53 protein-coding genes, 18 tRNA genes and 1 pseudogene (1 of these 72 running past the window's edge) are annotated in these 57,671 nt (G+C 31.0%); 58 read left to right on the top strand and 14 right to left on the bottom strand.

From position 1 onward, the window contains the following. The 21 genes from ACREVX_RS12450 to ACREVX_RS12350 form a co-directional block, all read left to right on the top strand. Positions 1 to 806, top strand: the 3' portion of a protein-coding gene (locus ACREVX_RS12450; RefSeq protein WP_431544492.1) for an AIR synthase family protein. The gene continues 169 nt to the left of window position 1, outside the view; the window shows 806 of its 975 coding nt (coding positions 170–975); the start codon falls outside the window, past its left edge; the stop codon is at positions 804 to 806. A 77-nt stretch (positions 807 to 883) separates the two neighbouring features. Continuing rightward, a complete protein-coding gene (locus tag ACREVX_RS12445) occupies positions 884 to 1,480 on the top strand; it encodes an XTP/dITP diphosphatase (RefSeq protein ID WP_431544491.1) in 597 nt (198 codons plus the stop codon). A gap of 82 nt (positions 1,481 to 1,562) precedes the next feature. Next, positions 1,563 to 2,033, top strand: a complete 471-nt coding sequence (locus ACREVX_RS12440; RefSeq protein WP_431544489.1) for a metallophosphoesterase — start codon at positions 1,563 to 1,565, stop codon at positions 2,031 to 2,033. A 137-nt stretch (positions 2,034 to 2,170) separates the two neighbouring features. Then, a tRNA-Pro gene (locus ACREVX_RS12435) sits at positions 2,171 to 2,246 on the top strand. 13 nt (positions 2,247 to 2,259) lie between these two features. Next, positions 2,260 to 2,333 (top strand) — tRNA-Gly (locus tag ACREVX_RS12430). A 34-nt stretch (positions 2,334 to 2,367) separates the two neighbouring features. Next, a tRNA-Arg gene (locus ACREVX_RS12425) sits at positions 2,368 to 2,444 on the top strand. A gap of 4 nt (positions 2,445 to 2,448) precedes the next feature. After that, positions 2,449 to 2,524, top strand: a tRNA-His gene (locus ACREVX_RS12420). An 8-nt stretch (positions 2,525 to 2,532) separates the two neighbouring features. Then, positions 2,533 to 2,607, top strand: a tRNA-Gln gene (locus tag ACREVX_RS12415). A gap of 4 nt (positions 2,608 to 2,611) precedes the next feature. Continuing rightward, positions 2,612 to 2,687: transfer RNA gene (locus ACREVX_RS12410), tRNA-Lys, on the top strand. A gap of 15 nt (positions 2,688 to 2,702) precedes the next feature. Next, a tRNA-Leu gene (locus ACREVX_RS12405) sits at positions 2,703 to 2,787 on the top strand. A 64-nt stretch (positions 2,788 to 2,851) separates the two neighbouring features. Next, positions 2,852 to 2,926: transfer RNA gene (locus ACREVX_RS12400), tRNA-Gly, on the top strand. A gap of 29 nt (positions 2,927 to 2,955) precedes the next feature. Then, a tRNA-Arg gene (locus tag ACREVX_RS12395) sits at positions 2,956 to 3,032 on the top strand. Positions 3,033 to 3,038: 6 nt separating this feature from the next. Beyond that, positions 3,039 to 3,114: transfer RNA gene (locus ACREVX_RS12390), tRNA-Lys, on the top strand. Positions 3,115 to 3,129: 15 nt separating this feature from the next. After that, positions 3,130 to 3,205: transfer RNA gene (locus ACREVX_RS12385), tRNA-Pro, on the top strand. 14 nt (positions 3,206 to 3,219) lie between these two features. Beyond that, positions 3,220 to 3,293 (top strand) — tRNA-Gly (locus ACREVX_RS12380). 80 nt (positions 3,294 to 3,373) lie between these two features. Beyond that, positions 3,374 to 3,449, top strand: a tRNA-His gene (locus ACREVX_RS12375). Between the two features lie 62 nt (positions 3,450 to 3,511). Then, positions 3,512 to 3,587: transfer RNA gene (locus ACREVX_RS12370), tRNA-Lys, on the top strand. Between the two features lie 15 nt (positions 3,588 to 3,602). Then, a tRNA-Leu gene (locus ACREVX_RS12365) sits at positions 3,603 to 3,687 on the top strand. A 25-nt stretch (positions 3,688 to 3,712) separates the two neighbouring features. Further along, positions 3,713 to 3,787 (top strand) — tRNA-Gly (locus ACREVX_RS12360). A 5-nt stretch (positions 3,788 to 3,792) separates the two neighbouring features. Continuing rightward, positions 3,793 to 3,866, top strand: a tRNA-Gly gene (locus ACREVX_RS12355). A 71-nt stretch (positions 3,867 to 3,937) separates the two neighbouring features. After that, positions 3,938 to 4,014, top strand: a tRNA-Arg gene (locus ACREVX_RS12350). A gap of 170 nt (positions 4,015 to 4,184) precedes the next feature. On the opposite strand, the gene ACREVX_RS12345 is transcribed toward ACREVX_RS12350, so the two are convergent. The 4 genes from ACREVX_RS12345 to ACREVX_RS12330 all read right to left on the bottom strand — a co-directional run bounded on the left by ACREVX_RS12345 (position 4,185) and on the right by ACREVX_RS12330 (position 6,809). Further along, positions 4,185 to 4,355, bottom strand: coding sequence for a hypothetical protein (locus ACREVX_RS12345; protein WP_431544488.1), 171 nt, complete (start codon positions 4,353 to 4,355; stop codon positions 4,185 to 4,187). Positions 4,356 to 4,943: 588 nt separating this feature from the next. Further along, complete coding sequence (locus tag ACREVX_RS12340) at positions 4,944 to 5,576, bottom strand: ABC-2 transporter permease (protein ID WP_431544487.1); 633 nt, start codon at positions 5,574 to 5,576, stop codon at positions 4,944 to 4,946. Next, the gene (locus ACREVX_RS12335) at positions 5,569 to 6,435 is read right to left on the bottom strand and encodes an ABC transporter ATP-binding protein (RefSeq protein WP_431544486.1); all 867 of its coding nucleotides are present in this window, start codon (positions 6,433 to 6,435) and stop codon (positions 5,569 to 5,571) included. The genes ACREVX_RS12340 and ACREVX_RS12335 overlap by 8 nt, the downstream gene beginning before the upstream one ends. After that, on the bottom strand, positions 6,432 to 6,809 hold the full coding sequence (locus ACREVX_RS12330; protein ID WP_431544564.1) for a GntR family transcriptional regulator: 378 nt from the start codon (positions 6,807 to 6,809) through the stop codon (positions 6,432 to 6,434). Before ACREVX_RS12330 ends, ACREVX_RS12335 begins: the two co-directional genes overlap by 4 nt. A 442-nt stretch (positions 6,810 to 7,251) precedes the next feature. Here ACREVX_RS12330 and ACREVX_RS12325 point away from each other — a divergent pair, with 442 nt between their 5' ends. The 3 genes from ACREVX_RS12325 (at position 7,252) to ACREVX_RS12315 (ending at position 8,785) form a co-directional block, all read left to right on the top strand. Further along, a complete protein-coding gene (locus tag ACREVX_RS12325) occupies positions 7,252 to 7,470 on the top strand; it encodes a hypothetical protein (RefSeq protein ID WP_431544485.1) in 219 nt (72 codons plus the stop codon). A 243-nt stretch (positions 7,471 to 7,713) separates the two neighbouring features. After that, positions 7,714 to 8,202 (top strand): 50S ribosomal protein L7ae, encoded by a 489-nt coding sequence (locus tag ACREVX_RS12320; protein WP_431544484.1) that lies wholly within the window; start codon positions 7,714 to 7,716, stop codon positions 8,200 to 8,202. 235 nt (positions 8,203 to 8,437) lie between these two features. Next, positions 8,438 to 8,785, top strand: coding sequence for a hypothetical protein (locus ACREVX_RS12315; protein WP_431544483.1), 348 nt, complete (start codon positions 8,438 to 8,440; stop codon positions 8,783 to 8,785). 983 nt (positions 8,786 to 9,768) lie between these two features. On the opposite strand, the gene ACREVX_RS12310 is transcribed toward ACREVX_RS12315, so the two are convergent. Then, positions 9,769 to 11,634, bottom strand: coding sequence for an AIPR family protein (locus ACREVX_RS12310; RefSeq protein ID WP_431544482.1), 1,866 nt, complete (start codon positions 11,632 to 11,634; stop codon positions 9,769 to 9,771). Between the two features lie 872 nt (positions 11,635 to 12,506). Between ACREVX_RS12310 and ACREVX_RS12305 the strand changes: the two genes are divergently transcribed. Further along, positions 12,507 to 13,574, top strand: a complete 1,068-nt coding sequence (locus ACREVX_RS12305; protein WP_431544480.1) for a hypothetical protein — start codon at positions 12,507 to 12,509, stop codon at positions 13,572 to 13,574. A gap of 58 nt (positions 13,575 to 13,632) precedes the next feature. On the opposite strand, the gene ACREVX_RS12300 is transcribed toward ACREVX_RS12305, so the two are convergent. Then, entirely contained in the window at positions 13,633 to 13,881 is a 249-nt protein-coding gene (locus ACREVX_RS12300) for a hypothetical protein (RefSeq protein WP_431544479.1), read from the bottom strand. A gap of 346 nt (positions 13,882 to 14,227) precedes the next feature. On the opposite strand from ACREVX_RS12300, the gene pyrB reads away from it, so the two are divergent. From pyrB to pyrE, 7 genes are all read left to right on the top strand, one after another. Continuing rightward, positions 14,228 to 15,154 (top strand): aspartate carbamoyltransferase, encoded by a 927-nt coding sequence (gene pyrB, locus ACREVX_RS12295; protein ID WP_431544478.1) that lies wholly within the window; start codon positions 14,228 to 14,230, stop codon positions 15,152 to 15,154. Beyond that, entirely contained in the window at positions 15,154 to 15,588 is a 435-nt protein-coding gene (locus ACREVX_RS12290) for an aspartate carbamoyltransferase regulatory subunit (RefSeq protein ID WP_431544477.1), read from the top strand. Before pyrB ends, ACREVX_RS12290 begins: the two co-directional genes overlap by 1 nt. A gap of 96 nt (positions 15,589 to 15,684) precedes the next feature. Then, positions 15,685 to 16,890: a dihydroorotase gene (locus ACREVX_RS12285; protein ID WP_431544476.1), complete on the top strand. Its 1,206-nt coding sequence runs from the start codon at positions 15,685 to 15,687 to the stop codon at positions 16,888 to 16,890. A 76-nt stretch (positions 16,891 to 16,966) separates the two neighbouring features. Then, positions 16,967 to 17,833 (top strand): orotidine-5'-phosphate decarboxylase, encoded by an 867-nt coding sequence (pyrF, locus tag ACREVX_RS12280; RefSeq protein ID WP_431544474.1) that lies wholly within the window; start codon positions 16,967 to 16,969, stop codon positions 17,831 to 17,833. Positions 17,834 to 17,876: 43 nt separating this feature from the next. Continuing rightward, positions 17,877 to 18,608, top strand: a complete 732-nt coding sequence (locus tag ACREVX_RS12275) for a dihydroorotate dehydrogenase electron transfer subunit (RefSeq protein WP_431544473.1) — start codon at positions 17,877 to 17,879, stop codon at positions 18,606 to 18,608. Continuing rightward, positions 18,601 to 19,497 (top strand): dihydroorotate dehydrogenase, encoded by an 897-nt coding sequence (locus ACREVX_RS12270; RefSeq protein ID WP_431544472.1) that lies wholly within the window; start codon positions 18,601 to 18,603, stop codon positions 19,495 to 19,497. Before ACREVX_RS12275 ends, ACREVX_RS12270 begins: the two co-directional genes overlap by 8 nt. 69 nt (positions 19,498 to 19,566) lie before the next feature. Next, the gene (gene pyrE / locus ACREVX_RS12265) at positions 19,567 to 20,133 is read left to right on the top strand and encodes an orotate phosphoribosyltransferase (protein WP_431544471.1); all 567 of its coding nucleotides are present in this window, start codon (positions 19,567 to 19,569) and stop codon (positions 20,131 to 20,133) included. Positions 20,134 to 20,364: 231 nt separating this feature from the next. Here the strand turns inward: pyrE and ACREVX_RS12260 are convergent, their stop codons facing one another. From ACREVX_RS12260 to pflB, 4 genes are all read right to left on the bottom strand, one after another. Beyond that, positions 20,365 to 20,595: a hypothetical protein gene (locus ACREVX_RS12260; RefSeq protein WP_431544469.1), complete on the bottom strand. Its 231-nt coding sequence runs from the start codon at positions 20,593 to 20,595 to the stop codon at positions 20,365 to 20,367. Between the two features lie 81 nt (positions 20,596 to 20,676). After that, positions 20,677 to 21,003 (bottom strand): hypothetical protein, encoded by a 327-nt coding sequence (locus tag ACREVX_RS12255; RefSeq protein WP_431544467.1) that lies wholly within the window; start codon positions 21,001 to 21,003, stop codon positions 20,677 to 20,679. 303 nt (positions 21,004 to 21,306) lie between these two features. Continuing rightward, positions 21,307 to 22,032 carry a pyruvate formate-lyase-activating protein gene (gene pflA, locus ACREVX_RS12250; RefSeq protein ID WP_431544466.1) on the bottom strand — a complete coding sequence of 242 codons (726 nt, stop codon included), beginning with the start codon at positions 22,030 to 22,032 and terminating at the stop codon, positions 21,307 to 21,309. A 29-nt stretch (positions 22,033 to 22,061) separates the two neighbouring features. Continuing rightward, positions 22,062 to 24,290 (bottom strand): formate C-acetyltransferase, encoded by a 2,229-nt coding sequence (pflB, locus tag ACREVX_RS12245; RefSeq protein WP_431544465.1) that lies wholly within the window; start codon positions 24,288 to 24,290, stop codon positions 22,062 to 22,064. A 735-nt stretch (positions 24,291 to 25,025) separates the two neighbouring features. Between pflB and ACREVX_RS12240 the strand changes: the two genes are divergently transcribed. The 11 genes from ACREVX_RS12240 (at position 25,026) to ACREVX_RS12190 (ending at position 37,655) form a co-directional block, all read left to right on the top strand. Continuing rightward, entirely contained in the window at positions 25,026 to 25,883 is an 858-nt protein-coding gene (locus ACREVX_RS12240) for a hypothetical protein (RefSeq protein ID WP_431544464.1), read from the top strand. 14 nt (positions 25,884 to 25,897) lie between these two features. Beyond that, complete coding sequence (locus tag ACREVX_RS12235; RefSeq protein WP_431544463.1) at positions 25,898 to 26,683, top strand: sugar phosphate isomerase/epimerase family protein; 786 nt, start codon at positions 25,898 to 25,900, stop codon at positions 26,681 to 26,683. A 220-nt stretch (positions 26,684 to 26,903) separates the two neighbouring features. After that, positions 26,904 to 28,196, top strand: coding sequence for a trigger factor (gene tig, locus ACREVX_RS12230; protein ID WP_431544462.1), 1,293 nt, complete (start codon positions 26,904 to 26,906; stop codon positions 28,194 to 28,196). Positions 28,197 to 28,347: 151 nt separating this feature from the next. Further along, positions 28,348 to 28,932, top strand: coding sequence for an ATP-dependent Clp endopeptidase proteolytic subunit ClpP (clpP, locus tag ACREVX_RS12225; protein WP_431544461.1), 585 nt, complete (start codon positions 28,348 to 28,350; stop codon positions 28,930 to 28,932). A gap of 48 nt (positions 28,933 to 28,980) precedes the next feature. Continuing rightward, positions 28,981 to 30,273 carry an ATP-dependent Clp protease ATP-binding subunit ClpX gene (clpX, locus tag ACREVX_RS12220; protein ID WP_431544460.1) on the top strand — a complete coding sequence of 431 codons (1,293 nt, stop codon included), beginning with the start codon at positions 28,981 to 28,983 and terminating at the stop codon, positions 30,271 to 30,273. Between the two features lie 266 nt (positions 30,274 to 30,539). Further along, positions 30,540 to 32,237 (top strand): ATP-dependent protease LonB, encoded by a 1,698-nt coding sequence (gene lonB / locus ACREVX_RS12215; RefSeq protein WP_431544459.1) that lies wholly within the window; start codon positions 30,540 to 30,542, stop codon positions 32,235 to 32,237. Between the two features lie 246 nt (positions 32,238 to 32,483). Next, positions 32,484 to 34,796 (top strand): endopeptidase La, encoded by a 2,313-nt coding sequence (lon, locus tag ACREVX_RS12210; protein ID WP_431544458.1) that lies wholly within the window; start codon positions 32,484 to 32,486, stop codon positions 34,794 to 34,796. Positions 34,797 to 34,823: 27 nt separating this feature from the next. Beyond that, entirely contained in the window at positions 34,824 to 35,417 is a 594-nt protein-coding gene (gene yihA, locus ACREVX_RS12205) for a ribosome biogenesis GTP-binding protein YihA/YsxC (RefSeq protein WP_431544457.1), read from the top strand. A gap of 354 nt (positions 35,418 to 35,771) precedes the next feature. Beyond that, positions 35,772 to 36,197 (top strand): hypothetical protein, encoded by a 426-nt coding sequence (locus ACREVX_RS12200; RefSeq protein WP_431544456.1) that lies wholly within the window; start codon positions 35,772 to 35,774, stop codon positions 36,195 to 36,197. A 117-nt stretch (positions 36,198 to 36,314) separates the two neighbouring features. Next, on the top strand, positions 36,315 to 36,554 hold the full coding sequence (locus ACREVX_RS12195) for a hypothetical protein (protein ID WP_431544455.1): 240 nt from the start codon (positions 36,315 to 36,317) through the stop codon (positions 36,552 to 36,554). 54 nt (positions 36,555 to 36,608) lie between these two features. Further along, a complete protein-coding gene (locus tag ACREVX_RS12190; protein WP_431544454.1) occupies positions 36,609 to 37,655 on the top strand; it encodes a hypothetical protein in 1,047 nt (348 codons plus the stop codon). An 88-nt stretch (positions 37,656 to 37,743) separates the two neighbouring features. Here the strand turns inward: ACREVX_RS12190 and ACREVX_RS12185 are convergent, their stop codons facing one another. Both ACREVX_RS12185 and ACREVX_RS12180 read right to left on the bottom strand, forming a co-directional pair. Beyond that, positions 37,744 to 38,130: a bactofilin family protein gene (locus tag ACREVX_RS12185; RefSeq protein ID WP_431544453.1), complete on the bottom strand. Its 387-nt coding sequence runs from the start codon at positions 38,128 to 38,130 to the stop codon at positions 37,744 to 37,746. Positions 38,131 to 38,395: 265 nt separating this feature from the next. Beyond that, positions 38,396 to 39,355 carry a VCBS repeat-containing protein gene (locus ACREVX_RS12180; RefSeq protein WP_431544452.1) on the bottom strand — a complete coding sequence of 320 codons (960 nt, stop codon included), beginning with the start codon at positions 39,353 to 39,355 and terminating at the stop codon, positions 38,396 to 38,398. A gap of 101 nt (positions 39,356 to 39,456) precedes the next feature. Between ACREVX_RS12180 and ACREVX_RS12175 the strand changes: the two genes are divergently transcribed. Next, complete coding sequence (locus ACREVX_RS12175; protein WP_431544451.1) at positions 39,457 to 40,698, top strand: ABC transporter substrate-binding protein; 1,242 nt, start codon at positions 39,457 to 39,459, stop codon at positions 40,696 to 40,698. Positions 40,699 to 40,772: 74 nt separating this feature from the next. Here ACREVX_RS12175 and perR read toward each other — a convergent pair whose 3' ends face one another. Beyond that, positions 40,773 to 41,183 carry a transcriptional regulator PerR gene (perR, locus tag ACREVX_RS12170; RefSeq protein WP_431544450.1) on the bottom strand — a complete coding sequence of 137 codons (411 nt, stop codon included), beginning with the start codon at positions 41,181 to 41,183 and terminating at the stop codon, positions 40,773 to 40,775. A 173-nt stretch (positions 41,184 to 41,356) separates the two neighbouring features. Between perR and ACREVX_RS12165 the strand changes: the two genes are divergently transcribed. The 12 genes and pseudogenes from ACREVX_RS12165 (at position 41,357) to hemL (ending at position 54,388) form a co-directional block, all read left to right on the top strand. Beyond that, positions 41,357 to 42,769: a PhoH family protein gene (locus ACREVX_RS12165; RefSeq protein WP_431544449.1), complete on the top strand. Its 1,413-nt coding sequence runs from the start codon at positions 41,357 to 41,359 to the stop codon at positions 42,767 to 42,769. A 161-nt stretch (positions 42,770 to 42,930) separates the two neighbouring features. Beyond that, on the top strand, positions 42,931 to 43,947 hold the full coding sequence (locus ACREVX_RS12160) for a phosphodiester glycosidase family protein (RefSeq protein WP_431544448.1): 1,017 nt from the start codon (positions 42,931 to 42,933) through the stop codon (positions 43,945 to 43,947). A 58-nt stretch (positions 43,948 to 44,005) separates the two neighbouring features. Next, positions 44,006 to 45,031, top strand: a complete 1,026-nt coding sequence (locus ACREVX_RS12155) for a hypothetical protein (protein ID WP_431544447.1) — start codon at positions 44,006 to 44,008, stop codon at positions 45,029 to 45,031. A 144-nt stretch (positions 45,032 to 45,175) separates the two neighbouring features. After that, entirely contained in the window at positions 45,176 to 45,808 is a 633-nt protein-coding gene (locus ACREVX_RS12150; protein ID WP_431544563.1) for a site-2 protease family protein, read from the top strand. 105 nt (positions 45,809 to 45,913) lie between these two features. After that, positions 45,914 to 46,567, top strand: coding sequence for a tRNA (guanosine(46)-N7)-methyltransferase TrmB (gene trmB, locus ACREVX_RS12145; protein ID WP_431544446.1), 654 nt, complete (start codon positions 45,914 to 45,916; stop codon positions 46,565 to 46,567). 220 nt (positions 46,568 to 46,787) lie between these two features. After that, positions 46,788 to 47,756: an adenosylcobinamide-phosphate synthase CbiB gene (gene cbiB, locus ACREVX_RS12140; protein WP_431544562.1), complete on the top strand. Its 969-nt coding sequence runs from the start codon at positions 46,788 to 46,790 to the stop codon at positions 47,754 to 47,756. Between the two features lie 4 nt (positions 47,757 to 47,760). After that, entirely contained in the window at positions 47,761 to 48,945 is a 1,185-nt protein-coding gene (gene hemA, locus ACREVX_RS12135; RefSeq protein ID WP_431544445.1) for a glutamyl-tRNA reductase, read from the top strand. Beyond that, a pseudogene (locus ACREVX_RS12130) lies at positions 48,909 to 49,502 on the top strand (NAD(P)-dependent oxidoreductase); the annotation flags it as partial. The gene hemA and the pseudogene ACREVX_RS12130, both read left to right, overlap by 37 nt. 63 nt (positions 49,503 to 49,565) lie before the next feature. Then, a complete protein-coding gene (hemC, locus tag ACREVX_RS12125; RefSeq protein WP_431544561.1) occupies positions 49,566 to 50,441 on the top strand; it encodes a hydroxymethylbilane synthase in 876 nt (291 codons plus the stop codon). Between the two features lie 28 nt (positions 50,442 to 50,469). Next, complete coding sequence (gene cobA, locus ACREVX_RS12120; RefSeq protein WP_431544444.1) at positions 50,470 to 51,927, top strand: uroporphyrinogen-III C-methyltransferase; 1,458 nt, start codon at positions 50,470 to 50,472, stop codon at positions 51,925 to 51,927. A gap of 111 nt (positions 51,928 to 52,038) precedes the next feature. After that, the gene (gene hemB, locus ACREVX_RS12115; RefSeq protein WP_431544443.1) at positions 52,039 to 53,004 is read left to right on the top strand and encodes a porphobilinogen synthase; all 966 of its coding nucleotides are present in this window, start codon (positions 52,039 to 52,041) and stop codon (positions 53,002 to 53,004) included. 109 nt (positions 53,005 to 53,113) lie between these two features. Further along, the gene (gene hemL / locus ACREVX_RS12110; protein ID WP_431544560.1) at positions 53,114 to 54,388 is read left to right on the top strand and encodes a glutamate-1-semialdehyde 2,1-aminomutase; all 1,275 of its coding nucleotides are present in this window, start codon (positions 53,114 to 53,116) and stop codon (positions 54,386 to 54,388) included. Positions 54,389 to 54,479: 91 nt separating this feature from the next. Here hemL and asd read toward each other — a convergent pair whose 3' ends face one another. Further along, positions 54,480 to 55,565 carry an aspartate-semialdehyde dehydrogenase gene (gene asd, locus ACREVX_RS12105; RefSeq protein ID WP_431544442.1) on the bottom strand — a complete coding sequence of 362 codons (1,086 nt, stop codon included), beginning with the start codon at positions 55,563 to 55,565 and terminating at the stop codon, positions 54,480 to 54,482. Between the two features lie 275 nt (positions 55,566 to 55,840). Between asd and speD the strand changes: the two genes are divergently transcribed. After that, positions 55,841 to 56,653, top strand: a complete 813-nt coding sequence (gene speD, locus ACREVX_RS12100) for an adenosylmethionine decarboxylase (protein WP_431544559.1) — start codon at positions 55,841 to 55,843, stop codon at positions 56,651 to 56,653. A 601-nt stretch (positions 56,654 to 57,254) separates the two neighbouring features. Continuing rightward, a partial coding sequence (locus tag ACREVX_RS12095; protein WP_431544441.1) for a sugar phosphate nucleotidyltransferase occupies positions 57,255 to 57,671 on the top strand: 417 nt, incomplete at its 3' end.

Below are 57,671 nucleotides of genomic sequence, written 5' to 3'. Positions count from 1 at the left end.
ATAAAAATATAGGTAAACTAGCTGTTCATATAAATTGTAATGATATAGCTTCCTGTGGGGTTGAACCTATAGGCATTTTAGTTACAATTCTTGTACCACCAACAGCAACGATGGATGATATAAAAGATATTATGAAAGAAATCGATGAAGAAACAAAAAAAATGAACGTTGAGATATTAGGTGGACATACTGAGGTCACAGAAGCTGTGAATAGAATAGTAGTTTCATGTACGGTAATAGGAAAAGGAAAAGCAAAAGCGGCGGTGTCAACTTCGGGAGCAAGACTTGGGGATGAAATTGTTGTTACTAAACTTTTGTGCATGGAGGGAACTTCAATTATAGTAAATGATCATTTAGATAGGGTACAAGGCATTTTAACTAATAAGGAAATAGAAGTGGCTAAAGACTATGTTAATAGTATTAGCGTGGTTAACGAGGGCCTTATAGCAGGTAAATTTGGTGTTAATTCTATGCATGATATAACAGAAGGTGGAGTACTAGGAGCATTATGGGAGGTTGCACAGGCTAGTAACTTAGGATTTAAAGTATATAACGATAAAATGCCAATTAGTGATATTACATATAAGATTTGTGAAAAACTTAAAATTGATCCATTAAAATTTATATCCTCAGGAAGCATGCTAATAACAGCAAGTAGTGGAAAAGGGCTTGCAGAGAAATTAAATGCTAGTGGAGTACAAGCTACAATGATTGGAATAATAACAGCATCTAGAGGGATTTTAGTAGTAGATGGAATTGAAAAAGACGTTTTACCACCTACTAGAGATGAGCTATTTAGTATATAAATTATAAATATATTAAAAGAAAAGGATAATAATTAACAGTTATTATCTTGAAATAAAGGATTACGAGGGGGAAAATTATGAAAGAAATAATAATTGCTAGTAATAATGAACATAAAATTAAAGAAATAAAGGAAATTTTATCACAATTTCCTTTTGAAGTATTATCTTTAAAGGAAGCCAATATTAATATTGATGTAGACGAAATCGGAAGCACATTTATGGAGAATGCAGAGATAAAGGCTAATGAAATTTATAAAATAGCTGAAAGAAATATGGTTCTTGCAGATGATTCAGGTCTAGAAGTGGAATCATTAAATGGAGCTCCAGGTGTTTTCTCAGCAAGGTTTGCTGGTGTTCATGGAGATGCTAAAGCAAATAATGAAAAATTATTATATCTTTTAGAGGGTGCAAAACAGAAACAACGAAAAGCCAAATTTATTTGTGCAATGGTACTTATAATTAATGAGGATGAAATAATAAAAGTACAGGGCGAAGTAGATGGAATAATAACTGATGAATTTAGAGGAGAAGAAGGGTTTGGGTATGATCCATTATTTTTTGTGAAGAAGTATAAGAAAACTTTTGCGCAGATGAGTAATGAAGAAAAAAATGCTATTAGTCATAGAGGAAGGGCATTAGATAAATTAAAAAAAGAACTTGAAAAATTAAGATAGTGTATACACTTATAAAGTATATAAATAGAACTAAGGATCAAATTTACAATATATGATTTAATAATGAAGAGGGTGATTTAAAATGCGCATAGGTGTTGTAAGTGATACACATAGAATTACTAGCAGTATAGAGCAACTAAGAGGCCTAATAAAGGGACTGGATGTAGTGATTCACTTGGGAGATAATGTAGAGGATGTTTTATTAATGAAAAAGTTTTACAAAGGCGAAATAATTAATGTTAAAGGTAATTGCGATTTCAGTGTAAAAACACCTGACGATAGATTAGAAGAAATAGGTGGGAAAAAGATTTTCTTAACCCATGGGCATAGATATAATGTAAAAGAGAGTTTAGATAAATTAAGATATAAGGCTCTAGAGACAGGAGCTAATATAGTTTTATACGGACATTCACATATTGCTAAAATAGATTTTGAAGAAGGAATATGGTATATAAATCCTGGAAGTGCGTCGCTACCAAGAGATGGAGATCGAAGTTTTGCTATTATAAGTATCGATAAAGAAGAGATAGAGACGAATTTAATAAGATTTTAGCGAAAGTTTAAAAAAAGCATTGACGTATTAATATATATGGTGTAGAATAATCCATGTCGTCAGAAAAAATCATTGAATTTGAATGATAAGGCGTAACAGTTAATTTAGGACATTAAACATTATAGTTTAATGGATATCGGGGTGTAGCGCAGCTGGGAGCGCGCGTGGTTTGGGACCATGAGGTCGCAGGTTCAATCCCTGTCACCCCGACCACTAAAATTAATACGCGGGTATAACTCAATGGTAGAGTGTTAGCCTTCCAAGCTAATTACGAGGGTTCGATTCCCTCTACCCGCTCCAAAATATATTAATGCGTCAAGGTATTGATATATATGCGTCTTTAGCTCAGTTGGATAGAGCAACGCCCTTCTAAGGCGTGGGCCGGGGGTTCGAATCCCTTAAGACGCACCATATGGTGGACGTAGTTCAGTTGGTAGAGCGCCAGTTTGTGGTACTGGTTGTCGTGGGTTCGAGTCCCATCGTCCACCCCATTTAATGCTGGGATGTCGCCAAGCGGTAAGGCACCACACTTTGACTGTGGCATTCGTAGGTTCAAATCCTGCCTTCCCAGCCAATAAGGTTTACTAGCTCAGTTGGTAGAGCACATGACTTTTAATCATGGTGTCCGGGGTTCGATTCCCCGGTAAGCCACCATAATAGTAATAATATGCAGGTGTGGCGGAATTGGCAGACGCACTAGACTTAGGATCTAGCGCCTTCGGGTGTATGGGTTCAACTCCCTTCACCTGCACCATTACTATTAACAAGTAAATTACTATTTATATAATTCTAAAATATTATAGGTATAACATAATTCTGCGGGGGTGGCTCAGTGGTAGAGCGTCACCTTGCCAAGGTGAACGTCGCGAGTTCGAATCTCGTCTCCCGCTCCAAATATGTTAATACATATTAAATTACATATGTGTCTTTAGCTCAGTTGGATAGAGCAACGCCCTTCTAAGGCGTGGGCCGGGGGTTCGAATCCCTTAAGACACACCAATATATGCGTCATTAGCTCAGTTGGTAGAGCACCTGACTCTTAATCAGGGTGTCCGGGGTTCAAACCCCCGATGTCGCACCATTTTTTAAATATTGCCGGGGTGTAGCGCAGCTGGGAGCGCGCGTGGTTTGGGACCATGAGGTCGCAGGTTCAATCCCTGTCACCCCGACCATTTTAAAATAATATGCGGGTATAACTCAGTGGTAGAGTGTTAGCCTTCCAAGCTAATTATGAGGGTTCGATTCCCTCTACCCGCTCCAAATATTTTAATGCATAAAATTAGAATAGATTAAATTTATTATATTATTGATAATTTTAGTAACTAATAATTCATCATATGGTGGACGTAGTTCAGTTGGTAGAGCGCCAGTTTGTGGTACTGGTTGTCGTGGGTTCGAGTCCCATCGTCCACCCCATTTTTAATTTGAATAGAAAGAAATAGAAATATTTCGATTTATATTATTAGTTTAAATAATACGGTTTACTAGCTCAGTTGGTAGAGCACATGACTTTTAATCATGGTGTCCGGGGTTCGATTCCCCGGTAAGCCACCATAATAGTAATAATATGCAGGTGTGGCGGAATTGGCAGACGCACTAGACTTAGGATCTAGCGCCTTCGGGTGTATGGGTTCAACTCCCTTCACCTGCACCATTACTATTTATAAAAAGAATACCATGCGGGGGTGGCTCAGTGGTAGAGCGTCACCTTGCCAAGGTGAACGTCGCGAGTTCGAATCTCGTCTCCCGCTCCAAATTTGCGGGTATAACTCAATGGTAGAGTGTTAGCCTTCCAAGCTAATTACGAGGGTTCGATTCCCTCTACCCGCTCCAATAAAAAGTCTTTAGTATTTATACTAGAGACTTTTTAAAAATTATTTTATTATGCGAACATATTTTAATATGCGCCCATAGCTCAGCTGGATAGAGTGGCAGACTTCGAATCTGTAGGCCGTGGGTTCGACTCCCTCTGGGCGCACCACAAAGCCTTGCAAATACTAGGTTTGCAAGGCTTTAACTTTGTCATAAAAAACAGTTCTGCCCTCTTTTTTGCCTCTTATAAAATTTTATAGTATGTATCAAGATACTAAATATATTAAATTTGATATCCATTTCATAATTTGAAAAACAGCATATTAATATGTACTATATTTAAATTAAAACTTCCCATCTACCATCTTTTCTAGATAACAGGAGATTCTTAATATCTACAATCTGCTCCTCCTTTAAATTACCATTTAAACTAATAACTTTGTTATATTTTTTAGAATACTCTTGAAGTTTTACTTTTTCATTTTCATCTAATAAATTAGCAAGTGCCATATTTTTTTTCGGCCATCTAAACTAACTAAGCTTCCTAAATCATACATTTTAAAATTATAACTTCCACTTTGATAACTCCCACCACCTGTTTCATAGTAATAATCCATAACACATGTATAATTAGTATTCATATGCACATTAGGCTAATAATGGGCAGTCGAAAAAATGAGTACTTAATTGATGAGTGCAGTAAAAATGAATAACTAGGTTATGGCGAACTAGTGAATGTCTAATATTCTTAGGATGTACTTTAAAATTGGATTATAGTTTCTTTTATATATAATAAAAAATGGTATAAAGGATTCCCAGCAACATTTATTCCTTTTATCTTAGTATTACCATTATTTTTTAAAGTTGTTAGTTAAATATTTAGTCCGTAGCATTCGTATATATCGTCAAAAGTGCCACCATATCATTAGATATAGTGGCACTTTATTAAGCACTTATTGATATTCTGAAAGTAACACAATACCAATTGAGTTACTTTCACTTTGAGTCTATAGGCTAGATGTTTGCAAACTTATTATGTTGTATGGCAATGACTTATTACTATTCCATATGGAAGTTTAATTAATGTCATAAAACCAATTAGAATTCTTTATTTAAATATATTTTAATTGAAGCAAAGAATGAGACTACTATAAAAATTATAGGTATGGCTGTCAGTACAATTCCTTGCAGTAATCCAAAATCAACCCCAAAAATTGTATTATTCGTTAATATCTCATTTGTAAAAGAGATAAGACTTCCCATTACAGCCATAATTATAAAATTCACCCACCTTGATTTTAGGTATCCGAGTTTATAATAAAATGGGAAGAAAACAGAGAAATAAGCACATACGATAAAAAATTCAATAAAAATAGTATTTATACCTAGGGTTTTATTTACTAAAGTTGGAGCAACAAAATGTAATAAACTGCCCATGATAAGTGTTATTAATATAGCGCAGATAAGAAATACAAATACTGATAAATATTTTGCAGCCACCACAATTTTTCTATTAACAGGCAAACTATTTATCATTAGTTCACTGTTATATTTAAAATCATAAGCATTAGCATAAACTGCCAGTAGATATATACTTAAAAAACATAACAATATAGTGGGTGCATAATTGTTTTGAAATATAAATATGTTTAATATGTTTAAAAATAAAAACATAAATACGGTTTTATCCTTTCTTTGAATTCTAATGTCTTTCATTATAAGATTAAACATGAATATCACCCCTGATTGTATAAACCATAATATCTTCTAGTGATGCTTTTTCAATCTTACAATTCTCATTAAATAAAATCCTTGCTTTATCTTTATTATCAGTTAATGCCTCAAACCCGGAAGCAGTTTCCCTTATACCTATAAATTCCTTTCGTATATTTAAGTCTAAAAGCTTAGAAGCACCTTTCACTAGTGCGTATTTTTGTAGCACTTCTTCCTTCGACTCAGAAAACACCATACTTCCTTTATTAATAAAAGTTATATAATCTGCAATTTTTTCAAGATCTTCCGTAATGTGCGTAGAGAAAAAAATTGACATCTCTTCATTCTGAATAATATTATATAAAATATCCATAAGTTCACTTCTGAAAGCAGGATCAAGTCCTGAAGTAGGCTCATCCATAACAATAAGTTCAGCTCCATGGGAGAGTGCTATGGCTAAGGCGAATTTTGTTTTCATTCCCTTTGAAAGCTTATCTATCACCTTATTGGGATTTAATTCAAAATGTTTAATATACTCCTTAAATTTGTTTTCATCCCACTTTGTATAAAAACCTGCTATAATATTTTTCATTTCATTTATGGTAAGCATGCCATAAAATATATTTTCATCATAAACAAATCCTATTTTTTCTTTGATTTTCCTTTCGTCTTTAACGCTGTCCATACCAAAAATACTGATGCTTCCACTATCTTTTTTTATTAAATTCATAATTGCTTTTATTGTGGTACTTTTCCCTGATCCGTTTGGTCCTATAAATCCCATTACATATCCTTTTTCAAGCTTAAAGTTTAATCCGTTTAAACAGAAATCACCATAAGACTTGTTTAGATTTCTAACTTCTAATACACTGCTCATTTTACGTCCTCCTTAAGATTTCTCATTATATCTATTATTTCTACCATAGATAAATTAAGTATTTTACTTTCCTTTAAAACTTCTTTTAAATTTTCTTCTAGAATCTTCATTTTTTTCTTGCGGAGTAAATCCTTGTTTTGCCCTGATACAAATGACCCTTTACCTGTAAGAGAAATAATTAAGCCTTCCTTCTCTAATTCTTCATAAGCTCTCTTTGTGGTAATTACACTTATTTGAAGATCCTTTGCTAAATTTCGCATAGATGGAAGTGCATCACCTTTTTTTATTTCGCCAGAAAATATAAGTCCTTTAATCTGATCAATAATTTGCAGATATATAGGATCATTGGATAAATTTGAAATTATAATAGTAATGTCCATATCTTATCTCCTACCAATTTCTTTTAATAAATTATTTATTTAATTTAAAAGAGTATAATGTATATATACTATATATACATTATTTAAAACTTTTTGTCAATAATATAGATTACTAACTATCAATGTATATGATACTTATATACATTGATTTAAAGAAGTTTTTATTACTGTTGGTGTGATTCATAGAAATGTTGGCGAGACCCCCGATATTGGAATAGCAACTTAATCAGTTTTAAATTAAAGTCATAATTAATAAGTGAAAGTAACACAATTGTAATTGAGTTACTTTCACTTTGAGGCTAGTACTCATTTTTGATAATTGTAAGCATACCTAATTTATGTTAATTGTGGTATGATTTAATATATATATTATTAGTCGGAATTGTAGATTATATTGTAGCAATAATTTAATTAATAAAAAGTAGTGACGTGTAATATGAAAAACACACAAACATGTTCCAAATGTAATTCAAAGAATATTATAAGAATACCAGGTAAAATTGGACCATTTAATTCTGGTAACAATATTTGGTGGGGATTTTTTGGCTTCAATATAGTAAAGGTAACAAGATATCTGTGCTGTGAATGTGGATATTCTGAAGAATGGATTGATAATAAAAATGATATAGAGAACGTTCAGAAAAAATTTAAATAGAATAAATCATTTCAGATAACCTCATATCTAACGATATGGGGTTTAATATATTTACGTTACATTAATATTTTGAAATTAACTTAATACCAATTGTGTTACTTTCACATTGGGGCTATTGAGCATTTTAAAAGAATTGTAAAAACACTTCATTTATGTAAATTATGGTATAATAGTATATATATTAGTAGTCTGGATTGTTGAAAATGATGAATATTATTTAAATTAAGTGAATGGGGGCTGAAAATGAATTCTAAAAAAAGAATAGCATTCCTAACTATGACAATTATGATGATTAGCTTATTTCTTGGATGTGGTACTAATACTATGAATAAGATTTATAACGATAATAGTAAAATAGCCAATGTATCTGATACCTTTGGATTAGATGAAAGTACGGAAACAATAAAATCAGGAATATATAAAGGGAAATTAAAATTAAGTGGAAGTGCTACTCTTTGGACATATGAAAGTAGTACAGATTTTGATTTGAAAATTCCATATACCTTATCAGTAAATAGTGGAAAGGCAAAAATTGTTTTAATATCACCTGACAATACAGTTGTTAATCTTGTAGAAAATACAGACAAAGCTACTATAAAGGGAGCAACATCATTAACTGCACCAATTAAGAAAGGTAATAATCGTATAAAAATAGTAGGCTATGAAAAATCAGATATTGATATTGAATTACATATAGATAAAGGTACATTTGAAGAAATAAGTTCAAATTAGGGTGCTTTTTAGACATTAATAATAAAAAATATTCTTATAATTTGGCACAAGTACCTCATATCTAATGATATGGGGTTGTTTGCTTTCAGATTGAGGCTGTTACTTATTAAAAAAATTGTAAATATACTTAATTTATGGTAATTATGTTATAGTTAAATATGTATTTTATGGCGAACTTATAGATTATTGCGTTTTAGATAATAAAATAATAATTAATCGTATTGGGGGAGGTACAATGGGAAAAGTGAGAGGTATCTGGAGTAAAAAACAAACAGATGAAAAAGCGCTGTCTGTACTTAGCAATGGTAGCTGGAGAAAAAAACAATGGTATAAAAAACAAACATATGAAAAAGTGCTGTCTGTACTTAACAATATTTGTTCTATAGGCATAATAATATTTGTATGTACGCAGATTTTAGGTGTTTGGAAAATTGAAACAGATGTATTTGTTCCATTGTTGGGTGTGTCAATGTTAATTCAATCCATTCAGTATTGGAAGAAAAATAAAGAGGTTTCTAAAAGTCTTTTATTGGCTGCGATACTTTCTTTAGTGTTCTCAATTTTTGAATTTATAATAAAATAAACTCAAATTTGTAAAATGGGTTGGATTAGTGAAAGTAACACAATAGTAATTGTGTTACTTTCACATTGGGGCTATTGACTATTCGTTAAAAATTTCACTTTAAATGTAACTTATAAAAGAGCTAGTTATGGTATAAAGGTATTCCCAAAAATGTTGTATATATAAATCTAATTCAAAAATGAATTAAATCAATAACAACTTGATTTATAAGGGTTGTTAAGCATTAAGTTAAATTTAACTTAATGGTTAACAAGAACAAAAGTAATTTTTTTATGATGCATATATCAAAATATAGTTCGTTTGGAGTATACCGCAGACGAACGAGAACTAATCGCCTTCAAAGTGATATTATATGGTGGTGAATATACATATAAACCGTTCATGTAATATATGGATTTTAAACGAACGAATTAATATAATAGTATAACGAGATGATTACATGAAACATACTTTTATATTAATTCGTTCGGCTGTACCCACTTTTCAACCTAAATAATTACATTTATGGGGCTATGCTTTCATTAACGTACGAAATATCATTTTTGCGTATGCTACCCCAACTGGCTACATAATTTATTGAATGATTGATTATATTATTAATAATCTTTGTTTGCTTTTGTCATAAAAACAACTCATATTACTATTGTAATACTTTAGTAATTATATATAAATTGATTAATTCCTAAAAAAATAAGCCGCAGTAAATGCATTGATTTTCTTAAAATAAATCAATGTATTTGCTACGGAATGTCTTATTATATCTACGTTAACTATAATATTAATCAAAACTTATATTAAAATTAACATATTTTTTACCTTTAATCTTTTTTCTATAAGGGGTGTCGCCAACATTGTCGGATTAACTATACTAGGGAAAATGTGAAAGGAATACAGAAGCATTACACAAATGTTAGGGGTGGGTACGGTATTCTTAATAATTGTTCGATTTTTATTAGAATAAATTGTATTCATGAGTGTATTGATTATAGATTGAGTTTATTTAGAACTTCCTCAAATTTCTTTGTAATTCCTTTATCCTTTGCTTTGTTTAATGAATGATTTACTTTTTTTTCGAGTATTGACCAAGGCACATCTTTTTTTATAGATGTTTTTAAAAAACCTTTTAGATCATCTTTAACATAATCATCATCAATTTTACTATCTTCAAAATAATTATGAAGTATCGTATCTACTATGTTTATTAGTTCTTTATTAATTTTTTCATCTTTAAATATGCTTCTATATACTTCAACATTAATATCCAAAGGACTCTCACATGTGTAATTAAAAACTTCCCTATAAATTTCACATATAAACATGAAGTATGTGGCAATAAATAACAATGATGATGATTTTCTAAAATCACCTACTCCAGGCTTATATCCATTATTATTTTTTATATATGTTAATAATAAATATGGGAACAAAAAATATTCAATAGATAATGATTTTGTTTCCTCATTACATATATACTGCCATTGGTTACCTGTTGGCGTTAATTCTCCAGCATGCCCATAAGCTACATTAGGCATTTGTCTAATTCCAGCTGTAAATGCTTGTATAACTTCTTTTGCAGGCAATACGTAAGTATATTTTTTATACAATAAATAATTATAGTTTAAATCACCTTTATATTTTTTTTGTTCTGCGATTTTTAAAGTTACATAAGCACCTCTTTGAATTTCATAGAAATATCCTAATTTTTCAAATTTGATTTTTAGTTCTCTTTGGAATTGATCCAAGGCATAGAAATCTAAGCCTCTTATTGCATTTTGACTATTGGTATACCTTGTAATATTATCCTTTAATTCCTTCATATCCTTTTCGTTATTGCTTTTCTTTGCTACTCTAATAATTTTTATAAGAATCTTGCCTTTATTGTTTTTGTTTTTTTCGAGAGTAGTTTTGGTTTTAAAATAACTCAATATTGATTTAGCGGTTTGACAGCCATTAACAATTTGTGGCTCTGTCATATTTATTACTTGATTTGTTAATTCATAATCTTTACAAACAATTGTAATCCCATTATTGTAATACCAAAATTTTTCAGGGTCTTTTTCTATCGTCTCCTCTATTTTTTTATTTATTTTAGTTTTATTTAAATAATTTCTTATGTTAGACATAAATATCATATTGTCTCCAGCTTTAACAAATTTGGCAAGCTCATTTAAACTTACACTAGCTACTATTGTATTATCGTCCATTTCAGAATTTTTTAATAAGATTATTGTAAACTTTGCATTCCTAAATTTTTTTGGTAATAATCCTTTTATTTCTTCTAATTTATCAACCATATTTGTAATATCCCAATTATAGGTATTAACATTTGTATCTATATATATATTTTTCTTAATTTGATTTTTATCTAATGGTTGAAACTCAGTGTTTGTTACATAATAACAATGAATTGTGTCCTTATTTTCATGTGTTTCCCTTATTAGTGTGCATTTTTCTTTTACAATTGATCTATTAGTTAAGGGTTCCTCTACTATTAGTCTTTTGCAATCACTTTCAAATCTACACATTGCATCAATTGAATGAGATGTTTTATATTTGCATTGCACTACATAAAGTTCATTGCTGATTTCAAAAACTGCATCAATACCGTTATCATATTTTCCACCTATAGATATAGCTTCTAATACTTCATCCTCTCTAAGTTCAAATAAATTATATAAAACCCATTCACAAAATCTTTCACCAATTAATTGCGTGTTTCCACCTTCATAACCTTCTTTAGTGATGTATTCATTAATAGATATATTTATATTATTTGCCAACTCTTGATCAAAAACATTTTCATGAAAATTTTCCTTTTTAGTCCTACTTATAGATTTATTTGATGACATATATCCCCCTTAATAAAATCTCAAATTATTTATTTGCTTTTCTACTATTCTTTTATGCTATTAACCCTATTTATATAACTCAGGGGTTACTTTTGTGTAATTTCAAACAAATACAAAAGCAATACTAAAGTATTGCAGAAATGTTGGAATGTAATAATGGCTAAGATAGGATTTAGTTATTTAAAAAGGTAATTATTTTAGACCATACGTTTTATTAGCTATTAATCTGTATTTTTTGGATTTTATAAAAGTTCGTGTTTAACAGAATAGGCGAACTTTAGCTATATTACTGCGTTTGAAAAGTCCCAACACTAAACTTACATGAAAGCGAACTTTTAATTGATAAAACGCGAACTTATCAAGTTCTTTTATTAGGGCTTCTCAACTAAGCGGTATTTTCTTATTCAAAAACTATATAGATTAATTTTATAGAAACTTTTAGATATCAAAATTTAATTAATTGTTATCTAGATAAAGGTAAACTAATTTTGACCCTTTTTTTTATCCCTTATAGATTGAATTTAGTAGGTATTACCTAAACTTAGTTAAAAAGTAAAATGACTATTTAAAAGGGAGTGATGGGTTTTTAAACTTAGCAAAAACTATTTCTGTCGAATCTGTAGGCCGTGGGTTCGACTCCCTCTGGGCGCACCATAAACGTTATATATCAAGCCTTACAGAGATGTAGAGCTTGCTATATTTTTATTTTACTTTGCTTTTACCACTGTTTAGAAACATTTTTAACATATTAAAATAGCTGACTTATAAAAACGAATAAAGTTATAACTTAAGGTGTTATCCACATCTATTGAAAGCCGTTGAAAAATATGTAATAATATATACATATAAAGAATATTAGGGGGAATTAAACATTGAAAAAATTAATTTTAGCAATTTTTTTACCAATAGCTATGGTGATTGGGCTTAGTGGTTGTAGTCAACAAGTAAAGTTAGAAACAGGTATAATAAACAATGCAACTATTAAATCTTGTGCGTATGACATTACTTTAGCTACTACAACAACAGGGATTAAGAGTAACAACCTAGATGCAGGAACATTGAGCGTCTTAAACTCAGGGAAGTTATCGCTGAACTTTAATGGCAAGATGTTGAACAAGGAAGATAGGACAAAGGTTAGCGGTAATGTAAAAGCGTCTGCTGCAGGAATATCTTTTGAAGCACCAATATACTTTGATAGTTCTAATAATGAATTAGATTTTGAACTTTTTCTAGGTGTGCCTGAGATATTAAAAAGTATGATTGGTGATCAATTAGCCAATACAACAAATTTACATTTGGCTTCGAAAGATTTGGATAGCTATATAAAAACAAATAGTTCTTCGCAGGAATATAAAAACTTTCAGGATACAATGAAAAACATGTTTGAAGGTAAGAGCAGCAAGAATGCTCAAGTTTCTAAAGATATGTTGGAAACTTTTAATTCTTATTTAGATAAAAATGAGAAAAAGGTAAAAACATTTGAAAAACTTGGTGATGAAAAAGCTTCCAAGAATGGAGTATATACTATTAAGTTCTCAAAAGAGGACATTAAAGCTATCGCAGCTAGTTATATAGGTAATGAAAAATACTTTAATAATTATAAAGCTGCTGTAAAGGAAGCTGAGGATGTTTCAAAAGTGAGTTCAGCTGGAAAAGTAAAAGCTACGAATTTGGGCGATGCTGCAACACTTATTTCGAAGTTTAATAAATTAATTGATGAGAATAAAACAGTTAATTTAGTATCTATATTTACTATAGAGGATAAGCTTATAACTAAAACAAATGTTAAACTTAATATTGTTAATGATAATATGAATAACACAACTGAAATTGATAGTAAATTAAGTGAGATTAATAAAGTAACTTCTATAACTGCTCCAGCTTCTAACGCAGAAAATACATTGGATATTATGGAATTTATTAATTCACAAGTAAAATAAATATATAAATAAAAGAGCAGAGTTGAATACCAATTCTGCTCTTTTAGTAGTTTTATTTTTAACAGCAATCTTGACAATGATGTTTTCTCTCATCACAATTTTCGCAACAATCTTCGAATGAAGAGTTATTAGAATGGCAACACCGAGGGTCACACCAAGTTTCGCTCCAAGGTTCAATCCAAGGTTCACTCCATGGGTCAGAACTATTATCAAAAGAATTGTCACAACAATTATTAGGAGAATGTTTTCTTTTACAGTGATTATTGAAAGCATCTTCAATATCATGTATATTTTTACAATTTGACATATTATCACTTCCTATCTTTAGACACTATATAATATGAGGCTTAATTGAAAATGATACTTTTTTAGTGTGTTACATCTAAAATTATTAATTAGAAGGTAGTACTAAACAATTATATTGACAAAAATCAATATTTATTGTAGTATAAATGAAAGAATTAATAATAGATTACCTTTAATTTGGTACGAGAGACCGAGAAGGAAGTAGATGTTTTAATGTGGTTTTACTACGCCTTCTCATAATAGAGAAGGCGTTTTTTGGTTATAATAGATTGTAAAGAATATAATATTAAAAATACTTTAGTATCTTTAAATTTAGTCCCGAGAGGCTGAGAAGGAGATGAATCAATATGTTAAAAGGAAGAAATTTAATTGATCCAATGGATTTTTCGTTAGTGGAGCTCGACGAAGTTTTTAATTATGCAGATAAAATAATAGAGGATCCTAAAAAGTTTTCTCATGTTTGTGATGGTAAAATTTTGGCAACACTATTTTATGAACCAAGCACCCGAACGAGATTAAGCTTTGAAGCAGCAATGCTTAGACTCGGAGGACAAGTGTTAGGTTTTTCAGAAGCTCAATCAAGTTCAGCATCAAAAGGAGAAAGTGTTGCAGATACTATAAGAACAGTGGAATGTTATGCAGATATTGCAGCAATTAGACATCCCAAAGAAGGAGCTCCTAAGGTTGCAGCTATGAGTTGTGCGATGCCAGTAATTAATGCTGGTGATGGCGGACATCAACATCCAACGCAAACACTTACAGATCTTTTAACAATAAGAAATATTAAAGGAACATTATCAAACTTAACAATAGGGATTTGTGGAGATTTAAAGTTTGGCAGAACAGTTCATTCATTAATAAAAGCTATGTCAAGATATGATAATGTAAAGTTCGTGCTAATAGCTCCTAATGAATTAAGAATTCCTAAATATATTAAGGATGAAGTATTAGAAAAAAATAATGTGCAATTTGTTGAAGTTGAAAAATTAGATGATGTTATTGGAAATCTAGATATCTTATATATGACTAGAGTTCAAAGAGAAAGATTTTTTAATGAGGAAGATTATATAAGGCTTAAAGATAGCTACATATTAGATAAAGGGAAAATGGAAAATGCTAAGGAAGATATGATAATTCTTCACCCGCTTCCTAGAGTTAATGAGATAGCTGTGGAAATAGATGCTGACCCAAGGGCATGTTACTTTAAACAAGCAAAATATGGGATGTATGCAAGGATGGCACTTATTGCTAAACTTTTGGGGGTGGATAAATAATGGTAACAATTAATAGCATAAAAAGAGGAATAGTAATAGATCATATTAAAGCAGGAGTAGGGCTCAAAATATTTAACTATCTAGGTCTTGATAATGCTGACTTCACGGTAGCACTTATTATGAATGCACCTAGTAAGAAACTAGGACGAAAAGATATAATAAAAATAGAAAATGAGGTTAATATAGACTATACTGTACTAGGTTTTATAGACCCAAACATAACAATTGACATAATAAATGGAGAAAAAATTGAAAGTAAACTTAAATTAAATTTACCGGATAAAATTGAGAATGTTATAAAATGCACAAACCCAAGATGTATAACATCTACAGAACAAGAAATTTTGCATAGTTTTTATTTAGCCAATAGAGAAAAGGGCGAGTATAGATGTATGTACTGTGATGAGAGTGATAACAATAATGGAATATCATAATAAAACACATAATTAGAATTATAAAGTATTTATAATTTAAACTAAGATTTAAATTATGCTAACAGATCTTAATATAGTGTAGGGGATGATGAATTTATGGAGTTATTAATTAAAAATGCAAGAGTCGTTGATTCATCTCAGGATTTTATTGGCGATGTCTATATAAATGAAGGTATAATATATGAAATCGGAAAAAAAATAGAAAAAGACTGTGAGGTAATAAATGCAGAGGGATATATCTTAGCCCCTTCATTTATAGATCTTCACAGTCATTTTAGAGAACCTGGATATACATATAAGGAAGACTTGCTCTCAGGAAGTAAGGCTGCAACGCGCGGCGGATATACTGCAGTAAATCTTATGGCAAATACAAAACCAGTATGTAGCTCAATGAACATAATTGATGAAGTACTAAGAAAATCTAAGGAAATTAATCTGATATATATTCACCAATGCGCTTCCATTACAGAAGATTTGCTGGGGGAATCTATAGAACACTTGTGGAAGCTAACTAATGCAGTACGATTTATATCGGATGATGGCAAGGGAGTTTCCAGTAGCAGAGTAATGCTTGAGGCAATGATTGCTGCTAAAGAAAAGAATCTAACGATAATATCTCATGCTGAAAATGAAGAACTTGTTGAAATTGATACAAGACTTGCTGAGAATATGATGACATGGAGAGATATAGCACTTTCAAAATTCACGGGTTGCAAACTTCATTTAGCTCATGTTAGTACAAAAGAAGCTATGGGAGACGTTATAAATGCAAAGAAGCAGGGGGGTCTAATAACCTGTGAAGTTACGCCGCATCATGTAGCATTAACTTCAGAAACTAGGTACAGAGTTAACCCGCCTATAAGGGAAAGCGAAGACGTTAATTTTTTAATTAAGGCTATGCAAGATGGTTTTGTAGATGTCATAGCTACGGACCACGCACCACATAGCATTGATGATAAAATAAAAGGATCTCCTGGTATATCAGGGCTAGAAACTTCATTTCCTGTATGCTACACTAAGCTAGTAGGTGAGGGGCATATCTCACTAAATAAACTTTCTGAGCTTATGTCAAGGAATCCAGCTAAAATTATGAATCTAAACAAAGGCGAAATAAAGATAGGATTAGATGGAGATTTAGTGTTACTTGATATTAAATCGAAATATAACATTGATACTACGGAGTTCTTATCTAAAGGAATTAACACGCCATTTGAGGGAAAGAGCGTAATGGGAAAAGTAATGTGCACAATTAAAGCAGGAAGAGTAGTTTATAAAGCTAAGGAAGGTTTAGATAAAGAATAGTAATACTTAGATAAAAAATAGTAATACTTAGATAAAAAAAAGACTTACAATAAAAATAGTGAAGGTGGAATAATTTTTGATTATAGATAGATTATTTAAAAGTGTAGAAAAAAATGGTCATGTATGTGTAGGACTTGATACAGATTTAGAATATTTGCCAGTGGAGTTTAGAAATAAGTTTATGCACGATGAACATGCATTATATAGATTTAATCAAATGATAATTGATGCTACATGTGATGTATCAGCATGTTATAAGGTGCAAATAGCATATTATGAAGCTCTGGGACTTAAGGGGCTTAAAGTATACCAAGACACTTTAAGTTATATAAAAAGTAAAGGATGTTTGGCTATAGCAGATATTAAAAGAGGTGACATTGCGAAAACTGCACAAATGTATGCTAAAGCTCATTTTGAAGGGGATTTCGAAAGTGATTTTATAACTGTGAATCCATATATGGGAATGGATAGCATTGAGCCATATCTTCCTTATGTGAAAAACAATGAAAAAGGACTATTTTCACTAGTAAGAACTTCAAACAAAGGTGCAGAGGATATAGAGTACATAGAGAATAAAGAAAATAAAAAGGTTTATGATATTGTAGGGGAGAAGTTAATAAAGATTGGTAGCGAATATATGGGAGAATGCGGATATAGTTCTATAGGTGGAGTTGTTGGCTGTACTCACATAGATGAAGGCTTAAAGATGAGACAAGGCCTTGCAAAAATGTTTTTCTTAATACCTGGTTATGGTGCGCAAGGTGGCGCTGCAGAAGATGTAGCTATATATTTAAAAAATGGAAATGGCGGAGTTGTTAATGCATCTAGAAGTATATTACTTGCATATAAGAAATCAGAAAATGGATCAAGCCGTTTTGAGCAATGTGCAAGGGAAGAGACAATAAAAATGCGAGATGCAATAAGAAAAGCAGCAAATAAATAGTAAAATCCATGGTCACTATCAAAATACTGGAGGGGTTTATTTGATGTGCTTAGTAGTAAAGACATATGAAAATGTTGAAATAAGTGAGGGCATATACAAGCTTTCTATAAAAGGAAAATTTGACGTAAAGCCGGGTCAATTTTTTATGTTAAAACGAGGAGAAGTAGAACCATTATTACCAAGACCTATAAGTGTGTATGACGCTGACGATGAGAAAATAAGTTTCTTATATCAAATAGTAGGGCAAGGGACAAAACATCTTAGTAATCTACGCGAAAATGATGAACTTCAAATAATGGGACCGCTGGGAAATGGATTTGATATAGAGAAAATAAAAGGTAAAATTGCTGTAGTTTCTGGTGGAATTGGCATAGCGCCACTTGTTTATTTAATCAAAAAGCTTAGTTCTTGTGAAATAGATTTATACTCAGGGTTTAGAACTGTGGATTATTCTGTGGATTCTGTGGAAAAATATGTAAATGAAATTAACTTATCCACAGAAAGTGGTAAAGTTGGGCATAAGGGATACGTTACAGATTTACTAAATCCTCGAGAATATGATATGGTTATTTGCTGTGGACCAGAGATTATGATGAAAAAAGTTATAAGTATGTGTAATGAAGTAAATATTCCGGTAATTGTGTCTATGGAAAATCATATGGCTTGCGGAATAGGCGCATGTCTTGTCTGTACTTGTAAAACTAATTCTGGAAACATGCGAACTTGCAAGGATGGTCCAGTGTTTAATGGAAAGGATTTGATTTTTAATGACTAAAGTAGAATTATGCGGTGTAAGTTTAAAAAATCCTGTTATAGCAGCTTCCGGAACTTTTGGATTTGGAGAGGAATATAATGAGTATTTCGATGTAGGAAGACTTGGCGGTATATCTGGGAAAGGCCTTACGATTAACCCAAAACAAGGTAACGATGGTATAAGGATTTATGAATCACGTGGTGGAATGTTAAACAGTGTAGGACTACAAAATCCGGGTATCGAAAACTTTATAAAAAAAGAACTCAAAGTAATGCAAGGATATAATACAGCTATTATTGCAAATGTTGGTGGTAGCAGTGTAGAAGAATATTTAGCCGCTATTGAAATGCTAAATAACGAGGCCGTAGATATAATTGAACTCAATATTTCTTGCCCTAATGTAAAATGTGGAGGTATGGCTTTTGGAATTAAATCTGGAGTTGCCTATGACATTGTACGAGAGGTGAAAAGTATATGCAAAAAACCTCTTATGGTTAAGTTATCACCTAATGCGGAAGATATAGTAGATATGGCCTATAAATGCTGCGAAGCTGGCGCAGATGCATTATCTTTAGTAAACACATTCAAAGGCATGGCAGTGGATATACATAAACGGCGCGCGATTTTTAACAACATATATGCAGGGGTATCTGGTCCTGCAATAAAACCTATGGCCCTAAGAATGGTTCATGAGGTATGTAAAGCGGTAAATATACCAGTTGTAGGGATGGGTGGCATAAGTAGCGCAGAAGATGCTCTAGAGTTTATAATGGTTGGAGCTGAGGCTGTTGCAGTTGGAACAGCGAGTTTTATAAAACCGAATATTTGTTTAGATATAATAGATGGAATAGAGAAGTACATGATAAAAGAAGGTATTAAAGATTTAAGTGAAATTAGAGGAATTATATAAAAACTTAAGAGTATTTAACGACATTTCAGCTCCGCAGGAGATGATTTACTTAAAATTGGAGGAGATATTATGAGTATTAACGTTATAGATATACTAAAAGAATCCGGTGCATTACTTGAGGGACATTTTCTGTTATCATCAGGAAGACACAGCAATAGATATTGCCAATGTGCAAAACTGCTTCAATATCCAGATAAGGCTGCGAAAGTTCTAAGTATAGTAACAGAAAAAATAAAAGACATTGATTTTGATATAGTTGTAGGACCAGCAATGGGTGGAATATTAGTAGCTTATGAAGTAGGTAGACAAACCGGAAAACCTGCTATATTTACTGAAAGGGTTAATGGAATCTTTGAACTTCGACGTGGATTTGAAATTAAGAAGGGACAAAAAGTTTTAATTACTGAGGATGTAGTAACTACGGGTAAATCTTCTTTAGAAGCAATAGAGGTTCTAAAAGAACTTGGTGCAGAAGTAGTTGGTATATGCTGCATAGTTGATAGAGGAAGTAGCATTTTGAATTATCCTATATATAGCTCTATAAAACTTGATATTGAAAGTTATGATCCAGCAGAATGTCCGCTTTGTAAAAGTGGATCTGCATATGTAAAACCAGGAAGTAGAAACATAAAATAAGTGTATCCATTTTCTTAGCTAATGCTATAACTAGAGGTATACATTGTTTAAATGCGGTCGCGTCGCCAAGTAATTCTAAAATTTATTTGATTTTAGAATTACTAAGACTCGTTTCGAACGCATTGTACGCAATATATACTTTTATTAGCATTATCTAAGAAAAAAATTAAAGGCGCGCAGAAACGGTGTCTAAGAGTTATTTGAAAGAAAGATGCAAAGTATTAATTTTAGTTACTTCTTGTTTTTTAGCAAAATTGCATGAAATATAACAACAATAACTGGTAATGCTGCAAGAACATAATATAAAATACCACTTATACTTATACCAATAAAGAAAAGCATAAATCCATATAAAAGGCTAACAATGGGAGGCAAAATATATTTTAGTATTTTAGTTTTTGTTATTGTAAATGTGAAATATGCTACAAAGGTAACACTGATTAATATTATTAGACCATTCATATTATAAACTTCACTACCTTTCTATAAATTCTTAGCTGCTATTGGATAGTAAACCTGTGCGTATATATTTTTAGATTGCTATTACTCGCCAAGTCTATCAATTAAATATCCTAATAAACCACCAAAAAATAAGGCCATTATTATAATCCAAATTGCACCTGTTAAAGTAGATTCTATTACAAAAATAGTTGAAGGAATAAATATAAGTATAGAAATAAATATTCCTTTAAAAATTCCTTGAATTTTTAAGTTTGTTGTTGAAATAAAAAATCCAATTATAATCCAAGTTAAAAAAGTTGATATATTAGCATCCCAACCTGTTTTCTGTAAAATCATCGGTAAAACATTTATAACTCCTACTATAATACCTAAAATAACACCTAAATATAATTTGTTAAATTTTTTCATAAAAGACTACTTCCCTTCTTCTTGTATTACAATGTTGAATAAAGCGTATTTTATAAATATACATTATCTGTAATAGAAGTATACCATGTAATCTATATTTTTGAAATAAAACACTAGGCTGATAGCGTATATATAGATTATAGATGATATTTTATAATATCTTTAAAAAAATCATACAGAAAAGAATAAAGGCAGAAGATTTAATAATACAATCTTCTGCCTTTATTGTTACTTAGTGAACATTTTGAGAAAAACAATGTGGATAACTTTTATTTTGTTCCATATAGGAGAAACTTCATATTGCTATTTGATCTTAAGCAAGTTATTTATTAATGTTTGGAGTTCATCATTTTTATCTTTATCCATTGGTTCTACCCCTTTTAACTTATAAGGGATACCTAAAGCTTCGTATTTACTTACTCCTAGAACATGATATGGGAGAAGCTCTACTTTATCAACGCGCGGAACCTCTTGACGTATAATCTTTGCAAGTTTTGTTATATGCTCCACGGAATCTGTAATTCCTGGTACAACAACATGTCGTACCCAAACTCTGGATTCAGATTTTCGAAGTGACTCCAGAAATACATTGACATCAGTTGAATCTCTACCAGTTAAACTAACATAACCTTGACCGGTTATTTGTTTTATATCTAGGAGAACTAAGTCTGTATATTTTAATATCTGCGTATAGTCACCGTTACCAAAACCTGCTGTATCTAACGCAGTATGAACACCGCTAAGTTTACATAATTTTAAACATTCAAGTAGAAATTCTGGTTGCAGTAGTGGATCTCCTCCAGAGAAAGTTACTCCTCCGCCAGATCTTTTAAAATATGGTTTAAAGCGAACAATCTTTTGGATAAGTTCTTCTGGAGTCATTTCATTGCCACCACTAAGTTGCCAAGTATCAGGGTTATGGCAATAGGCACATCTTAGTTTACATCCTTGAAAAAAAACTACTACCCTTATACCAGGACCATCAACAAGGCCCATGCTTTCTATAGAATGAATTTTACCTTTTACCATATATACTCCCCCTCTACTCTCAAATTTAATTAGATTTTCTTATGGAAGGTTCTACTGATAACTTCAAGTTGTTGCTCTTTTGATAATCTATTAAAATGAACTGCATATCCTGAAACTCTTATTGTAAGTGTTGGATATTTGTCTGGATTTTCCATAGCATCAACTAAAACTGCTCTATCTAATACATTTACATTTAAGTGATGTGCACTTTGTGCAAAATAACCATCTAGAAGGAAAACTAGGTTGTTTATTCTTGTATCTTCATCTATTCCAAGGGCAGCTGGTACTATTGAAAAAGTATTTGAAACTCCATCTTGGCAATAATTTCTATAAGGAATCTTAGCAACTGAGTTTAATGATGCTAATGCTCCATTTTCATCATGTCCTTGAGTTGGGTTTGCTCCAGGGGCAAGTGGTATACCACGTTTTCTTCCATCAGGAGTTGAACCAGTTTTTTTACCATAAACTACATTTGATGTAATAGTAAGTGCTGATAAAGTGTGTTCTGCTCCCTTATATGCAGGATGTTTCTTAAGAGCATCGCTGAATTCTTTGATAAGTTCAACAGCTAAATCATCAACTCTATCATCATCATTTCCGTATTTAGGGAAGTCTCCTTCAATTTTAAAATCAATTGTTATTCCATTCTCATCTCTTATTGGTGATACTTTAGCAAATTTGATAGCACTTAAGGAATCAGCTGCAATTGAAAGCCCTGCTACTCCAAACGCCATAAAATATTTAAGATCAGTATCATGAAGAGCAAGTTGACCAGCTTCATAAGCATATTTATCATGCATATAATGAATTGTGTTCATTGTATCTACATACATATTAGCAACATATTCTAAAACCTTTGAATATCTTTTTCTAGCTACTTTGTAATCAATAACTTCGCAATTAGTTTTTTCAATTCCAGGTACTACAAGTTTGCCCTTTAATTCATCTACTCCACCATTAAGTGATAGTAATAAAGATTTTGCAAGATTAGCTCTTGCTCCGAAGAACTGCATTCTCTTTCCTATTTCCATAGCGGATACGCAGCAAGCTATGCCATAGTCATCTCCGTATATTGGTCTCATTATATCATCATTTTCATATTGAACTGCGTCAGTTTGAATAGACATTTTAGCACAATATTTTTTAAATGTTTCAGGTAATTTTTCTGACCAAAGAACAGTCATATTAGGTTCTGGTGCTGATCCTAAGTTTGTTAATGTATGAAGAAATCTAAATGATGTTTTTGTTACCATTGGAGTTCCGTTAAGTGCAACGCCACCAATTGATTCTGTTACCCAGTTTGGATCTCCACCAAATAAATCATTGTACTCTGGAGTTCTAAGATGTCTTGCCATTCTAAGTTTAATTACGAACTGATCAATAATTTCTTGAGCGTCAATTTCAGTTATTGTGCCTGCTGCTAAGTCTCTTTCAAAATATATATCTAGGAAAGTAGTAGTTCTACCAAGTGACATTGCAGCACCATTATTTTCTTTTATTCCTGCAAGATATCCTAGATAAACTGCTTGAACAGCTTCACGTGCGGTGATTGATGGCTGTGAAATATCAATGCCATACTTTGAGGCCATGCTCTTTATTTGACCAAGGGCTCTTATTTGCATACTTATTTCTTCTCTATGTCTTATTAAATCATCTGTAGCGATGCCTGTAAATTCTTTTAGATCTTTTTTCTTTTGCTCTACTAAATAATCTATTCCATAAAGAGCTATTCTTCTATAATCTCCAATTACTCGACCTCTACCATATGCATCAGGAAGACCTGTTAATAGTCCTACAGTTCTAGCAACTTTTGTAGCATCTGAGTATGCGTCGAAAACTCCTTCATTATGAGTTTTTCTATATTTAGGGAAAAATTCTTTTATATCTTTATTCAAAGTGTAACCATAAGCTTCAAGTGATTGTTCTACCATTCTAAATCCACCGAATGGGTTAACTATTCTTTTGAGTGGTGCATCTGTTTGAAGTCCAACAATCACTTCATTTTCTTTATCTATATATCCTGGTGCAAAATTATCTATTCCTGATATCTCATTTGTTTCTACGTCTATAATACCTTTTTTAATTTCTTCTATAATAAGTGAATTGGCTTTGTCCCAAACTTTATTGGTCTTATCAGATGTTCCAGCTAAGAAAGTATCATCACCTTCATATAATGTATAATTTTTGTGTATAAAGTCTTTTACGTCAATTTGATCTTTCCATAAATCACCTTTGAAGTTATTCCATTGTTTAGTCATTTTAAATTCCTCCTTGATAATATATTAATTTTAATCCTATCGTTTTATCATATAGTCATATGGGTGAAGTACATCAATAATAAACATTATTAAGTAACATTTGTTGTTCAAATAGATTATACAATACTTTCTTGCGTTTGTTAATACCTACACTTTAAATTAATAACTAATTTATAAAGTAATTATTAATTGATAGTTCAATACGTAGGGTGAATATTTCTATATTTGTATTGTAATATTAAAAGTGAAACAGTTCAAGGGGTTTTATAAAAGTTGTAATATTAAGAATATTTAGTTAATCTTTAAAGGTATGGTATGTAAGGTTTTGAAGGTGTCAAACATTTAACAATAAAAAATAACAGGAATATTTTAAAATGAAACAACGCTGTATTATCTTGATTTGTAGAGAGAAACAATATAAGTTAGCGGGTATTTTAATAGCTTATATTAGTGTGTATGTTACAGCAAGTTTGAAATCTTTTTATTAATAAGATAAATAATTTGTATATATTATATGTAGCTAATATTCAGGAGAAGTATCTAAAGGTTTACAGTGTGAAAAAACATTAAAGAAAAAAATCTAAACAATAAAGAGGCTAAGCATCTTTGAAAAACCGTACTATTTTTATATGTAATGAGGTATAATAAAAATGGTATAGTTAGTTACTTAGCCATTCTCTTAATGGGGAGTGCCTAAATAATAACGGTTTATTAATTATAATGGAGGTAAATTATATGAAGAAACCAAGTATTTTTAGCAAGAATTATGATAAAGAAATAAAAAAAAGAAAAAAGATAATAATATTATTGATTATAATGCCCATAGTAGGGCTAGGTATATTTTTAATTACAGATTTTAATTCTTTATTAGATAAAGGTATAAGCATGAAGAATGGTATAAATAATATTCTGTTAAACAAGTCAGACGACACTAAAGAAGAGATACAAGTTAAAAAAGAAGAACAAGTTAAGGCAGCACAAGTTAAAAAGGAGCAAGAAGAAGTTGCCCAAAAGCAAGCAAGTGCCGAAAAAACTGAACCTGCTAAGGAAGAGGATACTACAAAAAATGAAATATTTGTAGCCACTCTCTCGGATGGACAAAAGATAAATATTGAATATAGTAAGACGGGAACAGAAAAAAATATAGTAGGCGTGTCAAACGCTAAAGAGATATCGTATGATATAAGTCCTAATAAAAAGGCAATAGTAGTTCAGAATATGAAAAATCAAGATATGTTATATGTTAATGTAAATGAAACTACAAAAGATATAACAAAAAAAGTATATGTTTCTAGTAAAAAAGTGCCTTTTACAAAACAAGAAAAGATGATAAAGACACCAGACTACGTTTGGTCAATTACACCTAAATTTATTGATGAAGATAATATTGCATACGTTAGCGAATTGCCTTGGATGAATGAAAAAAAACTGCAATATATATGGAAGGTGAATTTAAAAAATAATAAGCATGTGCAGGTTAATCGTTCATCAGGCAAAAAAATAATTTTTCAAAATATAGAATCTAAGGGCCTAGCGGCAAATATAGATGGTAATGTGGTTTATATAACGCCACTTGGGAAAATAATAAAATAAGAAGGTGTAAAGCAATGGATATAGGATTATCTTCAGCCTGCTTTTATCCTGATGTGTATACAGAAAATAGTATAGGGACGATGAAAGAGTTAGGATTTGATCACGGTGAAATATTTTTAAATACGCCTAGTGAATATGAGAAAGAATTTTTGAAGGTGCTCCTGGGGAAAAAAGAACTTTATGAATTTAACATTAATTCAGTTCATGCGTTTTCAGCTTCGTTTGAACCATATCTCTTTGATAAATATGATAGGAGACGCTCTGATATGTTACAACATTTTAAAGATGTATGCAAGGCAGCAAAGATGCTAGGCGCCAGTTGTTATACTTTTCATGGTATGCGTTATACTAATTTTGATGAGCTTGACACTAAATTTGTAATGGACATATATAATGAACTTTCATATATTGCAGCGGATGAAGGTGTTAAATTAGCACAAGAAAATGTATCTTGGTGTATGTCATCAGATTTGAGGTTATTAAATCTTTTATCTAATTCATGTAAGTACCCAATATATTTTACTTTAGATTTGAAACAGGCATGCAAAGCTAATACTTCTATTGAAAAATATATAAATGTTATGGGGAGTAATCTAGTGAACCTTCATATTAATGATAGAGATGAAAATCATCATTGTTTGTTACCTGGAAGAGGAAATTTAAATTATGAGCATATTTCTAATATGCTTAAGAAAGTAGGATATAGCGGAAAAGGAATTATAGAAGTTTACAAAAGTAATTATTCAAGTTATGATGAACTTATACAAGTGAAAAATTTCGTTTCTCTGAAATTTAATTGATTTAAATTGAGGTTAAATGCTATATAATAGCTATTATATAAAATACATTAATAGATTTTAACATTATTAAAATTATGTTGTAAATTATAAAAAATTTAGTTATAATCATAATATTAGACTATTTGAGCAAATATGCTTAATAATATTTGTAAATACTTGAAAAGTTATGTTATAATATTTAAAGGAATAAGCATTTGTGTCGATTAGGAGGAGTAATATAATGAATATTAAAATGGAAAAATTAGAGAAAAATATTATTAAATTAGAAATAACAGTAGAAGCAGAGAGGTTTAATAAATCATTAAAAAAATCTGTAACAAAAAATTCAAAAACTATGAACATTCCAGGATTCAGAAAAGGTAAAGCACCAATGAATATAATCAAAAAAATGTATGGTGAAGGTGTTTTCTTTGAAGATGCTATTAATTTCTGTTGTGATGATACATATCCAGAAGCTCTAAAGGAATATGATATAAGTCCATTAGATTATCCTAAAATTGATATCATTGAAATTGCGGAAGGAAAAGACTTTGTATACACTGCATCAGTTGTTGTTATACCAGAAGTTAAACTTGGAGAATATAAAGGACTAGAAGCTAAGAAAACTGAATATAAAGTAACAGATGACGAAATTGAAAACCAATTAAAAGGTATGCAAGAAAAAAATGCTAGAATTGAAGAAAAACTTGAAGGCACAGTTGAAATGGGCAATATAGCAATTATAGACTTTAAAGGATTTATTGAAGAGGTTCCTTTTGAAGGTGGAGAAGGAAATGATTTTGAACTTGAAATTGGGTCAGGATCATTTATTGATACATTTGAAGAACAATTAGTTGGCTTAAAAGTTGGAGAAAGTAAGGAAGTTAAAGTTAATTTTCCAGAAGCATACGGAAGAGAAGAATTAAACGGAAAACTTGCAACTTTTAATGTAACAATTAAAAGCATGAAAGAAAAAGAATTACCAGCTATTGATGATGAATTTTCTAAAGATGTATCAGAATTTGATACTTTAGAAGAATTAAGAAATGATATTAAAAAATCACTTTTATTAACAAGTGAAGATAAAGAAAAGAAAGAATTTGAAGAAGCTGTAATTGATGCTGTATGTTCTAATGTTGAAATGGACATCCCAGAAATTATGGTAAAAAGAGAAACTGACACAATGCTTAAAGATTTAGAAAATAAATTAAAGAATCAAGGATTAGATCTTGAGTCATATTATCAGTATACTAATAACACTGAAGAAAAAGTTAGAGCATTTATGAAAGAATCAGCTGAAAAGAGAGTTAAAACTGATTTGGTAATAACTGAAATAGCTAAAACAGAAGGAATCGACGCTACTGATGAAGAAATGCTTATAAAAGCAAAAGAAGTTGCTACTCAATATGGAGATAAAGATATAGATAAAACTGCAGACTTAATTATGCAGGCACAAAAACAATATCTAAAAATTGATGTTGTAAATGAAAAAGTAATAAAAATGTTAGTGGATAGTGCTAAAGTTATTGCTTAGATTACATTAAATTAATTGTCAGATATTTCTCTGGCAATTAATTTTAAATACAGGATAAAGTTATATGATTAAAAATATCTAATTGGGATAGAATTAAGGAATAGATTAGTTATTCAAGCAATACTATTATTAGAGTAAAGGAGTGAGTTGTATGAGTTTAGTGCCAATGGTTGTTGAACAAACTAATAGAGGAGAAAGGTCTTATGACATTTTTTCAAGATTATTAAAAGAAAGAATAATTTTTCTAGGAGAAGAGGTAAATGATGTTACTGCTAGTTTAATTGTTGCTCAGTTATTATATTTAGAATCTGAAGACCCTGATAAAGATATCTATTTATATATAAATAGTCCAGGAGGATCAATTACATCAGGAATGGCGATTTACGACACAATGCAATATATAAAACCAGAAGTATCAACTATTTGTATAGGTATGGCAGCATCAATGGGATCTTTCTTATTAAATGCTGGAGAAAAAGGAAAAAGATTTGCGTTACCTAATAGTGAAATACTTATACATCAGCCTTTAGGTGGATTTCAAGGTCAGGCAACTGATATCGACATCCATGCAAAACGAATCATAAAAACTAAAGATACATTAAATAGGATATACAGTGAAAGAACTGGACAGCCAATAGAGAAAATTCAACATGATGTTGAAAGAGATTATTTCATGAGTGCACAAGAGGCTATGGAATATGGATTAATAGATGAGGTTATATCTAAAAAGAAATAACTTTAAAGAAATGATTTTAAGACAAATAATGTTAGTAGAGGTGAAAATATGACAAAATTTGATGAAAAAAAACAACTTAAATGTTCATTTTGTGGTAAAACCCAAGAACAAGTTAGAAGATTAATTGCAGGGCCAGGCGTATATATATGTGATGAATGTATAGAATTATGTTCTGAAATAATCGTAGATGAATTCCAGGGAGATGTTGAACTAGACCTAGGTTCATTACCTAAGCCGTCAGAAATAAAAAAATATATAGATGATTATGTAGTTGGTCAAAATACTGCTAAAAAGTCACTAGCGGTTGCAGTCTATAATCATTATAAAAGAACAAATTCTAACGTTAATGAAGGTGACGTAGAGCTCCAAAAAAGTAATATATTACTACTTGGACCTACAGGGTGTGGTAAGACACTCCTCGCTCAAACATTAGCAAAATATTTAAATGTTCCTTTTGCTATAGCAGATGCGACTACGCTTACTGAAGCAGGTTATGTAGGAGAAGATGTAGAAAATATCCTACTTAAATTGATACAAAATGCTGATTATGATGTAGAAAAAGCGGAAAAAGGTATTATATATATTGATGAAATAGATAAGGTAGCTAGAAAATCTGAAAATCCTTCAATAACTAGAGATGTGTCTGGAGAAGGAGTTCAACAGGCATTACTTAAAATATTAGAAGGAACTACAGCATCAGTTCCACCACAAGGTGGAAGAAAACATCCTCACCAAGAGTTTATCCAGATAAACACAGCTAACATTTTATTTATCTGTGGAGGAGCGTTTGATGGCCTTGATAAAATTATAGAGAAAAGAACTAGAACAACATCTGTTGGTTTCGGAGCTGAAATAAGATCAAAAGAAGAAGTAAATGTAGGCGAACTCTTAAAGTCTATAATGCCAGGAGATTTATTAAAATTTGGTTTAATACCAGAGTTTGTAGGCAGACTTCCTATAGTAGTTACTCTTGAAGCATTAGATGAAGAGGCATTAGTTAGTATACTTAGTGAACCTAAAAATGCGCTTATAAAACAATATAAGAAATTATTCGAGATGGATAACGTAGAGTTAGAGTTTGAAGAAGCAGCCTTAAAAGCTATAGCTAAAGAAGCTATTAAAAGAAAAACTGGAGCTAGGGGTCTTAGATCTATTATAGAAGATACAATGAAGGAAATTATGTTTGATATTCCGTCGAATGAACAAGTATCTAAAGTAATAATTAATGAAGAAACTATTAGAACCAGAGTTCCACAATTAGTTTTAGTTGAAAATGGCAAAAGAGAGAATTTAAAACTTACAAAAAAAATTAAAACTAAAAAAGGTCCTGAAACAGCATAGTAAATAAATATTATAAATGTAGTTAAAAGACAGATTATGTATCTGTCTTTTTTTCTGTTTAAAAGTAAAACTTTGAAACTATAACAAGGATAGTATTATAAAAAATATTATGAAATTGCGTTAAAATATGAAAATTCTATGTTAAAAAAGAATATATTAAGCGATACTTGAGCATAATAAAAATAATGCAATATTTACTAGAATATGCAAATTTAATATGTGAAGGAGGATTAGCTTAATATATTAAGTGTTAAGCTTTAATTAATATGACAATGAAACTTTTAATGGCAATTCAACTCTTTTTTACAATAGTTATTGGATTATACTTTTTTAATGCATTAAAGTCACAGCAAAGTAGCAAGGTGACTGTCAATAAGGAAAATAAAAAAGAAATGGAAAACTTAAGGAAAATGAAAAAGATAAGTCTTACACAGCCGCTTACAGAAAAAAGTAGACCAACTAAATTTGAAGAAGTTATAGGCCAAGAAAAAGGGATAAAAGCATTACAAGCAGCAATATGTGGACCTAACCCACAACATGTTATAATTTATGGCCCGCCTGGTATAGGTAAAACGGCAGCTGCTAGATTAGTTCTTGAAGATGCTAAAAAAAGAGAAAAATCTCCTTTTAATGAACATTCAAAATTTGTAGAAATAGATGGGACTACTGTTAGGTTTGATGAAAGAGGAATAGCTGATCCGCTTATTGGTTCAGTTCATGATCCCATTTACCAAGGAGCTGGACCCTTGGGAGTGGCTGGAGTGCCCCAGCCAAAACCTGGAGCAGTTACAAAAGCACATGGTGGAATTTTATTTATTGACGAAATTGGAGAACTACATCCAATAGAAATGAATAAACTCCTAAAAGTATTAGAGGATAGAAAAGTATTTCTAGATAGTGCTTATTATAATGGAGAAGATCCCAATACACCACTTTATATAAAAGAAGTTTTTGATGAAGGGCTACCTGCTGATTTCAGGCTGATAGGTGCAACTACACGTAATCCAGAGGAAATAACTCCGGCAATAAGGTCGAGGTGTATAGAAATATTTTTTAGGGCGTTACTTCCAGAAGAATTACAGATAATTGCTGCAAATTCAATAAAAAAAATGGGCCTTAAAATTTGTGATGAGGCATTAGACCTTGTAGGCAAATACTCTAGCAATGGTCGCGATACTGTTAATTTAATTCAATTAGCTTGTGGAATGGCTATTAATGAGGAAAGAGAAGAAGTGAGTATTGAAGATATCGAATGGGTTATAGAAAATGGACAGTACTCTCCAAGGATTGAATCAAGAATATCCGATAAACCACAAATTGGTTATGTAAATGGCCTTGCGGTTTATGGAGCCAATATAGGTGCGGTAATGGAAATTGAGGCTAGTGCCAAAAGAATAAAACTAAGAAAAGGTGTTCTTAAAATAACAGGGATTATTGAAGAAGAAGAAATAAGTAGTACTAATAAAAAATTAAGAAGAAAAAGTACTGCAAGGTCTTCAGTAGAAAATGTTGTTACAGTCCTTGAAAAATATTTTAGTATAGATTGTGATGATTATGATATCCATGTAAACTTTCCAGGAGGATCACCTGTTGATGGTCCATCAGCAGGTGTAAGTATATTATCAGCAATATATAGTGCAATAAAAGGTATACCAGTTGATAATATGGTTGCAATGACAGGAGAGATATCAATACATGGCAGTGTAAAACCAATAGGTGGGGTTAATGCCAAGATTGCTGCTGCAAAAAAGGCAGGGGCTACAAGAGTTATTATTCCCCGTGATAATTGGCAAGATAGCTTTAAAAATATAGAAGGTATCAAGATTATACCAGTGAGTAGTATTGACCAGGTAATTAAGGAAGCATTAATTCAGGATACACCTAAAAAGATTACGAACATATTTGAGCCGGAAGTGGATATTATAGCAGCAGAGTCAGTAGTAGCAGAATCAATAAAAATTTAATATATTTTAGTATAAAAAAGGTAATCCATATTTAATTATTATGGATTACCTTTTTTAAATTATGTAGTATTGAAAAGTAGGTATATTATAGGTATAATATAGTAGTGGCACTATATAAATATAGTGTAACTATAAAAACATAATGAATTAGTATTTATAGTTTATGATATCTGATTAATGTAAAATCAAAAATGATATAACATTAAATAGAAGACGATTAATATAATATAGAAAAGAGGGAGAAAAATGGATAAAAACACTAAACTTCTTCCGTTAATTCCGCTAAGAGGTATGAATATATTTCCGTATATGGTATTGCACTTTGACGTTGGTAGAGAAAAATCTATACTTGCATTAGAAGATGCTATGCTAAATAATCAAGAAATTTTTTTGGTTTCACAAAAGCAATCAAAAATTGAAGAGCCAGAAGAAAAGGATATATATGATATTGGTACTATTTGTAATGTTAAGCAAATATTAAAGTTACCAGGAGATACAATTAGGGTACTAGTTGAAGGAATAAAAAGAGGTAAGATTTTCTTATACAAAGACAAGGAACCTTTCGTAAAAGTTGAAGTAGAAATTATAGAAGATGAACTTTGCTCTGATGATAAGAAATGTGAAGCATACATTAGACTTATAGATAAGGCATTTGAAGAATATGTAAATCTATCTGTTAACAATTTTCCGGATGCATTACTTAATTTAGAGGAAACAGAAGAGCCAGGCAGATATTGTGATATGGTAAGTTCATACTTAATATTAAAACAGAGTGAGAAACAAGAATTACTTGAAATGTTAGATGTCATTAAAAGACTTGAAAAATTGTTATCTATATTAAAAAATGAGCTTGAAGTGTTGAAAATAGAAAAAAAGATTGGCGGTAAGGTCAAAGGTAGAATTGACAAAATCCAAAAAGAATATTATCTAAGAGAACAAATGAAAGCTATACAAGAAGAGTTAGGGGAAGACGACGAAAATAAGAAAGAAATAGCTGAATATGAAATTAAAATAAAAAAAGCAAAACTTTCTAAAGATGTTAAAGAAAAAGCAACTTATGAATTAAATAAATTGAAAAACTCAGGGAATTATTCCGCTGAAGGTGGAGTGATAAGGGCATATTTAGATTGGATATTAGCGTTGCCTTTCAATAAATCAACTAAAGATAATATTGATATTAAAAAAGCTAGACAAGTATTTGAAAAAGAACATTATGGGCTTGAGGAAGTTAAGGAAAGAATAATAGAATATCTAGCAGTTAAAAAAATTAGCAATACACTTAAGGGACCTATACTTTGTTTAGTTGGTCCACCAGGAGTAGGTAAAACATCTATAGCTAAATCCGTTGCAAATGCATTAAATAGAAACTTTGTTAGAATGTCACTAGGTGGAGTAAAAGATGAGGCTGAAATAAGAGGACATAGAAAAACTTACGTGGGTGCAATTCCAGGTAGAATTATTTATGCTATGAAACAAGCGGGATCTAAAAATCCGTTATTCCTGTTAGATGAGATTGATAAAATGAGCGGTGACTCTAAGGGTGACCCCGCAGATGCATTACTGGAGGTTTTGGATAGTGAACAAAATGCAAGTTTTAGGGATCACTACTTAGAACTCGACTTTGATTTATCAAAGGTTTTATTTATCACTACTGCAAATAAATTAGATACTATTCCAAGACCATTATTAGATAGAATGGAAATCATTGAGGTATCAGGTTATACATCAGAAGAAAAATTCCATATTGCTAAAAATCATCTTATTCCAAAGATGTTAGAAGAACATAATATGCAGCGAGAAAAAATAATTTTTTCTGATTCATCAATTAATTGTATTATAGAAAATTATACAAGAGAGTCAGGAGTTAGAAACCTTGAAAGAAAGATTGCTTCTGTTATAAGAAAAGCAATAACACAAATGGTTGAAAAGGGTAAAGAGAATGTTAATGTTACAACAACTCATGTTAAAAAGTACTTAGGTCCTGTTTTATATACATATGATAAGGCTGATACAGAAGATGGAGTTGGTGTTGTAACTGGATTAGCATGGACTGAGGTTGGTGGAGTTACATTGCCTGTGGAAGCGAGCGCTATGGACGGAACTGGAAAGCTTCAACTTACAGGGCAATTAGGTGATGTTATGAAAGAATCTGCTAAGGCTGGGTACAGTTATGTTAGAGCTAATGCAAGTAAATATAATATTGATAAGGATTTTTATAAAAATAAAGACATTCATATTCATGTACCTGAGGGAGCAGTGCCTAAAGATGGTCCTTCAGCAGGAGTAACTATGATTACCGCAATGGTATCTGCTTTAACTAATAAAAAAGTAAGACACAATGTAGCAATGACAGGTGAAATTACGCTAACAGGAAGAGTGTTACCTATTGGTGGGCTTAAAGAAAAATCATTAGCTGCTTATAGAGCAGGTATTGATACAATTATAATTCCTAAGGATAATGAAAAGGACATACAAAAAATACCAAAGACTATTAAAGATAAACTAAAGTTTATAATTGCAAATAAAGTAGAAGACGTACTTGAAAATGCATTGCTTTAAAATACATTAAATGGAGAGATATATATAATGGAGATAAAACAATCAGAGTTCATAATTTCAGCAGTAAAACCTGCACAATATCCCACTGATAATAGAGTGGAGTATGCTTTTGTAGGTAGGTCAAATGTGGGTAAGTCCTCTTTAATAAACACTTTAACAAATAGACGAAAGCTAGTTAAAGTTAGTGGGACACCTGGAAAAACTAGACTTATAAACTTTTTTCTAATAAATAACAGCTTTTATTTTGTTGATTTGCCAGGATACGGATATGCAAAAGTATCTAAAAGTGAACAAGCTAAATGGGGTAAGATGATGGAAGATTATTTAATTCGTAGACCACAACTCCAAAAGGTAGCATTACTTGTGGATTGTAGACGTAAGCCAACTAAAGACGATCTTTTAATGTATGGATGGATTAAACATTTTGGATATGAGGTTGTAATAGTTGCAACTAAAAAAGATAAGTTAAATAGAACGGAACTAGTGAAAAACAATAAATTAATAAGGGAAACACTGGAACTTGAAGCACATGAAGAAATTATTAATATTTCATCACTCAAAAAAACTGGTGTGAATGATTTACTTAATAATATGTTTCATGATAATGATATACAAGAATAATGTAACTAAAAATAAATCATATTAAAATAGACTTATATTATGGCGTGCAAGCTAATATTTAGTGCACAAAGTGATAAGGTCTATTTTTTTTACCTTTTTATAGTGGTAAAGAAATATGAGATTTTTACTTAGAGTTATAGATGATTTTTGTATCAATTTATTTTTATCAGAATAGTATATATTAGAAAACAAAAGAAAAGGTTTTGAAAGTTTAAAAAAGAAAAAACTATTTTTTATATACAAGAAAAAAACTATTTTGTATCAATATGTTTTCAGCAGAATAGTATATATTAGAAACAAAAGAAAAAGATTAAAAGTTAAAAAAACAAAAATTAATATAAGGAGGGAATTTATATGGACATGAATAGCTTATTAAGTGGATTAGCTGAGTCTCAAAAAAACGGATCCAATAATAGCTGTAACAACAACAATGGCGGCAGTTGTGACTGTGATCATGGCGGTGGAGGAGGCTTTGGTGGCGGAGGATCAATAATTTGGATTATTGTTTTATTGCTCTTATTCTCTAACCAAGGACAAGGACAAGATAATGGAACTGTATGCGGATGCGAGCCGAAACACTGCAAGGAACTTTGTAGATGTGGATCAAGTGGTAGTGGCAATGGGATATTTGGATTAGGCGGTTTCGGTGGCGGATGTGGCGGAGGAAGTGGTATTTGGATTATAGTATTAATACTTTTACTCGTATGTAGTGGAAATGGCAGACAAAACAAAGGATGTACAAACAATATTATTAACTTAGACAGTTGTGACGATGAATAATTAATATAAATTGTTAGGATGAATAACTATAGAGTAACAATTCGAAAAATAAAATGTTCTTAACTTTAGCTGAAATATGTAACACATTAAAATTTGGCCCAGAAAGGGGAGTTTTATATGTCTAAAAGAAGATGTCGTGAAAATAAATGCTGTGGAGTTACTGAGCAAGGATGCGGTGGCAATTCAGCTGCAAGTTTATGCACAAATCCAATTTGTGCAATAATACTACTAATAATACTTCAAAGAACATGCCTACTTGAAAACAAGAATGCTTTCTTATTAATATTATTATTCTTAGGTTTTTGTTTTTGCAAAGGTGGATATGGTGGAAATGCAGTCAAAAGCTGCGGTTGCTAATTAAAAAATCAGGGAGAGCTTAATGCTCTCCCATTTATAAATGAGGTGATAAAAATGTCAAAACATCATAAGCATGATAGAAATAATATGAATAATGGGAATAGCAACAATAACAATAACAATAACAACGGTAACAACGGTAACAATGGTAACAATGGTAACAACGGAAATAACAATAATAACAGTAATAACAGTAATAACAGTAATAACGATAATAATAATGGGAATAACAATAACAATAATAGCTCGAATAACAACCCATTGGCACAAATGTTGAATGGGAGTTCTGCAAGTCCTTTAATTGGATTAATTTCTAGTTTTCTCGGAGGAAATAATAACGGTGGCAGTGGTAGTGGTGGTGGTATGCTTGAAGGCTTACTTTCAGGTTTAGGAGGGCAAGATAACAACATATTAGGAAACCTGATGGGAACTTTAGGTGGGCAGGATAATAATATATTAGGAAATTTAATTGGAAGTTTAGGTGGGCAAGATAATAATATGTTATCAAATTTGTTAGGTAGTTTAGGAGGGCAGGGTAATAACATGTTAAGCAACTTAACGAATGGGGCAAACGTAGGAAATTCTAATACAGCTAATACTAATACTAATACAACATCAAATAGTTCAAAAGGCAATAACAAAACCAATAATAATAACAAAACTAATAATAATAATAATAATAATGAAAGTAAAGGTAATAATAATTTTGTAGGTACAGACGATGCTGAACAAGAAAATGAATTATCAAATCTTTTTTCAGGTATGGGTGATATAGATTTAAGCCAAATTTCAAATATGTTATCTGGAATAGACTTAAATAATTTAGATCTAAATAATTTAAATCTTACCGATATGATGAATTCGGTATCAAATAATAATTCGTTCGAAGATAATGATTCATTTGATAGCAATAATTCATCTGAAAATAATGATGTTGAATTTAAACATACTAGTACTAAAGAAGGTACACATAGTGTCTTAGAAGAATTAGAGGATGGAGATAAAGGTGAGATTATATATATATTAGCTCACCTTGTAGATGAGAAGAAACTTGAAAATCTCAATAGAATTGTAGAAGAAAATTACAACTTAAGACACTAGTATTTTTAAAAATAATAGTTTATAAACTATTATATATTAATAAAAACAACATATAAATTTTATTTTTATATGTTGTTTTTATTATAAATTATTCTGTCATCAGATTATCAGGTTCAATGTTAGGATTCTCATAATTTATCATAGTGCATTTTCCATCAAGAAGGCCACCTTCAGAAATTACTAATTTTTTTACGGAAATATCCCCTGTAACCTTACCACAACTTTGTATGGTTAAGGTACTTTTACAAGATATATTTCCTTGGATTAAACCGTTTATATAAGCATTATTACAAGCCGTATTTCCATTTACACGAGCGGATTCACCAAGTATTACATCGTCATCACAAATTATATCCCCATCTATGGAACCATCTATATTTAATAAACCATTTCCATTCAAAGAACCAATTATATGACATTGTGCACCAATTAAAGTTTCAATTCTATCTGTGTCTTTTTCCTTATTATTAAACATATAAATACCCCCAATTAAATTATATACTTGAATTAAATCATATTCTAAGATAAATATAATTTATAAAAATATTGTAAATTATATTTATAATGAATAAAATTACGTGAAAAGGTTAATATTATTAATGTAATGAGAGTGAAATCTCTATTTGCATAAAATTAATTATTTTATGCGTAACCCCCCCATCCCCTTGGGACCGATAATACGGTCCCTTTTGTAATTTTGTAAAAGATATTAATATATATGATTTAATATCTTTAGTATATTACTTAATATTTATAGAACTTATCTTAAATGTGGAATTTTTATCGCTACTAGTTAGAAGTTTTACGATTAATTCTATTGTATAGTTTTTTGTTTCTTTCAAGTTCTCTGTATTAGATGCTTTAAAATTTAATGTCCAAAGAATTTCACTGGCATTGCCATCTTTACCCCAATTGGAATCTTTGAAAACAGCATCCTGAAAGTTAAAACGCATTTTTTTTGTTGATAAATCACCTAATAACGAGATGTCATTACCGTTTAAATCAGCTGAGAAAAGATCTTTTGATATATTTAATTCTGCAAGTGGAAAACTTTCCATAAGATTTATGAAACCTAGTACCGTGTTCTTACCCATATAATTATTAGTATAGTTGTAGTCATAAGACTTTAGACTTTTTTTAATCAAAATATAACTGGTAAAATTAAGGCTTCCTTCTTTAATGCTTCCAGATATAACTTTAGGTGTCTTATTATTTTTACTATCTATGAAACCTAAGATATTGTTAGTGCTGCAAAATATATCGTCAAATTTTTCGCCATTCCAAAGAAAAACATGCTGAATAGGTTCAGTATTTTGTGATGCTGTATCCTCTACAGAGGCTTGGGTAAATATTTCAGGTATTTTGTTCCTGGATATGTCCATTAAAGTAATTCTCATTGGCCACTGTGGATAATAATTTCCAACAGTACTAATTTTTTTAGATGGTTCTAGATAATAGCTTTTATCTTCTGAATTTATCTGAATATAATATTTATCCTTCTCAGTTTTTATGTAGAGAATATCTTTAACTCCATCCCCTGTTAGATCAGACAACATCATTTTTGGTTCATTAACAATATCAAAGGTAGTTGTAGAACTTTTTTGAGATAACAAAAGGAACGTAATTATTGTAAGAAAGATAATAATCGCTAGTGTATAATAAATATTTTTCTTTTTAAAAAATATTACCTGTAACTTCATATATTCCACCCCCTATTAAATTATATGTATCAATAATCTATTTAATTAATCTATTTTAAAAATAAATAAAATTAAAATTAAAAATATAATGAGGTGAACTTGTGAAAAAAACTTTAATGACAATGAAGAAACTATGTAGTGTTTTTATAATTTTAACTATGGTACTTGGACTATGCTCATGTAAATCTAATAAAGAAGAACAAAAAAAATTGAATATATTTTTAGATACTACTGACGAATATTCTTCCCAGGTAATAAAATTTTTAATTGATGATTTCAAAAAAAACAATCCAGATGTTGAAATAAAACTTAATGACTTACTAGTGGATAAGAGTGATATTATGGAGACTATTAATTTGGGAACGGAAGTAGATATACTTTTTACAAATAGAAATTCGCTTATTGAACTTAGTAAAAATGGAGTTTTGAGTGATCTACAACAAACTTATGATGAAAATACTATAAGTGATAGATATTATCATATTATGGGATCTTATGGAAGAGTAGGAGATAAGTACTATGGTATCGGAGTTATGCCATATTCTATTGAACTACTATACAATAAGACAAATTTAAAGAAGCTAAATATTTCGAATCCTAATAATCTAAATCAATGGTTAAGTGTGCTAACTCAATTAAACAAGAAAGGTGATAAAACTCCAGTAGCGCTACCTGATAATATGGATGTAAATGGATACCTATTTTCACTAATATCTAGTAAGTATATAAATATTCATGAAATCGAAGATAAGTATGATAGTGGTGAGCAGTCGTATAAAAAGTTGAAGAATGTACAGGAAATATTTAAAGAATTTAGTTCCATTACAAAAGACAAAGGAATTACTAATAATTCCTTTGTCTTAGGCAACAAACAAACCGTTATTAACTTTGTTAATGGAGACTCGCCACTACTCGTATCTACCTCCTATTACAATTCTGTACTTAGCGCAGAAAATATTGGCGTTATAGGAGAGTATGATAATGATTCAAACTTTGGTACAAACATTCCTATTATAATTAATTCATTACTAAGTGTGCCAGTTAATGCAAAAAATACCCAAAATGTTGATGCTTTCATTAAACATATATATAGCGATGAAGTTCAAGCAAAAATTGTACAAAAGGGGATTATAAGTGGAAACATTATTGCAAATAATAAAGTATCAGGTAATGGAAAATTGATGATTGAACATATGTATAAGGCTAACGATAATAGTATGCTTATATTAAATAATTTACCGGAAAGTGTAAAAAACAACTTGCTTTTAACTTTAAAGAGGATTTTAGATGGTGGGTATAATTCTAAAGAGTGGGAAGAATTATTGGAAAAAAGTTATAAATAATTTGGATTGAATCTCTATAATAAATCAAAAATGGAGCATGAATTAAGTTTCATACTCCATTTTAAGTTACTAAATTATTTTTTGCAATTTTTACATAAACCATAGAAATAAATTTTACTTGAGATAACTTCATAGCTAGTATACTGTTTTACATCTTGGCAGGCATTTGAGAAAGTTATACCTTCTATGTCATCAACTCTACCGCAATTTATGCACTGTATGTGAGGATGTGATGACATATTACCATCATATCTAAAATTACCTTCACCTACGTTAAGTTCTATTATAAGTTCTACTTCTATAAGCGTTTTTAATGCTTTATAAACTGTAGCCAAACTCATAGTAGGATATGTTGGTTGTAGAGCTTTGTAAATTACTTCTGCTGAGGGATGTTCTTTTGTAGATTGAAGATATTTGTAAACAGCAATACGTTGAGGCGTAAGCTTTAATTTTTTCTCTTTAAAAATTGTCGTAATGTTATCCATATACACCATCCTATAATATTATTAATCTATTATAAGTTTTATTATATAATAAATCTTATTACTTGTCAAAAAAATAATATAAAGCTAACAGCAATTATAAATTTTATTTAATTTTCAATTCATTTATAGGATAACTAACATATATTAGTAATAGAGAGAGGGGTGCTGATATTTTGAAAAAGACCTATGTGTTAGATACCAATGTTATTTTATATTCACCTAGTGCTATATTATCTTTTGGAGATAATGATGTAATAATACCTGAAGTAGTATTAGAAGAACTAGATAGTTTTAAGAAAGATAAAAGTGATTTGGGAGCTAATGCCAGATACGCCGCTAGGCTTATTGATAAACTAAGAAAGCAAGGAAAACTAAATGAGGGTATTGATTTAGAAAGTGGGGGAAGGCTTAGAGTAGAAATGAACCACTATGATACTAAAATTCCTGCTTCTTGGAATAAAGATAAAGCCGATAATAGGATATTACAGGTATGTAAAGGTCTTAAAGAACAAGGTGAGGATGTATGGTTAATAACTAAAGATATATTTCAACGAATAAAAGCGGATGCAGTAGATATTAATGTTGAAGATTATTATGAAAAATTTGTACCTGAGTATGACGACCAATATACTGGAAGAGAAGAGGTGTTTGTATCTACAGAAAAACTTCAGGAATTTTACAGCAATAGAAATTTAGAAGTTGATGCTTTACTTAAGTATGATGAGGATTTGAATGAATATAACATTCCATCTTTATACACAAATCAATTCTTAATAATACATTCAATTGAAAATCCTAAACAAACAGCTCTAGGCAGATATGATGGGAAGAGCGTGGTGCCACTTTATAATAAAGAAAGTAAACCATTAGGAGTAGTGCCAAGAAATGTAGGACAAAGATTTATGCTAGAGGCTTTAAGTATTAATGCTGAGAAAGCTCCACTCGTAATTATTAAAGGACCAGCGGGAACAGCTAAAACACTATTTTCATTGGCAGTGGGGCTTCAAAAGATAATGCAAGACACTAGTGAACACCACCAAGGTGGTGAGCACCACCAAGGTGGTGAGCATTATAGGAGAATTTTGATCTGCAGGCCTAATGTTACCATGGATGAAGAAATAGGTTTTTTACCTGGTACAGAACAAGAAAAAATATCACCATTCATGAGGCCAATATTTGATAACTTAGAGATACTTGTGGAATCTGATGAAAAAGAGCGTTATAAAAATGAAAAGCTATTATTAGATAAGATAAATGACTTGTTTGAAAGAAGAATTATAACTACCGAAGCTGTTGCATACCTTAGAGGAAGATCTATAGTTAAAAACTGGGTAATTATAGATGAGGCACAAAATTTGTCCCCAAAACAAGTCAAGGCAATAATTACTAGAGTTGGCGCTGGAACAAAACTTATACTAATAGGTGACCCAGAGCAAATAGACCATCCTTTCCTTGATTCAAGATCAAATGGCTTGTGTTATGCCTCAGAAAAAATGAAAGGTAGTGACTTGTGTTATCAAGTTACTTTAAAATATGATGAATGTGAGAGGTCTCCAATAGCATATGAGGGGTCTAAAAAACTATAAAAGTGCATTTCTATGAAGAGGGTATAAAGATTTATGCTCTCTTTTGCAAAAAAAAAACATATAATAGTCTTATTCACAGAAATTACATCTAAATTTTGTTTTAAAATATATAGTTTTAATGTACAATGTGATAGTACATAATAAACAAAAGGATGGGAAACATGAGAGAAATGGAAATACATAAAAAGAAAAAGAAAAGTACAAGCACAATTGTTTTATTATTTATAATATTTGAATTAACTTTCACGGCTATTACAGGACCGTTTATGGTATATTATGGTCCTTTTAAAAATGTAAAAACTACAGTGGTTGGGGCAGCAATGACTACGCTTACATTGCAGTGGCTTGCAACATCTTTTCTATCAGATGAAAAAATTGAGCAGATTATGAGTGAACAAAAAGTAGAATCTATAGTTCAAGATAAAACAGATGGTGAAAATTCTGGTGTAACGGTAGAAAATAAAGATGATAATAATATTGAAAGATATGATGTAACAGGAAATAAATTTAAAGGTTATATTCTAATAATTAAGGACCCGACTAGGATTAAAGTAGGGTACAGCAGTATGCTGGGTGAGGAAGGGCAACTAACTAGTGATATTGCAAAAGATAATAATGCAATAGCAGCAATTAATGGTGGAGGATTTACAGACGAAGTTGCGGGGGCAAAATGGACAGGGACGGGAGCAAACCCAGCTGGAATTATAATGACTGGTGGGAATATTATACATAACGGTTTAAAAAATGAAGATGAAAAAAGACAAGTGGTAGCATTAACTGGATCTGGAAGGTTACTAGTTGGACTTCATTCACTTAAAGAAATGAAAGAACTAGGAGCGACAGAAGCAGTTTCTTTTGGACCGGCACTTATAGTTAATGGAAAGAAAACTATAACTACAGGTGATGGTGGCTGGGGAATTGCGCCTAGAACGGCTATCGCACAAAGAAAAGATGGAGCAATAATATTATTAGTTATAGACGGTAGACAGGTAAGTAGCTTGGGAGCGACGCTCAAAGAGGTACAAGATTTATTATTTGATGAATATGGAGCTTATAATGCTACTAATTTAGATGGTGGATCTTCTTCTACATTATTATATAAAGATGAGATTATTAACAGGCCTTGTGACAGTTTGGGAGAGCGATCTGTACCATCAATAATATATGTAGTGCAGTAGATAAATTGGTAAGAAGAAAAGGTAATCTTGGTTATTTTAAATTAAAGGAGAAAGTATTATGAAATGGATGAAAAGAATAAGTATATGGATAGTATTTTCGCTGTCACTGCAATGTTTAGGTCTCTTTTACATAGATAAATATCTTTTAGCTACTGATTCAAAAGTGGTTACAAAAAAGGTTGTTGAAGATAAAAAGGAGAAAGAAAAAAATGTAGATATTACTGTGCCAGAAGATGCAGAAACTGTATTAGTATCATATGATGCTAAATATTTAACATATAATGAAGATGAAAAATTAAAACTTGTTAATTGCAAGGATGGGAAAATCAAAAATATAAATTCAGAAGAGGGATCTAAAATTTCTTTTTCTGAATGGCTTCCAGATAGAAATAGAATACTTTTAATTGAGAAAAAAAGTGGTAATGAATCTAGTAACTTATTATTATATTCTTATGATGTATCAAAGGATGAAAAAGAATTAGTGAAAGAAGTAGCTTGGAGTGGTACAAAATCCGAAGTGGAAAATATCAAATTATCAACTTTAACAGGAGTTACATATGTCCAGGTTTCAAATGAAGGAATAAGTAGTAGTATCTATAGAATTGACAGGATGGGAGATATTACAAATATTAATACAATACCTAAATTAGTTAGTAATATTGCAGTACTTAGACGTGAAGATAAATTGGTATATGAGGGATCAGTCTATAATAAAATATATGTTACAGATAGTGATAAAAGTATAAGTATTAAAGGCGTAGAAAGGCTTACATTAATTGGTGCTCAGAATGATGATGTGTATCTTGGGGAATTAAAAGATGATTTGGTAAGTAAGATTTATTATGGCAAAACATCAGAAGACACTAGTGAGTGGAAAGAACTTGATTTAAAAAATGCTTCAAAAGAAAAAGATTTATTTGTATCAGCAGATGGAAAAGTATATCAAAATGATGACCTGCGAGGGGTAATAACAGAAATAAGTTCTGGAATTGAAACTAGTTATGAAGGTGAATTATCACAAATGTATACTAAAGGGTTAGTATCTATAGTAAATAACAAAGTATCTTTTGTTCCCTTTAAATAATTTCTATTTTTAACTATGCTAAAGGCATAGTTTTTATTTAATGACATTTCAGATAATGTAGCTCCGCAGGAGATGATTTAATCTGGTTTGTGTAAATATGAGGAGGAAAAAAAATTGGATAAAGCAGTAATATTATATAAGATTATGATGATACCAGGGATTTTGCTTGCATTTACTTTTCATGAGTATGCACATGCTTTAGTAGCAGATAAGTTAGGAGACAGAACTCCGAGATTTCAAGGAAGACTTACGCTAAATCCAATTGTTCATATAGATCCAATAGGGTTTATATTAATATTAATAATGGGATTTGGGTGGGCAAAACCTGTTCAAACAAATCCTGGTGCATTTAAAAATTATTACAAGGATGATTTAAAAGTTTCAATAGCAGGGCCTATTGCTAATTTGATATTAGGGTTTGTATTTGCAATGTTTTATGTATTACTTTGGAGATTTTCATCAACCCAAGGAGCATTATTTTCAATTATTATGAATATGTTACAGCTTGCAGGGTCCATAAATTGTCTGTTGTTTTTTCTTAATTTAGTTCCAGTTCCAGGTTTTGATGGATACCATATAGTCCGGGATTTATTTCCAAAGTTTTTTTACGGGTTATCAGATTCAATTAATAGGTACCAGTTTCTAATATTCATGGTATTGATATTACCTATATTACCAGGTGGGGTATCAGTATTTTATTATATTGTTCAAGTACCATCTCAGGGATTATTTGATATTTTTACAAAGGTTTTTTTAAATATCATAACAATACTTTAATATTATATGAATAATGTAGCTAGGCAGGAGATGATTTAACTAAGAGTTAAGTCATAAAAATATGTTGTAAATTTTATTTGGTTTAAATATAAGGGAGAGAAAGATATGCGATTAAGAAAAAAATATTGGGCTAGGCCAGAGATGGAAATTAGTCACATTGTTATAACAGATCAATATGATTATAAAGGGAAATGGGACAGTGAATTTAAAAATAATAATCCAATACATTTGGAATTAGGTTGCGGCATGGGCGGGTTTATATCAGAAAAATCTAAGCAAAATCTTAATATAAATTTTGTGGGTATAGATTTAAAAGATGAGGTGTTAGTATTTGCTCTCAGAAAAGTGGTAGAGGCTCGCGAAGTTCATGACAAGCAAAATGTAAATGTACGTCTTATGCCATTAAATATTAGTTTTATTGATGATGTTTTTGAAAAAGATGAGATAAGTAGAATATATATAAATTTTTGTAATCCTTGGCCAAAGGGAAGGCATAACAAAAGAAGGCTAACGCACAGTAAATTCTTAGTGAGTTATAAGAAATTTTTAAAACCTGGATCTGAAGTTTGGTTCAAAACTGATGATATTGAGCTATTTGAAGACTCATTAGAATATTTCAAACAATGTGGATTTGAAATACTGTATTCAACTTATGATTTAAATAAAAGCGGTTTTGAGGAAAACGTAGTTACAGAATATGAGGCTAAATTTTATGCATTAGGTAAAAAAGCTATGTTCCTGAGGGCTAAGTTATTGTAGAATATTAATAAAAATTTGTTATATATATAGGATTATTAAGCTTTCGGCGGGAAAGAACTTGTAGTATTTAAGTTAGCGTAATGAAAAATCATGCGTAACAGCAGGTGTGGGAGCTTGCTGTTTTTTTAATTTTCATAAAAAAAGTACGTAAGGAGGAGTTTTATGCCTTTTATATATAAAATCCTGGGAATAGAAAGAAATAGAAGGGAAAAAAGTGGGAATGATATTTGGGATGAATGTAATTGATTTAATATTAGCAGTTGTGTTAGATTTATTAATTGGGGATCCATATTGGTTTAAACATCCAGTAATTTATATAGGAAAACTTATTTCAGCATTAGATAAGTTAGGCCGGAAATTATGCAATACTAATAGTGGCATTAAAGTTTTTGGTGGATTTATTGTAATTATAGTAGCATTTTGTAGCTATTTAGTACCGTTTGCAATTTTAAAGATATCTAAAGAAGTTTTTGTTGTATACCATATTTTTAATATAATTTTGATTTGGACTACAATAGCTACTAAGTGTCTTCATATGGAAGGTATAAAGGTGTATGACTCCTTAACGCGAAATGATATTGATGACGCGAGAGTTAAATTATCGTACATTGTAGGTCGGGATACAAAAACCCTTACGAAGTACGAAATAGTAAGGGCAGATGTGGAGACAATTGCGGAAAATACATCAGACGGTGTTATAGCTCCTATACTTTTTGCAATATTAGGGGGAGCACCGCTTGCTATGATGTATAAGGGTATAAACACCATGGATTCAATGCTTGGGTATATGAATGAAAAATATAAGTATATTGGGTTCTTTCCAGCTAAAACAGATGATGTATTTAATTTTATTCCTGCGAGAATAACCGGATTTTTAATTTGTCTGGCCGCTCCCATAGTTCATGGGAATATAGTGGAAAGCATAAAAGTAATGATTAGGGATAGAAAAAATCATAAAAGCCCTAATTGTGCTTATCCAGAAGGTGCAGCAGCGGGGGCTATGAGGGTTCAATTAGGTGGTATAAATGTATATTTTGGAGAAGAAATGTATAAACCACCTATAGGAAATAAAACAAATGATTTAGGGAAAGAACATATAGTTGATTCTATAAAATTAATGTATGGAGCCATGTTTTATTTGGTAATAATTAATGCACTATTTGAAATACTTAAGTACTTTTGGAGATGATGTTATGATACAACTTATAGGATTAAAACATGATGTTAAAATAGAAATTAGAGAGAAATTTTCAATTATTCCAAAACGTCAAAAGAAGTGCTTGGAATTGCTTTTAGAAATATGTGAAGAGGCAGTTATTTTAAGTACTTGTAACAGAACAGAGATATATTTTAAATCTAGAGACGAAGATATTATAGTTAAAATTTTTAAAGCTCTAAATTGGGATGAGGATTTAATAAAATGTGTTGACAGGTATAAGGATGAAAAGGCAGTGCAACATTTGATGGAAGTTGTGTGTGGGTTTGATTCACTATTACTTGGTGAGGATCAAATATTGGGACAAGTGCGGGATGCTTATGAAATTTCAAAAAAGATTAAGACAAGTAAAAAAGAGCTTCAGAGACTTTTTGAAAATGCAATCGCTTGTGGTAAACATTTTAGAACTAAGTCTAAAATAAGTGAAATACCAGTTTCTTCATCTTCTATGGTTGTTAAAAAGGCAATAGATGGAGGACACCAGAACTTTATGATTTTAGGATATGGATCTGTAGGGGAGCTTACTTCAAAATATATACTAGAGGCGAAAATAAATTCGCTATATATTGCAGTACGTGATGCTCAAAAAGTTAATATAGAGGACCCAAGAGTTAAAATAATACATTTTAATGATACATATAAATATTATCAAAAAGTTGATTGTGTTATATCTTGTACAACTGCGCCTCATACTGTAGTTCATCTAAAGGAATTGCCTAATAAAAAAATATTATTGTTTGATTTAGCAGTTCCAAGAGACATAGAAGAAATAGTAAGTGAAAATCCTTTATATGAAGTATATGATATAGATATGTTAGGTGATATTCATGATGCAAATCACAAAAGACGGCAAGCGTTAATGCAATATCATAAACCTATTGTAGACAAGGCTATAAAAGAGTATATAGATTGGAAAACCATAGAAGAGCTAGCACCATTTATTAAAAAGATAAGATGTAATGGTGATGAAGTCTACAAGGAGAGACTAGAGACTTTTAGACACAAGAAAGAGACTAAGGATAATGAAAAGCTTGCAGAACTACTTTTAAAAAGCACTTCAAACGCCTATGTAAACAGGGCAATAGATGTTTTAAAAGAGGAGCATTTAAAGGGGAGGTCTAGAGAATGCGAGGTCATACTAAGCAAGATTTTTCAGCTTTAAACTATACAATGATTTCACTGCTATCAAATAAAGTTAATATACTTATAGTTGGTGGGGGAGAGGCTGCTTTTATAAAATGTAGGTCATTTTCAAAGGAAGGTTGTAATGTTACAGTAGTATCAAAAGAATTTTGCGAAGAGTTTAAGCAAGTTAAGGACTTAAGCAATGTAGAATTAATAAAGGGTGGTTATAATGAAGGTTACGTGGATCATAACCATATTGTTATTATTGCTACGAATGATAGTGAAACAAATGATATTATAAAAAAATACTGTGATAATAAAAGCAAGCTGTATGTACATTGTGAAGATCATAAAAAAGGCTTACTTGTAATGCCAGTTCAAGGGAATACATCTAATATGAAATTTGCATTACATACTAAACATAGTAGCCCTAAAACAGCACTTTTTATGGCTCAAATCATTGAAAATAAACTTTTAAAATATAAAGATTTTATAGATTATACTTTTACTATAAGAGGCAAAGTGATGAAGAGGGCGGATAAAAAGGATATTATGAATTTTGTATGTAGTGAAGATTTTTACTTTTTTTATGATTTGGGATTACAAGATTATATATTAGAGATGTTTTATGGAGATGGATTAAAGGAGGTATTGGATATGGAAATTAATATAGGAACTAGAAAAAGTGAGCTTGCACAAGTTCAAGCAAATACAATTATGGCTATGATTAAAGAAAAATTTGATCTTGAATGCGTAAAGGTACTAATTGAGACTAAGGGAGATAAAATTTTAAATGTTACTTTAGATAAAATAGGTGGTAAGGGACTTTTTGTAAAGGAGATAGAATACGCTATGCTTGAGGAAAAAGTGGATATGGCAGTGCACAGCATGAAGGATGTACCCTATGATATACCACAGGAGTTTGAAATAGCGGCTATTCCAGTTAGAGAAGATGCTAGAGATGCATTTGTTGCTTTTAACAATATTTGCTTTTATGACTTGCCTAAAGGTGCAAGAATAGGTACCAGCAGTATAAGACGTGGTGTTCAGGTTAAAATGATAAGACCGGATATAGAAATTGTGCCTATAAGAGGTAATGTTCAAACTAGAATAGCAAAAATAGAAAAGGAAAATCTAGATGGAATAATCCTTGCAGCGGCAGGACTTAAAAGGCTTAACATGGAAAGTATAATCACTAATTATTTTGACGTGACCCAAATGGTACCAGCAATAGCTCAAGGAGCACTAGGCATAGAGATGCTTAAAACACATCCTCAAATAGATATGATTAAAAAACTAGATTGCTATGATGCTAGAATTTGCGTAGAGGCTGAAAGAAGTTTTATGGCGACTCTTAATGGAGATTGCCATGGTTGTATAGGAGCTTATGCTTATCTTGAAAATGATAATATGCACATGCTCAGCATATTTGACGTTAATGGAAAAATAGTTAAAAAGCAATTATCAGGACATAAAAATGATTATATAAAGCTAGGTGTGATGCTAGCGAAGATGATTCTAGAGGATAATTAATAATCTGAAAGTGCAAAGGAGGATATCTATGGGAAAGGTTTATTTAATCGGGGTTGGTCCAGGAGATGAGGAACTTATAACTCTAAAAGCTATTAGAATGCTAGGGAAATGCACGGCAGTTATGTATGATAGGCTAGCTAGTACAAGTGTACTTAAACATCTAAAAGATGATTGTGAAATATATTATTGTGGTAAAGAGCCAGGATCTCATTATAAAACACAAGAAGAAATAAATACAATGCTCGTAACGCTTGCTAAGAAAGGTCACATAGTTGGAAGAATTAAGGGTGGGGATCCATTTGTATTTGGACGCGGCGGTGAGGAAGCTTTAGAGCTTCTTAAGGAAGAGGTTGAGTTTGAAGTCATACCGGGAATTACGTCGCCAATATCAGTACTTAGTTATGCAGGAATACCTATAACTCATAGAGGTATAGCTCAAAGTTTTCATGTGTTTACAGCAATGAGTGCCGAAAAACTTAATATAGATTGGGATGCAGTTGCAAGGCTTGATGGTACGCTTGTTTTTATGATGGGTTTTAAAAATCTTCAAAAGATTGCAGAAAGTCTTATATTTAATGGCAAGAGTAAAAATACACCTTGCGCAGTTATAATGCGCGGAACTACATCAAAACAAAAGAAAGTAGTGGGTACTTTAATAGAAATTATAGGTAAGGTTCAAAAATCAGAGATATCATCACCTTGCATTATTGTAGTGGGTGAAGTAGTTAAATTTAATGATCAATTTAATTGGTATGAAAAGAAACCACTATTTGGAAAGAGTATTTGCATAACTAGGTCAAAGAAGCAATCAAAGAAATTACATGAAACTTTAATAGATTTAGGTGCAGAAGTTGTTGAAATAAATTCTATAGCATTTAAAAACACTTCTCACAACTTAGATGATTACAAAGGCAAGATTGCAAGTTATGACTATTTAGCTTTAACAAGTGTAAATGGAGTTAATATATTTTTTGATTATTTAAAAGATATTGGATTTGACATAAGAAAACTTAAAGCAAAGTTTGCAGCTATAGGACCAGCTACGGCGAAGGCTCTGAGCGATAGGGGTATTGTTGCTGATATAGTAGCAGATCATTTTGTTGCTGAGTCATTACTATCAAAAATGAAAATCTCTGTAAAAGCTGGCGACAAAATACTAGTGCCTAGGTCAAAAGATGCAAGGCCTTATTTGGTAGAAGCATTAAAGGAGCTTAAATGTAATGTTGATGAGGTTTTTACTTATGAAATATTATGTGGTAAGCTCAGATCTGAGAACGAAATAAATGATGTAGATATTATAGTATTTACATCTCCATCCACTGTTAAAAATATGATTAAAATGGTGGGTATTAATATTATAAAGTCTAAAGTATCACTTGCTATAGGACGCATAACTGCTATGGCACTTTCAGATTTAGGTATAGAATCAACTGTATGTGATATCTATAGTGAAGAAGGTATTATTAAAAAGCTTTTGGAAATGTAATAGAGAATTAGTAGATTATATAAGCATGATTAAGTATTAATAAATAATAAAATGTGGATAACATTAAAATAGCAGCTTTGTAAAAGATGATTTGGTTAGGAGTGGATAACTATGTTCAAAAGAAACAGAAGACTCAGAGAAACAAGAAATATAAGAGATTTAGTAAGAGAAACAGTATTATCGCCTTCAGACTTTATATTACCTATATTTGTTGTTGAAGGTGAAAATATTAAAGAAGAAATATCTTCTATGCCAGGGAATTATCATTTTTCAATAGATAGACTCCATGAAATAATAGAAGAAGTTGAAGAAGCTGGGGTGCGTGGAATAATTTTATTTGGACTTCCAGATCATAAAGATGAAGTTGGGTGCGGGGCATATGACGATGAAGGCATTGTTCAAAGGGCAGTTAAGAAGACGCGTGAACTATCAAAAGATTTAGTTATAATAACGGATGTATGTATGTGCCAATATACTACTCATGGACATTGTGGGATATTAGATGGAACAAAAGTGGATAATGATAAGAGTTTAAAATATATATCAGAAATAGCTCTGTCTCATGCAAAAGCAGGAGCGGATATGATAGCGCCATCTGACATGATGGATGGTCATGTAGTTGCAATAAGAGAAACTTTGGATGCAAATGGATTTAAAGATATAGTTATAATGGCTTATAGTGCAAAATACTCATCAGCATTTTATGGCCCTTTTAGAGAGGCGGCTAATTCTGCGCCACAATTTGGGGATAGAAAAACTTATCAGATGGATCCAGCAAATATTAGAGAAGCTATGCGCGAAATTGATGCTGATATTGAGGAGGGCGCAGATATTATAATGGTAAAACCTGCTTTATCATATTTAGATGTAATAAGATGGGCTAGAGATAAACATGACGTTCCTGTAGCTGCTTACAGTGTTAGTGGAGAGTTTGCTATGGTAAAAGCAGCTGCAAAAATGGGCTTTATTGATGAGAAGGCTATAGCTATGGAGATGCATTTGTCTATGAAAAGAGCTGGAGCGGATATGATAATTACTTATTATGCAATTGATTTATGCAGGTGGATCAGGCAGTAAATCATCATTTTAATCTTAAACTTGCAATTTAAAGCAGACAATTAGGGATGGCAAATCCAATATGATTATAAAAAGTATTAGAATCACAATAAGAAAAGAGGAAACTACTATGAGAAATTTAGATATATTTGAGCAGTCAAAAGAATATATGCCGGGTGGAGTTAATAGCCCAGTTAGGGCATATAAAGATGTAAGTATTACTCCGAAAGTTATAAAAAAAGGTAAGGGTGCATACGTTTATGATGAAGATGGTAATAAGTATATAGATTTTGTATGCGCCTTTGGACCTATGATACTTGGACATTGTGACGATGATGTAGTAAAAGCTATACAAAATACTGCGGTGCAGGCTATTGCATTTGGCGCGCCTACGGAGATTGAACTAAAACTTGCAAAACATATTTGCTCAACTGTGGATAATGTAGATATGATTCGGATGGTTAATTCAGGTACAGAAGCTACAATGAGTGCAGTTAAACTTGCAAGAGGATATACTGGCAAAAATAAAATAGTAAAATTTGCAGGTTGTTACCATGGACACGCTGAAGGATTTCTAGTTGAAGCTGGTTCAGGAGTTCTTACTGAGGGAATACCGGGGTCAGCAGGTATTCCGACGGAAAGTATTGTACATACATTAATAGCAAATTACAATGATTTAGGTAGCGTGCAGAAATTATTTGAGAAGTATGGTGATGATATTGCATGCATAATTATTGAGCCGATAGCAGGTAATATGGGAGTTATTCCAGCGCAAAAAGAATTTTTAGTAGGACTTAGAAATTTGTGTGATAAATATAAAAGTCTACTTATTTTTGATGAAGTAATGAGCGGATTTAGGGTAGCGTATAAAGGGGCACAAAGTATTTACGGAGTGGCTCCAGATTTGATAACTTATGCAAAAATCATGGGCGGTGGACTTCCTTGTGGTGCTTATGGTGGGAAAAGAGAGATAATGGAGCTTCTATCACCTATGGGACCAGTTTATCAAGCAGGGACTATGTCAGGTAATCCTGTGGTGATGGCAGCGGGTTATGAAACTTTAACTAAACTTTATAATAATCCTATTGTATATGAAAACATGGAAAAACTTTCAGAAAAACTTCAATTTGGATTACTGGAAATTGCAAAAGAAAAAAATATTCCTATGGTTGTTAATAGATGTGGGTCAATGATTACACCATTTTTTACAAAGAGTAATAAAGTGAAAACCTTTGATGATGCTAAAACATGTGATGTAAAACTGTTTGCAAGATATTTTGAACATATGATAAAAAGTGGAATAAATATTGCGCCCTCTCAGTTTGAAGCGATATTCTTAAATGTTAAGCATACACAGAATGATATTGAAAAATTCTTAGAGGCCTTTAAGAGTTTTACTGTATAAGAATTTAATGTTGCTAACAGATGTTTTTATACGCAAAATAAGTATATATTACGTATAATGCAATACGTGTAATATATACTTTTTTACTTTTTTATTTGGAAGTCAAATAGCCTTCTTTCATTAAGAGTTCAGCTGATAGCACTGCACCACCGGCTGCGCCACGTAAAGTGTTATGTGACAAACAAACAAATTTATAATCAAATAATTTATCTTCTCTAAGTCTTCCAACAGCTATTCCCATACCTTTTTCAATGTTTCTATCCAGTTTTGTTTGAGGTCTATCATTTTCCTCAAAGTATGTTATGAACTGATCAGGGGCATTTGGAAGTTTTAGAAGTTGTGGTTTTCCTTTAAACTCAGCCCAAAGTTTTAAAATAGTTTCTTTTGACGGTTTCTTTTCAAATGAAACAAATACTGCAGCTAAATGACCATCTGCTACAGGGACACGTATACATTGAGTTGATATTATAGGATCAGCTGCATTAACTATTTTGTCATTCTCTATATGACCCCAAATTTTCAAAGGTTCTTGCTCACTTTTTTCTTCTTCTCCACCAATATAAGGTATAACATTATCAACTATTTCTGGCCAGTCTGAAAATATCTTTCCAGAACCTGAAATAGCCTGGTATGTGCATACTAATATTTTTGTGGGTTTATATTCCATAAGTGCACTTATAGCAGGAACATAACTTTGAATTGAACAGTTAGGTTTCGCTACTATAAAACCTCTTTTAGTTCCTAAACGCTTACGTTGTGCTTTAATTAGTTCAAAATGGTTTGAATTTATTTCTGGGATAACCATTGGAACATCTGTTGTTTTTCGGTGTGCAGAGTTATTTGAAATAACAGGAGTTTCAGCTTTTGCGTATTTTTCTTCGATTTCTCTTATTTCATTTGCGTTCATATTAACAGCGCAGAATACAAAATCTACAAGATTACTAATTACATCTACTTCATTTATATTTTTAATTATTATGGTTTTAACGCTTTCGGGCATAGGAACATCTAATTTCCACCTATTATTTACTGCCTCGAGATAAGTTTTACCCACAGAATTTTCACTAGCAGCAATAACAGCTATTTCAAAATAAGGGTGATTTTCAAGTAGTGTAACAAGACGTTGACCAACGAATCCAGTTCCACCTAATAATCCAACTTTTAATTTTTTAACCATTGTATTAATACCTCCGATTCTAATGATGTATAAATGCGATAAAATATAAATATTATACTAAATATATTAATATTATGTTATAAAAGGAATAGTAAAAACATATATGTTACTATTATTAATGATTATAGTGTTAAAAAGCATATACTTCAAGCTAATTATTATATAGAATGGTTATGGAGAATAAATTCACACCTTAAAAATGAAGTTATATTTTATAAGGAGTCTAAGCGAAATGGGGAATAGAATTGTTTAAAATTAATAAAAACGATAAAGATATTGAAAATGACAAAAATAAATTAAAGCTATATGGATTTAACAACTTAACAAAATCATTAAGTTTTAATATTTATGATGTTTGTTATACAAAAACAGAAGAAGACCGCAAGAAATATATAGAATATATTGATGAACAATATAATGCTGAGAGGTTAACAAAAATTCTAAACGAGGTTACTCAGATGATAGGAGCTAGTGTACTAAACATTGCAAAGCAAGACTATGACCCTCAAGGGGCAAGTGTAACACTACTTATATCAGAAGAAGAAATCCCATTATATGTGGTAGATCCTTCTTGTAATAGAGGAGTTTTAACGCCTCTTCGAGAGAATATTGTTGGACATTTAGATAAAAGTCATGTAACAGTGCACACTTATCCTGAAAGTCATCCTCAAAATGATATAAGTACTTTTAGAGTAGATATAGATGTAGCAACTTGTGGTACTATATCTCCATTAAAAGCATTAAATTATCTAATAGGTAGCTTTGATTCTGACATCATTACTATAGACTACAAAGTTAGAGGGTTTACTAGAGATATGGACGGTAAAAAACATTTTATAGATCATAAAATTAATTCTATACAAGAGTACATTGCTATGGAAACAATTAATAGATATAGTTTAATTGACATGAATATATATCAATCTAGTATATTTCATACAAAAATGAAGTTAAATGATTTTGATCTTGAGAATTACTTATTCCATATTAAAGAAGAAGATTTAACAGAGGGTGAGAAATATGATATTATACAAAAACTAGAAAAAGAAATGGTTGAAATATTTTATGGAAATGACAGTTCTAATTAATAATTAACAATAAAATACCTCCACAAAGAATTTTTCTTTGTGGAGGTATTTTATTGTTAAAGAGCTTTTTTTGATAAAATTAACAAATTTTCATAAAATATTAAAATAAAAATAAATGTTTACAAAATTTACCTCATTTTAGGATAGTTATATGGTATAATTTTTATATACTTTAAATGTATTATTGAATATAATATTAAAAATATTATAACAAAGGGGAAAAAAGGTTAGTATTTAGTTAAAAAAACTTCAACATCTAAAAATTATTTTTTATAGATATGTGGTATAAAATATATTTTCAAAACATATTATAATAAATTGTGATTTGTGTATATTCAAAGTGGGGGTGGTTGGAGAATTTAATAATTGGGATGGATATAATAACTTTTATTCTTATAGAGAAATTGCAGACAAGCTTCTAAGCTATGTGATCTATATGGGATATACACACATAGAGCTGCTCCCAATTACAGAACATCCGCTAGATGATTCGTGGGGACATCAAACTATAGGATATTTTTTCGCTTTATCATGATAAAGTGGTTTATGGTAAATAGTGAGGCACATCCAAATAATGAGATATAGAAAGGGGAGAACTATAATGAAAAAAAAAGAAATGGTAGCTATGATCTTGGCAGGGGGTCAAGGATCAAGATTAAAACAGTTAACGAAGATTACGGCAAAACCGGCGGTGCCATTTGGTGGTAAATACAGAATTATAGATTTCTCTTTAAGCAATTGTTCTAATTCTGATATAGACACAGTAGGGGTTCTAACTCAGTACCAACCACTAGAATTAAATGCTCATATAGGCATAGGGGCTCCTTGGGATTTGGATAGGAGAGATGGAGGAGTAAGCATGCTTGCACCTTACCAAAGTGAAGATGGTGGTAATTGGTATAAGGGTACTGCTGACGCTATATTTCAAAATACAAATTATATTGATAGCTTTGATCCGGAATATGTTCTTATTTTATCAGGGGATCATATTTATAAAATGGATTATTCTAAAATGCTG

This window comes from Clostridium sp. (genome assembly GCF_050717545.1).
In the GTDB taxonomy this organism is placed as follows: domain Bacteria; phylum Bacillota; class Clostridia; order Clostridiales; family Clostridiaceae; genus Clostridium_AD.
Note: the sequence above shows the minus strand (reverse complement) of the source record. Positions and strands in the feature narration are given on the sequence as shown.

What these genes read in the sequence shown, in the direction of transcription:
- ACREVX_RS12335 (WP_431544486.1), bottom strand. Translation starts at nt 6,435, where the DNA reads ATGAGCAGTGTATTAGAAGTTAGAAATCTAAACAAGTCTTATGGTGAT.
- pyrB (WP_431544478.1), top strand. Translation starts at nt 14,228, where the DNA reads ATGTTAAAAGGAAGAAATTTAATTGATCCAATGGATTTTTCGTTAGTG.
- ACREVX_RS12285 (WP_431544476.1), top strand. Translation starts at nt 15,685, where the DNA reads ATGGAGTTATTAATTAAAAATGCAAGAGTCGTTGATTCATCTCAGGAT.
- ACREVX_RS12235 (WP_431544463.1), top strand. Translation starts at nt 25,898, where the DNA reads ATGGATATAGGATTATCTTCAGCCTGCTTTTATCCTGATGTGTATACA.
- ACREVX_RS12325 (WP_431544485.1), top strand. Translation starts at nt 7,252, where the DNA reads ATGAAAAACACACAAACATGTTCCAAATGTAATTCAAAGAATATTATA.
- ACREVX_RS12440 (WP_431544489.1), top strand. Translation starts at nt 1,563, where the DNA reads ATGCGCATAGGTGTTGTAAGTGATACACATAGAATTACTAGCAGTATA.
- ACREVX_RS12340 (WP_431544487.1), bottom strand. Translation starts at nt 5,576, where the DNA reads ATGTTTAATCTTATAATGAAAGACATTAGAATTCAAAGAAAGGATAAA.
- lonB (WP_431544459.1), top strand. Translation starts at nt 30,540, where the DNA reads ATGACAATGAAACTTTTAATGGCAATTCAACTCTTTTTTACAATAGTT.
- ACREVX_RS12310 (WP_431544482.1), bottom strand. Translation starts at nt 11,634, where the DNA reads ATGTCATCAAATAAATCTATAAGTAGGACTAAAAAGGAAAATTTTCAT.
- ACREVX_RS12270 (WP_431544472.1), top strand. Translation starts at nt 18,601, where the DNA reads ATGACTAAAGTAGAATTATGCGGTGTAAGTTTAAAAAATCCTGTTATA.
- ACREVX_RS12315 (WP_431544483.1), top strand. Translation starts at nt 8,438, where the DNA reads ATGGGAAAAGTGAGAGGTATCTGGAGTAAAAAACAAACAGATGAAAAA.
- ACREVX_RS12445 (WP_431544491.1), top strand. Translation starts at nt 884, where the DNA reads ATGAAAGAAATAATAATTGCTAGTAATAATGAACATAAAATTAAAGAA.
- ACREVX_RS12320 (WP_431544484.1), top strand. Translation starts at nt 7,714, where the DNA reads ATGAATTCTAAAAAAAGAATAGCATTCCTAACTATGACAATTATGATG.
- ACREVX_RS12290 (WP_431544477.1), top strand. Translation starts at nt 15,154, where the DNA reads ATGGTAACAATTAATAGCATAAAAAGAGGAATAGTAATAGATCATATT.
- perR (WP_431544450.1), bottom strand. Translation starts at nt 41,183, where the DNA reads ATGGATAACATTACGACAATTTTTAAAGAGAAAAAATTAAAGCTTACG.
- yihA (WP_431544457.1), top strand. Translation starts at nt 34,824, where the DNA reads ATGGAGATAAAACAATCAGAGTTCATAATTTCAGCAGTAAAACCTGCA.
- clpP (WP_431544461.1), top strand. Translation starts at nt 28,348, where the DNA reads ATGAGTTTAGTGCCAATGGTTGTTGAACAAACTAATAGAGGAGAAAGG.
- asd (WP_431544442.1), bottom strand. Translation starts at nt 55,565, where the DNA reads ATGGTTAAAAAATTAAAAGTTGGATTATTAGGTGGAACTGGATTCGTT.
- hemA (WP_431544445.1), top strand. Translation starts at nt 47,761, where the DNA reads ATGATACAACTTATAGGATTAAAACATGATGTTAAAATAGAAATTAGA.
- trmB (WP_431544446.1), top strand. Translation starts at nt 45,914, where the DNA reads ATGCGATTAAGAAAAAAATATTGGGCTAGGCCAGAGATGGAAATTAGT.
- pflB (WP_431544465.1), bottom strand. Translation starts at nt 24,290, where the DNA reads ATGACTAAACAATGGAATAACTTCAAAGGTGATTTATGGAAAGATCAA.
- cobA (WP_431544444.1), top strand. Translation starts at nt 50,470, where the DNA reads ATGGGAAAGGTTTATTTAATCGGGGTTGGTCCAGGAGATGAGGAACTT.
- clpX (WP_431544460.1), top strand. Translation starts at nt 28,981, where the DNA reads ATGACAAAATTTGATGAAAAAAAACAACTTAAATGTTCATTTTGTGGT.
- lon (WP_431544458.1), top strand. Translation starts at nt 32,484, where the DNA reads ATGGATAAAAACACTAAACTTCTTCCGTTAATTCCGCTAAGAGGTATG.
- cbiB (WP_431544562.1), top strand. Translation starts at nt 46,788, where the DNA reads ATGATATTTGGGATGAATGTAATTGATTTAATATTAGCAGTTGTGTTA.
- ACREVX_RS12160 (WP_431544448.1), top strand. Translation starts at nt 42,931, where the DNA reads ATGAGAGAAATGGAAATACATAAAAAGAAAAAGAAAAGTACAAGCACA.
- ACREVX_RS12260 (WP_431544469.1), bottom strand. Translation starts at nt 20,595, where the DNA reads ATGAATGGTCTAATAATATTAATCAGTGTTACCTTTGTAGCATATTTC.
- hemL (WP_431544560.1), top strand. Translation starts at nt 53,114, where the DNA reads ATGAGAAATTTAGATATATTTGAGCAGTCAAAAGAATATATGCCGGGT.
- ACREVX_RS12300 (WP_431544479.1), bottom strand. Translation starts at nt 13,881, where the DNA reads ATGTCAAATTGTAAAAATATACATGATATTGAAGATGCTTTCAATAAT.
- ACREVX_RS12190 (WP_431544454.1), top strand. Translation starts at nt 36,609, where the DNA reads ATGTCAAAACATCATAAGCATGATAGAAATAATATGAATAATGGGAAT.
- pflA (WP_431544466.1), bottom strand. Translation starts at nt 22,032, where the DNA reads ATGGTAAAAGGTAAAATTCATTCTATAGAAAGCATGGGCCTTGTTGAT.
- ACREVX_RS12150 (WP_431544563.1), top strand. Translation starts at nt 45,176, where the DNA reads ATGATGATACCAGGGATTTTGCTTGCATTTACTTTTCATGAGTATGCA.
- ACREVX_RS12195 (WP_431544455.1), top strand. Translation starts at nt 36,315, where the DNA reads ATGTCTAAAAGAAGATGTCGTGAAAATAAATGCTGTGGAGTTACTGAG.
- ACREVX_RS12345 (WP_431544488.1), bottom strand. Translation starts at nt 4,355, where the DNA reads ATGGCACTTGCTAATTTATTAGATGAAAATGAAAAAGTAAAACTTCAA.
- hemB (WP_431544443.1), top strand. Translation starts at nt 52,039, where the DNA reads ATGTTCAAAAGAAACAGAAGACTCAGAGAAACAAGAAATATAAGAGAT.
- pyrE (WP_431544471.1), top strand. Translation starts at nt 19,567, where the DNA reads ATGAGTATTAACGTTATAGATATACTAAAAGAATCCGGTGCATTACTT.
- ACREVX_RS12185 (WP_431544453.1), bottom strand. Translation starts at nt 38,130, where the DNA reads ATGTTTAATAATAAGGAAAAAGACACAGATAGAATTGAAACTTTAATT.
- ACREVX_RS12240 (WP_431544464.1), top strand. Translation starts at nt 25,026, where the DNA reads ATGAAGAAACCAAGTATTTTTAGCAAGAATTATGATAAAGAAATAAAA.
- hemC (WP_431544561.1), top strand. Translation starts at nt 49,566, where the DNA reads ATGGAAATTAATATAGGAACTAGAAAAAGTGAGCTTGCACAAGTTCAA.
- ACREVX_RS12155 (WP_431544447.1), top strand. Translation starts at nt 44,006, where the DNA reads ATGAAATGGATGAAAAGAATAAGTATATGGATAGTATTTTCGCTGTCA.
- ACREVX_RS12180 (WP_431544452.1), bottom strand. Translation starts at nt 39,355, where the DNA reads ATGAAGTTACAGGTAATATTTTTTAAAAAGAAAAATATTTATTATACA.
- tig (WP_431544462.1), top strand. Translation starts at nt 26,904, where the DNA reads ATGAATATTAAAATGGAAAAATTAGAGAAAAATATTATTAAATTAGAA.
- ACREVX_RS12255 (WP_431544467.1), bottom strand. Translation starts at nt 21,003, where the DNA reads ATGAAAAAATTTAACAAATTATATTTAGGTGTTATTTTAGGTATTATA.
- ACREVX_RS12275 (WP_431544473.1), top strand. Translation starts at nt 17,877, where the DNA reads ATGTGCTTAGTAGTAAAGACATATGAAAATGTTGAAATAAGTGAGGGC.
- ACREVX_RS12200 (WP_431544456.1), top strand. Translation starts at nt 35,772, where the DNA reads ATGGACATGAATAGCTTATTAAGTGGATTAGCTGAGTCTCAAAAAAAC.